General features: G+C 39.7%; 60 protein-coding genes and 1 tRNA gene (1 of these 61 running past the window's edge). 34 read left to right on the forward strand and 27 right to left on the reverse strand.

Annotated features, from left to right (window positions below; translation table 11 throughout):
• From arsB to WC743_RS22830, 7 genes are all read right to left on the reverse strand, one after another.
• The coding region (gene arsB, locus WC743_RS22800) for an ACR3 family arsenite efflux transporter (RefSeq protein WP_373015868.1) at positions 1-752 on the reverse strand (752 nt) is incomplete at its 3' end.
• 33 nt (positions 753-785) lie between these two features.
• The gene (locus WC743_RS22805; protein ID WP_373015869.1) at positions 786-1,421 is read right to left on the reverse strand and encodes a hypothetical protein; all 636 of its coding nucleotides are present in this window, start codon (positions 1,419-1,421) and stop codon (positions 786-788) included.
• A 29-nt stretch (positions 1,422-1,450) separates the two neighbouring features.
• Positions 1,451-1,777, reverse strand: a complete 327-nt coding sequence (locus tag WC743_RS22810; RefSeq protein ID WP_373015870.1) for a hypothetical protein — start codon at positions 1,775-1,777, stop codon at positions 1,451-1,453.
• Positions 1,778-1,864: 87 nt separating this feature from the next.
• Complete coding sequence (locus WC743_RS22815; protein WP_373015871.1) at positions 1,865-2,290, reverse strand: arsenate reductase ArsC; 426 nt, start codon at positions 2,288-2,290, stop codon at positions 1,865-1,867.
• The gene (gene arsN2 / locus WC743_RS22820) at positions 2,287-2,715 is read right to left on the reverse strand and encodes an arsenic resistance N-acetyltransferase ArsN2 (protein ID WP_373015872.1); all 429 of its coding nucleotides are present in this window, start codon (positions 2,713-2,715) and stop codon (positions 2,287-2,289) included. The genes WC743_RS22815 and arsN2 overlap by 4 nt, the downstream gene beginning before the upstream one ends.
• A 10-nt stretch (positions 2,716-2,725) precedes the next feature.
• A complete protein-coding gene (locus tag WC743_RS22825; RefSeq protein ID WP_373015873.1) occupies positions 2,726-3,295 on the reverse strand; it encodes a DUF6428 family protein in 570 nt (189 codons plus the stop codon).
• Between the two features lie 53 nt (positions 3,296-3,348).
• Positions 3,349-3,678, reverse strand: coding sequence for an ArsR/SmtB family transcription factor (locus tag WC743_RS22830; RefSeq protein ID WP_373015874.1), 330 nt, complete (start codon positions 3,676-3,678; stop codon positions 3,349-3,351).
• A gap of 331 nt (positions 3,679-4,009) precedes the next feature.
• Between WC743_RS22830 and WC743_RS22835 the strand changes: the two genes are divergently transcribed.
• From WC743_RS22835 to WC743_RS22860, 6 genes are all read left to right on the forward strand, one after another.
• Complete coding sequence (locus tag WC743_RS22835; protein WP_373015935.1) at positions 4,010-4,201, forward strand: helix-turn-helix domain-containing protein; 192 nt, start codon at positions 4,010-4,012, stop codon at positions 4,199-4,201.
• A complete protein-coding gene (locus tag WC743_RS22840) occupies positions 4,201-4,530 on the forward strand; it encodes a HipA N-terminal domain-containing protein (protein WP_373015875.1) in 330 nt (109 codons plus the stop codon). The genes WC743_RS22835 and WC743_RS22840 overlap by 1 nt, the downstream gene beginning before the upstream one ends.
• Entirely contained in the window at positions 4,527-5,513 is a 987-nt protein-coding gene (locus WC743_RS22845) for a type II toxin-antitoxin system HipA family toxin (RefSeq protein ID WP_373015876.1), read from the forward strand. The genes WC743_RS22840 and WC743_RS22845 overlap by 4 nt, the downstream gene beginning before the upstream one ends.
• Positions 5,514-6,033: 520 nt before the next feature.
• Positions 6,034-7,032, forward strand: coding sequence for an IS110 family transposase (locus tag WC743_RS22850; protein WP_373015877.1), 999 nt, complete (start codon positions 6,034-6,036; stop codon positions 7,030-7,032).
• A gap of 314 nt (positions 7,033-7,346) precedes the next feature.
• Positions 7,347-8,060 carry an SDR family NAD(P)-dependent oxidoreductase gene (locus WC743_RS22855; protein ID WP_373015878.1) on the forward strand — a complete coding sequence of 238 codons (714 nt, stop codon included), beginning with the start codon at positions 7,347-7,349 and terminating at the stop codon, positions 8,058-8,060.
• A gap of 402 nt (positions 8,061-8,462) precedes the next feature.
• Positions 8,463-10,841 carry an ABC transporter permease gene (locus WC743_RS22860; protein ID WP_373015879.1) on the forward strand — a complete coding sequence of 793 codons (2,379 nt, stop codon included), beginning with the start codon at positions 8,463-8,465 and terminating at the stop codon, positions 10,839-10,841.
• Positions 10,842-11,424: 583 nt separating this feature from the next.
• Here WC743_RS22860 and WC743_RS22865 read toward each other — a convergent pair.
• From WC743_RS22865 to WC743_RS22875, 3 genes are read right to left on the reverse strand one after another with little or no spacing between them, the layout of a single operon-like run.
• A complete protein-coding gene (locus tag WC743_RS22865; RefSeq protein ID WP_373015880.1) occupies positions 11,425-12,348 on the reverse strand; it encodes a HipA domain-containing protein in 924 nt (307 codons plus the stop codon).
• A gap of 3 nt (positions 12,349-12,351) precedes the next feature.
• Positions 12,352-12,678 (reverse strand): HipA N-terminal domain-containing protein, encoded by a 327-nt coding sequence (locus tag WC743_RS22870; protein WP_253952241.1) that lies wholly within the window; start codon positions 12,676-12,678, stop codon positions 12,352-12,354.
• Positions 12,668-12,871, reverse strand: a complete 204-nt coding sequence (locus tag WC743_RS22875) for a helix-turn-helix transcriptional regulator (protein WP_090463249.1) — start codon at positions 12,869-12,871, stop codon at positions 12,668-12,670. Before WC743_RS22875 ends, WC743_RS22870 begins: the two co-directional genes overlap by 11 nt.
• Positions 12,872-14,223: 1,352 nt before the next feature.
• Here WC743_RS22875 and WC743_RS22880 point away from each other — a divergent pair.
• From WC743_RS22880 to WC743_RS22890, 3 genes are all read left to right on the forward strand, one after another.
• The gene (locus tag WC743_RS22880) at positions 14,224-15,180 is read left to right on the forward strand and encodes a helix-turn-helix domain-containing protein (protein WP_373015881.1); all 957 of its coding nucleotides are present in this window, start codon (positions 14,224-14,226) and stop codon (positions 15,178-15,180) included.
• A gap of 399 nt (positions 15,181-15,579) precedes the next feature.
• Positions 15,580-15,891 (forward strand): hypothetical protein, encoded by a 312-nt coding sequence (locus WC743_RS22885; RefSeq protein WP_373015882.1) that lies wholly within the window; start codon positions 15,580-15,582, stop codon positions 15,889-15,891.
• A 105-nt stretch (positions 15,892-15,996) separates the two neighbouring features.
• Positions 15,997-16,317, forward strand: coding sequence for a hypothetical protein (locus WC743_RS22890; protein ID WP_373015883.1), 321 nt, complete (start codon positions 15,997-15,999; stop codon positions 16,315-16,317).
• Between the two features lie 38 nt (positions 16,318-16,355).
• Here WC743_RS22890 and WC743_RS22895 read toward each other — a convergent pair whose 3' ends face one another.
• The 3 genes from WC743_RS22895 to WC743_RS22905 are packed head-to-tail and all read right to left on the reverse strand — an operon-like array spanning position 16,356 to position 22,293.
• Positions 16,356-17,738, reverse strand: a complete 1,383-nt coding sequence (locus tag WC743_RS22895) for a RagB/SusD family nutrient uptake outer membrane protein (RefSeq protein WP_373015884.1) — start codon at positions 17,736-17,738, stop codon at positions 16,356-16,358.
• Positions 17,739-17,755: 17 nt separating this feature from the next.
• A complete protein-coding gene (locus WC743_RS22900; protein WP_373015885.1) occupies positions 17,756-20,965 on the reverse strand; it encodes a SusC/RagA family TonB-linked outer membrane protein in 3,210 nt (1,069 codons plus the stop codon).
• 26 nt (positions 20,966-20,991) lie between these two features.
• Positions 20,992-22,293 (reverse strand): TlpA family protein disulfide reductase, encoded by a 1,302-nt coding sequence (locus WC743_RS22905; protein ID WP_373015886.1) that lies wholly within the window; start codon positions 22,291-22,293, stop codon positions 20,992-20,994.
• Between the two features lie 695 nt (positions 22,294-22,988).
• Here WC743_RS22905 and WC743_RS22910 point away from each other — a divergent pair.
• Complete coding sequence (locus WC743_RS22910; RefSeq protein ID WP_373015887.1) at positions 22,989-23,315, forward strand: hypothetical protein; 327 nt, start codon at positions 22,989-22,991, stop codon at positions 23,313-23,315.
• A 41-nt stretch (positions 23,316-23,356) separates the two neighbouring features.
• On the opposite strand, the gene WC743_RS22915 is transcribed toward WC743_RS22910, so the two are convergent.
• The 7 genes from WC743_RS22915 to WC743_RS22945 form a co-directional block, all read right to left on the reverse strand.
• Positions 23,357-24,304, reverse strand: coding sequence for a DUF5712 family protein (locus WC743_RS22915; RefSeq protein WP_373015888.1), 948 nt, complete (start codon positions 24,302-24,304; stop codon positions 23,357-23,359).
• 12 nt (positions 24,305-24,316) lie between these two features.
• Positions 24,317-24,868, reverse strand: coding sequence for a BfmA/BtgA family mobilization protein (locus WC743_RS22920; protein WP_373015889.1), 552 nt, complete (start codon positions 24,866-24,868; stop codon positions 24,317-24,319).
• A 9-nt stretch (positions 24,869-24,877) separates the two neighbouring features.
• Positions 24,878-25,225: a hypothetical protein gene (locus tag WC743_RS22925; protein ID WP_373015890.1), complete on the reverse strand. Its 348-nt coding sequence runs from the start codon at positions 25,223-25,225 to the stop codon at positions 24,878-24,880.
• 122 nt (positions 25,226-25,347) lie between these two features.
• Positions 25,348-26,256 carry an IS3 family transposase gene (locus WC743_RS22930; protein ID WP_373015891.1) on the reverse strand — a complete coding sequence of 303 codons (909 nt, stop codon included), beginning with the start codon at positions 26,254-26,256 and terminating at the stop codon, positions 25,348-25,350.
• Between the two features lie 8 nt (positions 26,257-26,264).
• Entirely contained in the window at positions 26,265-26,672 is a 408-nt protein-coding gene (locus tag WC743_RS22935; RefSeq protein ID WP_373015892.1) for a hypothetical protein, read from the reverse strand.
• Positions 26,673-27,016: 344 nt separating this feature from the next.
• On the reverse strand, positions 27,017-27,355 hold the full coding sequence (locus WC743_RS22940) for a hypothetical protein (RefSeq protein ID WP_373015893.1): 339 nt from the start codon (positions 27,353-27,355) through the stop codon (positions 27,017-27,019).
• Positions 27,352-27,618, reverse strand: coding sequence for a helix-turn-helix domain-containing protein (locus WC743_RS22945; protein ID WP_090640116.1), 267 nt, complete (start codon positions 27,616-27,618; stop codon positions 27,352-27,354). The genes WC743_RS22940 and WC743_RS22945 overlap by 4 nt, the downstream gene beginning before the upstream one ends.
• Before the next feature lie 293 nt (positions 27,619-27,911).
• Between WC743_RS22945 and WC743_RS22950 the strand changes: the two genes are divergently transcribed.
• Positions 27,912-28,619 (forward strand): hypothetical protein, encoded by a 708-nt coding sequence (locus WC743_RS22950; protein ID WP_373015894.1) that lies wholly within the window; start codon positions 27,912-27,914, stop codon positions 28,617-28,619.
• Between the two features lie 370 nt (positions 28,620-28,989).
• Here the strand turns inward: WC743_RS22950 and WC743_RS22955 are convergent, their stop codons facing one another.
• The 4 genes from WC743_RS22955 to WC743_RS22970 form a co-directional block, all read right to left on the reverse strand.
• Positions 28,990-30,018 (reverse strand): serine/threonine-protein kinase, encoded by a 1,029-nt coding sequence (locus WC743_RS22955; protein ID WP_373015895.1) that lies wholly within the window; start codon positions 30,016-30,018, stop codon positions 28,990-28,992.
• A complete protein-coding gene (locus WC743_RS22960; protein WP_373015896.1) occupies positions 30,018-30,473 on the reverse strand; it encodes a hypothetical protein in 456 nt (151 codons plus the stop codon). Before WC743_RS22960 ends, WC743_RS22955 begins: the two co-directional genes overlap by 1 nt.
• A 144-nt stretch (positions 30,474-30,617) precedes the next feature.
• Positions 30,618-31,172, reverse strand: a complete 555-nt coding sequence (locus WC743_RS22965) for an ImmA/IrrE family metallo-endopeptidase (protein WP_373015897.1) — start codon at positions 31,170-31,172, stop codon at positions 30,618-30,620.
• Positions 31,173-31,186: 14 nt separating this feature from the next.
• Positions 31,187-31,549, reverse strand: a complete 363-nt coding sequence (locus WC743_RS22970) for a helix-turn-helix domain-containing protein (protein ID WP_373015898.1) — start codon at positions 31,547-31,549, stop codon at positions 31,187-31,189.
• Between the two features lie 547 nt (positions 31,550-32,096).
• On the opposite strand from WC743_RS22970, the gene WC743_RS22975 reads away from it, so the two are divergent.
• From WC743_RS22975 to WC743_RS23010, 8 genes are all read left to right on the forward strand, one after another.
• The gene (locus tag WC743_RS22975; protein WP_373015899.1) at positions 32,097-32,585 is read left to right on the forward strand and encodes a hypothetical protein; all 489 of its coding nucleotides are present in this window, start codon (positions 32,097-32,099) and stop codon (positions 32,583-32,585) included.
• Positions 32,582-33,043, forward strand: a complete 462-nt coding sequence (locus WC743_RS22980; RefSeq protein ID WP_373015900.1) for a hypothetical protein — start codon at positions 32,582-32,584, stop codon at positions 33,041-33,043. Before WC743_RS22975 ends, WC743_RS22980 begins: the two co-directional genes overlap by 4 nt.
• On the forward strand, positions 33,044-33,577 hold the full coding sequence (locus tag WC743_RS22985; RefSeq protein WP_373015901.1) for a hypothetical protein: 534 nt from the start codon (positions 33,044-33,046) through the stop codon (positions 33,575-33,577).
• Positions 33,519-34,898 (forward strand): hypothetical protein, encoded by a 1,380-nt coding sequence (locus WC743_RS22990; RefSeq protein ID WP_373015902.1) that lies wholly within the window; start codon positions 33,519-33,521, stop codon positions 34,896-34,898. The genes WC743_RS22985 and WC743_RS22990 overlap by 59 nt, the downstream gene beginning before the upstream one ends.
• Positions 34,899-35,088: 190 nt before the next feature.
• Positions 35,089-36,345 (forward strand): SIR2 family protein, encoded by a 1,257-nt coding sequence (locus WC743_RS22995; RefSeq protein WP_373015903.1) that lies wholly within the window; start codon positions 35,089-35,091, stop codon positions 36,343-36,345.
• On the forward strand, positions 36,335-38,215 hold the full coding sequence (locus tag WC743_RS23000) for an ATP-binding protein (protein WP_373015904.1): 1,881 nt from the start codon (positions 36,335-36,337) through the stop codon (positions 38,213-38,215). Before WC743_RS22995 ends, WC743_RS23000 begins: the two co-directional genes overlap by 11 nt.
• Before the next feature lie 15 nt (positions 38,216-38,230).
• Positions 38,231-38,440, forward strand: a complete 210-nt coding sequence (locus WC743_RS23005) for a KTSC domain-containing protein (RefSeq protein WP_373015905.1) — start codon at positions 38,231-38,233, stop codon at positions 38,438-38,440.
• A gap of 5 nt (positions 38,441-38,445) precedes the next feature.
• Complete coding sequence (locus WC743_RS23010) at positions 38,446-39,474, forward strand: hypothetical protein (protein ID WP_373015906.1); 1,029 nt, start codon at positions 38,446-38,448, stop codon at positions 39,472-39,474.
• Positions 39,475-40,114: 640 nt separating this feature from the next.
• Here WC743_RS23010 and WC743_RS23015 read toward each other — a convergent pair.
• From WC743_RS23015 to WC743_RS23025, 3 genes are all read right to left on the reverse strand, one after another.
• Positions 40,115-40,648, reverse strand: a complete 534-nt coding sequence (locus WC743_RS23015) for an ORF6N domain-containing protein (protein ID WP_373015907.1) — start codon at positions 40,646-40,648, stop codon at positions 40,115-40,117.
• Positions 40,649-40,723: 75 nt separating this feature from the next.
• Complete coding sequence (locus WC743_RS23020) at positions 40,724-41,941, reverse strand: site-specific integrase (RefSeq protein ID WP_373015908.1); 1,218 nt, start codon at positions 41,939-41,941, stop codon at positions 40,724-40,726.
• Positions 41,942-42,191: 250 nt separating this feature from the next.
• Positions 42,192-42,263, reverse strand: a tRNA-Glu gene (locus WC743_RS23025).
• Positions 42,264-42,627: 364 nt separating this feature from the next.
• Between WC743_RS23025 and WC743_RS23030 the strand changes: the two genes are divergently transcribed.
• The 15 genes from WC743_RS23030 to WC743_RS23100 form a co-directional block, all read left to right on the forward strand.
• Positions 42,628-44,016, forward strand: a complete 1,389-nt coding sequence (locus tag WC743_RS23030) for a mercuric reductase (RefSeq protein WP_373015909.1) — start codon at positions 42,628-42,630, stop codon at positions 44,014-44,016.
• Positions 44,017-44,024: 8 nt separating this feature from the next.
• Positions 44,025-44,990, forward strand: a complete 966-nt coding sequence (locus tag WC743_RS23035) for an ABC transporter ATP-binding protein (protein ID WP_373015910.1) — start codon at positions 44,025-44,027, stop codon at positions 44,988-44,990.
• On the forward strand, positions 44,983-46,554 hold the full coding sequence (locus WC743_RS23040; protein ID WP_373015911.1) for an ABC transporter permease/substrate-binding protein: 1,572 nt from the start codon (positions 44,983-44,985) through the stop codon (positions 46,552-46,554). Before WC743_RS23035 ends, WC743_RS23040 begins: the two co-directional genes overlap by 8 nt.
• A 5-nt stretch (positions 46,555-46,559) precedes the next feature.
• Positions 46,560-47,714: an ergothioneine biosynthesis protein EgtB gene (gene egtB / locus WC743_RS23045; protein ID WP_373015912.1), complete on the forward strand. Its 1,155-nt coding sequence runs from the start codon at positions 46,560-46,562 to the stop codon at positions 47,712-47,714.
• An 18-nt stretch (positions 47,715-47,732) separates the two neighbouring features.
• Positions 47,733-48,731: an L-histidine N(alpha)-methyltransferase gene (locus WC743_RS23050; protein ID WP_373015913.1), complete on the forward strand. Its 999-nt coding sequence runs from the start codon at positions 47,733-47,735 to the stop codon at positions 48,729-48,731.
• A 560-nt stretch (positions 48,732-49,291) separates the two neighbouring features.
• Entirely contained in the window at positions 49,292-50,233 is a 942-nt protein-coding gene (locus WC743_RS23055) for an SPFH domain-containing protein (RefSeq protein WP_373015914.1), read from the forward strand.
• A 24-nt stretch (positions 50,234-50,257) separates the two neighbouring features.
• The gene (locus WC743_RS23060; RefSeq protein WP_373015915.1) at positions 50,258-50,815 is read left to right on the forward strand and encodes a DUF922 domain-containing protein; all 558 of its coding nucleotides are present in this window, start codon (positions 50,258-50,260) and stop codon (positions 50,813-50,815) included.
• A gap of 77 nt (positions 50,816-50,892) precedes the next feature.
• Complete coding sequence (locus WC743_RS23065) at positions 50,893-51,666, forward strand: UDP-2,3-diacylglucosamine diphosphatase (protein WP_373015916.1); 774 nt, start codon at positions 50,893-50,895, stop codon at positions 51,664-51,666.
• A 200-nt stretch (positions 51,667-51,866) separates the two neighbouring features.
• Positions 51,867-52,940, forward strand: coding sequence for a peptide chain release factor 1 (prfA, locus tag WC743_RS23070; protein WP_373015917.1), 1,074 nt, complete (start codon positions 51,867-51,869; stop codon positions 52,938-52,940).
• 184 nt (positions 52,941-53,124) lie between these two features.
• Positions 53,125-54,036 carry an FAD:protein FMN transferase gene (locus WC743_RS23075; RefSeq protein WP_373015918.1) on the forward strand — a complete coding sequence of 304 codons (912 nt, stop codon included), beginning with the start codon at positions 53,125-53,127 and terminating at the stop codon, positions 54,034-54,036.
• A gap of 147 nt (positions 54,037-54,183) precedes the next feature.
• Complete coding sequence (locus WC743_RS23080) at positions 54,184-54,519, forward strand: hypothetical protein (RefSeq protein ID WP_373015919.1); 336 nt, start codon at positions 54,184-54,186, stop codon at positions 54,517-54,519.
• Positions 54,520-54,645: 126 nt separating this feature from the next.
• On the forward strand, positions 54,646-55,425 hold the full coding sequence (locus WC743_RS23085; protein ID WP_373015920.1) for a hypothetical protein: 780 nt from the start codon (positions 54,646-54,648) through the stop codon (positions 55,423-55,425).
• Between the two features lie 7 nt (positions 55,426-55,432).
• Positions 55,433-56,116: a response regulator transcription factor gene (locus tag WC743_RS23090; RefSeq protein WP_373015921.1), complete on the forward strand. Its 684-nt coding sequence runs from the start codon at positions 55,433-55,435 to the stop codon at positions 56,114-56,116.
• A gap of 4 nt (positions 56,117-56,120) precedes the next feature.
• Entirely contained in the window at positions 56,121-57,461 is a 1,341-nt protein-coding gene (locus WC743_RS23095) for a sensor histidine kinase (protein WP_373015922.1), read from the forward strand.
• Positions 57,462-57,661: 200 nt separating this feature from the next.
• A protein-coding gene (locus tag WC743_RS23100; protein WP_373015923.1) for an OmpA family protein crosses the window boundary here: on the forward strand, positions 57,662-57,671 show its 5' portion. It continues 671 nt past the right edge of the window; only the first 10 of its 681 coding nucleotides appear in the window; it begins with the start codon at positions 57,662-57,664; the stop codon falls past the right edge of the window.

Genomic DNA, 57,671 nt, shown 5'->3' on the forward strand with positions numbered 1-57,671 from the left:
CCTTTTAAGCTGAACATGACCACGATGGTAAATAGCAAAGCTATCAGGGTGATGGGCGATATGAACGGTACATATTTCGTTTGGAACCATTCTTCGCCTTTGAGTTTGATTAAAGTGTAACGGCTGATAACGCCTGCGGCAAAGGGAATACCTAAGTAAATGCCCACGCTCTTGGCTATCTCCCCGATGGTAATATCAACTGCTAAACCTTTCAATCCGAATAATGGAGGTAACACGGTAATAAATACGTAAGCATAAACGCTGTACAATAATACTTGGAAGATACTGTTCAAGGCTATCAGACCTGCTGCATATTCCCGGTTACCTTCAGCCAGTTCGTTCCATACCACTACCATCGCAATACAACGGGCCAGTCCGATGAGAATCAAACCCACCATATAAGCCGGGTGGTCACGCAATAAGGTAATCGCTAACACGAACATCAATATTGGGCCAACTATCCAGTTTAAGATCAGGGACGCGCTTAATACTTTAGTGTCCTTGAATACCTCACCCATATTTTCATATTTCACTTTGGCAAGTGGCGGGTACATCATTAAGATCAGACCGATAGCAAGCGGGATATTCGTTGTTCCGCTGGAAAAAGAGTTGATGAATCCCGATGACGAGGGAATAAAGTAACCGATACCTACTCCTATGGCCATCGCCAGGAAGATCCACAAGGTTAAGTATCTGTCAAGGAAACTTAGTTTTTTTCGTTCGGCCACCGGGGCACAGTTGTTTGCTGACATATTTGAAGTTCGTGTTTTAATGTGAAGTGAATATTAATAGTTCCAGTTATCTTTTATCTTATTAGCCACAAAGATCATTTCGGCAGCGATCAGTTTTTCCTGTTGCTGGATTTGTTCATCTGTTGCTCCTGTAAGACCAGGGTATTTTAATTTAACCGCGAATTTGTCCGGGCTGCTCAGTAAAGACGATGCATCCTCATTCAACAGCACATGCACCGCCTGCGGGTTGGATGCTGAACTTTCAAATGTAACAGAGCCACCCTGGTCATTATATTTGGCGTTAAGACCACCATCCGTACCTACCTTGAAGCCCAGTTTGGTCAAGGCTGGTGCTAATTTTTCCGATGGGGCAGCACCAACGGCAAATACTTTGACATCATTAATGCCATTGTTCGATAAGGCTGCTTTCAAAACGGCTTTCGCAAAGGGAGCGCTAAAACCGTCATTACTGATCAGTTCGATCAAAACCGGCTTCTTTTGACCTTTCGCTACAATGCCCATCTGCTGGATACCGGTCAATACTTCCTGACGTTCATAAGAAACAGGGTTGCTTTTTTTTATTTGTTTAAAAGATTGCACCAGTTCAGGATAAATAGAATCAGCTACGGGGGCGAAAGCGGAGCCTACTACCAGCAGGCCTGCTAAAAATACGTTGAATAAGGGTTTCATAATTTTAGGTTTTATTGGATTATTTGGTTTTATTTATGCGGTTCATGACTGGCTATTTCGCTGACCAGTATTGCCAACTGTGTTGACATCGCTTTAAAAAGCTCGAAGTTGAGTTGGTAAAAGGTAATGCCGTTGCGGGTCATTTTATTGACCAGCTTTACTACTCTCAATGCGTTTAAGTGCTTTTCTGTTACCTCCGGAGCCAATGGCAGTTCTTTAAACGTACTGCTCGTTACCCAATCTTGCTGCTCCATCAATATCCTAACGATCATTACGCGGGCCGGCAAAGCCAGCGCCCTGGAAAAGTTTGCTAATTCGACATCCTGAAGATCAAATTTGGATTGTGTTTGCCCCATAATCTTTTTCTATTACATTGTTTTATTGCTATTTAGCGATTGATCTGATGCTAAAAAAAGCACAGCCATTTCCCCTGTGCATTCTAATCAGTTCTTTACGTGATCCTGAACAAAGTCGGCTGCATAGACCTTGATCAGGTCTCTTACCCGCCTGAACTCATCCATGACTTCATCCGGTGCTCCTGTTGCTTTGGCCGGGTCAGGAAAGTTCTCATGAAAACGCTCCACTTTGCCCGGAAAGAACGGACAGGCTTCGTTTGCGTTGTCGCAGACGGTGATCACCTGGTCAAAGGGGATTCCGATGTATTCATCCACATGGTTAGAGGTATGTTTCGAAATATCAATATGATCTTCGGCCATAACCTGAATGGCTTTGGGATTGACCCCGTGCGTTTCTATCCCGGCGCTGTATATATTAGCTTTTTCGCCTGCAAAATAGCGCAGATAACCTTCAGCCAGCTGGCTGCGGCAACTATTGCCGGTGCATAAAACCAGTATATTCTTCTTACTCATCTTAGTGTTTTTTTCATTACGATGGCTGATACTGGGCAAACGTGACTGAACTCTGATGAAACTCTGACTTCCGTAGGCACATCTTCCCTGGTTATTTTTAAATAGCTTTTACGCTCGAAGTAAGCCGGCGCCGTTTCTGTTAACAGGTATAATTCAATCAAGCCTTTCAACTTACACATCGCGTCCAGCCGGGCCAGCAGTTTACCGGCAATACCTAAACCCCGCTTTTCAGGTTGTACCGCTAAAGACCTGAGTAACCCGTAGTTTCCAAAAACTTCAACGCCTCCAACACCGATTACCGTACCATCTTGTATGGCGACAATAAAATTATCCAGCGTTTCGGGCAGGTCAGCTATGGGCAGCTTTTCAGCGGCCAGCAGTTCGATGATTTTGTCTTTATAAGGTTGGGCCTGGTCTATGATCATGGTTGTTATATTAGCAGCAGCCTCCGCCCGGTGTGCAGCAAGCTTCCGCAGGCGCAGCCAGGTTAACTAATTGTACTTTCGGTTTCTCTGCCGCCGCAGGTGCGCAGCATTCTTCGCCTTTATCGTTTGTACCGCAACTGCCGCCACGGGTTTGTGCTTTGCATTGTACGGCATCAGGGCGCAGGTCAATTGTTAAAGCTTCGCCGTTCACGATCATTTCGTTAGGGAACATCTGCCGGGTATCAAATTCAGAATTACCGAACTCGATCTTTACCGTGCCGTTCGGATTAAGCGGCAGCATTTTCTCTACGATGTTTACTATTGATAAAGCTTTGCCAACTTTCATGGAGCGCTCTTGCTGTTCGCCTTCAGGCACCCAAAGCTGTACGATGATCTCTGTCCAGGCATTCATCACACCGCCGCAGTCCACCGAAGTGATCGGAGCCTGTTTGATCTCTGTAATATGATAAGCGGCATCTACCAGCTTACCTTCTGCATATTGGAATTGCAGGTCAAGGTCGGGATGCAGTAATAGGGTGTCTTTAAAGGTTTTCCAGTTGATCGCTTCTACTTTATTCATGGCTTTCTTCTATTTTATTATTGCAATATTGCGATTAATTAATTCAAATTTTTTTAGCAGCAAGTGGCCTTCAGGTCATAAGCAGCAAAGAAGCCGCTCATTTGCTCTCTTAATTCATTCCATACCGGAGGGTTGATGCAGTAACATACGCTTACACCTTCAATTGTACCCTGTATCAAACCGGCCATTTTCAATTCTCTCAAATGCTGTGAAATCGTCGGTTGTGCCAGCCCCAGTTCATCTACCAGGTCACCGCAGATACAGGTATTGGATTTGATGATATACTGTAAGATAGCTATCCGCGCAGGATGCGCTACTGCTTTCAGCATAACAGCTAACCTGTTCTGCTCTTCCGTAAATATTTCTGTTTTTGTTAATCCCATGATTTTATATTGCAATATTACGATTAATCTATTTAAATGCAAATTTTATTTGCTCATCTTTTATAAAATCACAGATAAACTTACAATTTACATGGCAAAAACTTTCAATTTACATAACTTTAATTGACAATATACATGAAAACAAAAGGCTTCTGTGGATAATCTACGTTATAAAAGAGCAATATACTGCACTTTTTGCTTGGCTTCTTTGCAAAGTCTGAAGCTTACATTAAAAAGTGTAGTTTACTGCACTTTTTAATGTAATTATAACTATAAATAATATATTTGCAATAAATAGAGCAACATAATGCACTTTGAAAAACTTATAAAGATGATAAAGGAGCGGCGGGAGTCACTCCAGGTTACACAAGAAACGCTGGCAGAATTGTCGGGCGTAGGATTGAGAACCGTTAAGCAATTCGAAAGCGGGAAAGGAAATCCAACTATAATAACGTTGCAAAAACTTGGAGATGCATTAGGCCTCGAAATAACCATGAAAATAAAGACGAAATCGAATAATTAATGAGAACGGCACAAGTATTATTTAAAGATGAAGCAGTCGGTACATTAACCCAGCATGACGATGGATCGTTCTCATTTGCGTATGATCCTTCCTGGGTCGACGATCCGGGCAAAGCGGCCATTAGCCTTACTTTGCCAAAGAGACACAAAGCATATCATTCCGAATTTCTTTTCCCCTTTTTTTATAATATGCTGCCGGAAGGCTCCAATAAGCAGGTCGTGTGTAAACTCAACCGCCTGGACCGGGATGATTATTTCGGGTTATTGATCACTATTGCAAAAAACGATACCATCGGCGCGGTAACCATACATAAAATTGAAAACGAATGAGCATACCAGAAATTAAATATTGCCCCGGCACATTAGCACCCGGTTACAATACTTATAGCCGTACTTGTCTTGTCCGTGTTTTCAATGGAAAAAAGGTCAGCCATATTCTGCCTTACGAATCACCCGCTTCTAACCCGGAAACTGATGAATTATTCGAAGAAAACAGGAAACAAATGTCCATCTCGGGCGTACAGGAGAAATTCTCGGTCTTGCTGGAAAAGAACAAACTTAGGCTGATCAGCGAGGGGGAGCGTGGGAAATATATTCTTAAACCGATTCCAAATGCTGGCCGAAAATCGGATCAGATGCCGGCAAATGAGCATGTAACGATGCAAATCGCCCGCCAGGTCTACGGTATTGAAACCGCCGAGAATGCCCTGATTTTTTTTAAAAATGGCGCGCCTGCATATATTACCAAGCGGTTCGACGTTAAGTCGGATGGCAGCAAACTGGCGCAAGATGATTTTGCTTCGCTTGCAGGCAGGACACCTCAAACGCACGGTGAACATTATAAGTACGAAGGAAATTACCTTGAGCTATTCCAACTGATGGAAAAATTCGTGCCGGCATATAAACTCGAAGCGCCAAAGCTACTGAAACTATTAATTTTCAATTATTTATTCTCGAATGGAGATGCTCACTTTAAGAATTTCTCGTTACTGGAAACGCCGCTTGGCGATTACCGCCTCAGCCCTGCTTATGATCTATTGAATAGTCGCGTCCATATAAACGACCGGGACTTCGCATTTGATGACGGTCTATTACCAAAAAACATGGTACAAGGTAAATTAAGGCATCAATTCAGTGTGTTGGCCGCGGAAGCAGGTATCACGGAAAAAGTATTTAATGAAATGATGGAATTAATGGTTTCGCAATCAGACGCTGTTGAGCGGTTCACATTTTCCTCGTTCTTGGACGACACCACAAAACGGTACTACTGGCAATCCTATCAAGGCCGGCTCAAACAATTGCAAAAGAAATAGGAAAGCTTGTGAACAACCGAGCCTTATTCAACGCTTAAGCAACAAAAGCGCTTAGCCGGATCAAATGTCAAGGGCCTTTAGATTAGCAGGGTGAAATCATTAATCAAAAGCTTGTTATTGTTAGGGTGTGGGAATGTGGTAAACTCTAACGAGTTTACCACATTCCCACACCTTTTTCTTTTTGCTTCTTTTTCTTTTTGATCAACAATATTTTGTGGATAAAGTTAACGTGATGACTTAATGGCAAGGAACAGGGTGAACCAAGTCAAGGCCCAGGCTAAAGACCTATGGCCCGTATTAGTCCCTGTTTCAGGCTATTTAGGTCCACTGTGTAAATATTAACGAACAACTAACTTGTTGACAAAGAATGGGGTGAACCAAGTCAAGGCCCAGGTTAACGACCTATGCTTCGTATTAGTCCCTATTCCGAGTCGCAAGTCGATGTCAATGACAAATTAGAATTTTAGACATAAGGTCTTATAAAGGTTTTAGTCTGCGCACATCAATTAATCTATTCAACATGAAATACAACACGTTTATTGGTGTGGATGTATCAAAGCTTACTATTGATGCCCACTTACATTTAATCAATGTCTCCAAAACATTTAGCAACAACGAAAAGGGTTTTGCATCCCTTTTAGCGTGGGTGAAAAAACATGGTAAAGTTTCTGATCTCACAAAGGCAATAATAGCCTTTGAACATACAGGCATGTATTCTATCAAGTTGGCTATGTATCTCAACGAAGTTAATGTCTCTTTTGCTATGCTTCCTGCACTTCAAATCAAGCAATCCATTGGGATCAGGAGAGGTAAAAGTGATCAGGTAGATGCGCAAAGAATTGCGGAATATGCCTGGTTGCACCGGGAAACGTTGCAATCAACTATATTGCCAGCCAAAGGGATTTTGAGACTTCAATCATTGCTTACATTAAGAGATCGCCTGGTACGGGATCGTGGAGGCTTTGAGGCAACATGGAAGGAGCAAAATAAGGCATTGGATGAAAAGGAGTATAAGGGAATGTTTCAAATCTATAAATCCCTCGTTCAGAATTTAACGCTGCAAATTAAAAAGCTTGAAAGTCAGATTAAGGCAGTTATAGAAAGCGATGAAAAAATCAAAGCAAACTACAAATTACTTACCAGCATCAAATGCGTGGGGCCTGTTTTAGCTGCTAATATGATTGCTTGCACCCATAATTTCACCCGGTTTACCAATTGGCGCAAGTTTGCCTGTTATGTAGGAACGGCACCCTTTGAGCACCAATCAGGCACCAGTATAAAAGGTAAAACACGAGTCAGCAGCTTATCGAACCGGCAAATAAAAAAATTGATCCATTTGGTAGCTATATGCGCTTGCGCATATAATCCAGAATTGAAGGTCTATTATAAAAGAAGGGTAAGTGAAGGAAAAAATAAAATGAGCACACTCAATGTTATTCGAAATAAGCTTATTGCCAGAATGTTTGCAGTGGTTAACAGGGGAACCGCTTATGTGGATCTGATGAAACACGCAGCTTAGGGCTTTTCATCTTAACTCGTAAACACCGCTCCTTATTTTGGTCGGGTTCCGTCAAGGGCAGCGAAGCGCAGGCCAGTGGGCAGAGCTGTTTATATTACCCTTTAGGGGTTCCGGCCAAAATAAAACTTTGTGGCGAGAGAAGATGAAATAACTATATAACTTTTAAATATAAAGGATTAACTGACTTAAGGATGTATCACAGTTTAATTAAGCAGCAGATTGTATTGATTTTTAGATTGTATTATTGCAGTATATCTGTAACATAGCTAAAATCATATACTCCAATCGTATAAATCTAATCTAAAATGTCACACATGAACACTACTCCGGCAACAAAAATTATTATTATTGGTGCATCATCTGGCATAGGTAAAGAACTAACATTGCAACTGGTGCGAGGAAATCATGTTGTGGGCATTACTGGCAGAAGAGTGGATTTGTTGGAAGAGCTTAAATGCAAATACCCTGATAAAATATTTTATGCCCAGATGGATAATACTGACCTCGATTCTGTGGATTCTAATCTTGAATATCTTAAGAAGCGACTTGATGGGCTTGATCTTTTGATTTTATGCTCAGGGGTAGGGAATCTTAATGAAACAGTTGATTTTGTTCTTGAACAACAGACTATTGAGTTAAACGTAACAGCTTTTACCAAGATTGCTAACTGGACAGTTAAATGTTTTGAAAAACAATCGTCAGGTCATTTTGTGGCAATAACCTCGTTGGCAGGTATGATAAGCAGCGATGTTGCGCCTGCTTATAATGCAAGTAAAGCCTTTCAAATTAACTATTTAAAAGGTTTGCGAAGCAAGCTGAAAAAGTCAAATTCACCAATAAATATTACAGATGTTAGACCGGGTTTTGTCGATACCGCAATGGCGAAAGGGGAAGGATTGTTTTGGGTTGCGCCTGTTAATAAGGCAGCTTACCAAATTATCGCTGCAATAAATAAAAAGAAGACTTTAGTTTATATCACCAAGAGGTGGGCAATCATTGCCTATATATTTAGGCTTATAAATAAATAGGCACCTATTAACAGGTCAAGCGCCCTAAAACCCCTTAGCGTTCTCACATAATAAAAGTAATAAAGCCGAAATTATTTTTTTAACTTTTCATTAGGTAAAGTCTTAGGCAAGCCACTAAAAAAACAAAACACAACTGCCCGTTCATATGGCCTTTACATTTTATCCCGACGATGGCTATCATTACGAATATGGTGAATATAGAATGCCATATTAAAATAGTTATTGACCGATGACTCGACTTTGAAAAAACTATCTCACACAGTATTGATACCGAACAGGTAGGTGTTCGTTTATGTTACAAAGCCATTATGAAAATTACCATACTGCAGTGAAAATCAATCAATTGATATTTTGGTGTCAAATTTGAGTTTTTAGGATTTATTTACTTATTAACTTCCGAATATGATAAATCATTATCTTAAAGTCGCCTGGCGCAATTTAGTTAGAAACAAAACTTATTCCGTTATCAATATAGCTGGCTTGGCAACAGGTATGATAGTTGCATTGCTTATCGGTCTTTGGATTGGTGATGAAATTTCCTTTGATACCTATCATAAAAACTACAGCAAACTCGCTCGCGCAATAGATAACCAAACTATAAATGGGGTAACTAATACAAGTCAAATGGTCGCCATACCGCTTGAAGCAGAATTTCGCAGTAAATATTCCAGAGATTTTAAGCGGATGGCACTTGTATTCCCAAACTTTGTACATACCCTCAGCCTCGGTGAAAAAAAGATTTCAGCATCGGGGGTATGGACACAACCTGATTTACCTGAAATGCTTACACTTAACATGATTTCAGGGAATCGAAATGCGCTTAATGACCCCTCTTCCGTTTTAATCTCACAATCATTGTCGGTAGCATTATTTGGAAACTTAGATCCAATGAATAAAACGGTGAAACTCGACAATATGACCTCCTTAAAAGTAGGTGGTGTATATGAAGATCTGCCGGAAAACACAACCTATCATGATACAAAACTTTTTTTAGCCTGGGATAAGGCTATATCAACTTTTGGTGGCGGAATTAAAGATGCCCAGACTGATTGGAGTGTTCGAAATTGGAATTTATTGGTCGAGTTGAATGATAACACTGATTTTAATAAAGTAAACGCTAAAATTTTAACTATTGCCGAAGCTCACCTAAAAGGTGGGAAAGAAGCCATTTTATTATATCCAATGAGCAAGTGGCATTTATATAGCGACTTTAAAAATGGCAACCCCGCAGGTGGTCGCATACAGATCATTTGGATGTTCGGAATAATCGGGTCGATCGTATTACTCCTGGCCAGTATAAATTTTATGAACCTGTCTACTGCAAGGAGTGAGAAACGGGCTAAAGAGGTTGGTATACGTAAAGCAATCGGCTCTTTACGGTTCCAGTTAATTATTCAATTTTTTACGGAATCCTTATTGATTGCATTTTTTTCAATGTTTCTGGCAATTGCCGTGGTGTTTATAACACTTCCATTATTTAATCAATTAGCTGAAAAACAGCTTTCTTTTCCCTTTTCTAATCCTTTGTTTTGGCTACTCATTTTAACATTCACAGCATTTACTGGTCTTATTTCGGGTTGTTATCCTGCTTTTTACTTATCTTCTTTTAGCCCCCTGAAAGTATTAAAAGGAGTTTTCCGGGTTGGTAAATTAGCTTCGCTTCCCCGCAGGGTATTGGTGGTTGTGCAATTTACAGCATCAATTACCATAATTATAGGTACAATTATTATTTATAAGCAAATTCAATATGCCAAACAACGCCCCGTTGGTTACACCCGCGAAGGACTAATTATGCTCTCCATGAACACGCCTGAAATTTATGGAGCTTCTTATAATAGCCTAAGAAATGATCTGATGCAGACTGGAGTAGTCGAAAATATGGCAGAATCATCCACTAATTCTACGGAAGGGCCTGTAAAAACGAGGGACTTTACCTGGGAGGGTATGGGTCCTAATGATAAACCTTTAATAGGATTAGTTGGCGTGACACATGATTTTGGTAATACAATCGGTTGGAAATTAGAGAATGGGAGGGATTTTTCTAGAAGTTTTGTGGCAGATACAGGTTCTATCATATTAAATGAAGCAGCGGCAAAATTAACCGGATTTAATAATTCCATTGGGCACACTATTAGATTTTACGGGAAACTTCATGAAATCAAAGGTGTAGTTAACAATATGATTTTGGAATCTCCATACACGTCGGCACAGCCAACTATATTTTATTTAAGTTATGACGCGGCGAATGTGATTACAATACGGATCAAACCCACGTCGGCAATGGGTGATGCTTTAGTTAAAATCCAATCTGTATTTAAAAAATATAATCCCAATGCTCCGTTTGATTACAAGTTTACGGACGAGGAGTATGCAAAGAAATTTTCTGATGAGGAACGCGTAGGTAAAATAGGTGCGTTGTTTGCCGTTCTTTCCACCTTTATTTGTTGTCTGGGACTATTTGGACTGGCTTCCTTTATTGCTGAACAAAGGAAGAAAGAAATTGGTGTTCGCAAAGTGCTAGGGGCTTCTATAACAAACATTTGGAAAATGCTTTCTATAGATTTTGTAACCCTGGTTGTAATTTCCTGTTTTATCGCTATTCCGGTTGCATGGCTATCTTTAAATCAATGGTTGCAACAATTCAATTATCGTACAAGTATCCCATGGTGGATATTTGCTATAGCCGGTCTGGGGGCTGTTTTAATCTCTTTGCTAACAGTAAGCTACCAAACAATTAAAGCAGCTTCCGCAGTACCTTCCAAGAGTTTAAGATCAGAGTAATAAGCGCACCATTTAAAATCGCATTTAACTTACCAACACAATATGCTGAGATTTCATAAATTTAAAAAGTCCTATGGTCATTATCAATCATCCTGATGTAAGGCAGTTTGCAGGTACGTATCATGATCAATGGTTTGGAAATGTAACGAAATAAATCCGTAATGACCGCTTGTGGTTCACAGCCCAGCGGTCACCCCAGCTACGAGGATTTTGTTGCCTTATAAAAACAATACTTTTTTCAACAGATGGCAAAATCCTGAAGTTGACGGCGACAGTTCAGTACTTTTAACAAAGGGAAACCGGGGTCAGGCTGATACTTTACACTACAAAATGCAGCGGCTGGCATGGGTTTTAATTTCGATAACCTGCTATTTCAAAAGACAGATCGTAAGTGATAAATTTAAAAATATAAATTATTTGCTTAAGTCTTAGAATACGGGCCAACCGCTGGAAGCGGGCACAACGGCCCGCTTGTGCACCCTTGACGTTTGATTCCGGCGTGGGCTATCTTCGCGACTGCGGTGAATAAGGATTTTATTTTTTCTCACCAGGAGGAAAATCCACAATGTATAACTGTGGCTTGTCAATTAAACAACCGTTGCTTTTTATTCCAAATTTCCAGGTATAGTGCTTTTTTTTCGGGGCTCAGGAATGATGCTTCAATCATCTTACCAACCTCCTTATTACCGGAGGAAAATTTGTTATAGGTATTCCGAACGGCGGTTTCAGGTATATTCATACTTCTTGCCAACACATCAAAATCAGATAATCCAATTCTTTTCTTTTTGCCGTTTATTGTCAGGGCCAATTCTTCATCGTCCTGTGGATTAACAAGATTTACATTTAAAAGGTCATAGGCAGGGCTTAAGCTTACTCCTTCGTCCCCGTGCAGCACAGAAAAGTTTTTCAGGTGCATATCATTGTTGCCTGTCAAAAAAGAAAATAACACCAGTTCAAAATAAGTCAGCGCATCAAAACCAGTTTGAGTACAGTATTTCAGGATAAGCTTACCGATCTTTTCATAAGATCCCTTGTATTTATTTTCCGTTAAAAATTCAGAAAGCTGGCAGAAATCTTCCATGTGAACCTTATGGCCTTTCACCCGGTCAAATCTACGGGCAAGATAAACCAAACTGCCGTCTGATGCCTCCATTAAAGTATGATCGCAAGTTGGCATTTTAAACAGGCTTGCCAAATGCATAGTCAGATCTTCTGATTGCGGCATTTCTGGAAAACCAGGATGTTGTGGTTTAAGTATGTATTCTCCCCAAAGTCCTACTATAGTCAGACGGTTGTGCTCCTTCGTCTTTTTCAGGGTAACAGAAAGCTTGGGCTGAACTCCGGTCACAGCGATCCTTTCGTTGATGGTCTGTTCGCCCAACGTTTTCAAAAGTTTATTATTCAATTCCAGCTCAGGTACCTTAGCCGTACCAAAAAAACGCTTTGAACATTTTTCATGATAAGACGATGTACCTGCATCCTGATAACAAAACCAACAATTTGCCATAGCTTAATCTATTTCGGGAATAACCGTTACAGCTCCGATTGCATCCCTGCATGTTAATAGTAACAATTCAAACCGGTCATTGCTTTTGACCTTCCAGTGTGTTGTTGCCAAATCCAGCAGCCAACCTTCCGGTATCAAGCCATCGAAAAAAGCAAACAATACTTTACTTTCATATTTCCGGGTTGACAATGGCAGCGTTAAGCTTACCGGCTTTGCGTTCTTATTCTCTAAATAATCAGCCTGGTAAGTAAATTCGTAACCATCATCAGTTTCTGCTAGTACACCAGCAAGCGTGTCCTGAAAATACACCAAACCTTTCCTACTCATCATTTTTTACTTTTAATACCACTCCGAGTTCTGCGCCAAATAACATCAACACCTGATTCACTTTATCCATCCGCAATGTTGGTTTTCCCTGTTCCATCTCACGAACGACCCTAAGTCCGACTCCCGCTTTAGATGCCAGGTCTTCCTGTGTGAGATTTAGTGATTTCCTTTTTTTCTTCAAATACTCTGACAACATATTTATACCCTTTCGGGTACAAATATAAATAAAGTTTATTAACTATACCCTATCGGGATCATATCTTCTATTAATGTCATAATTATACCCTATCGGGACTATATAGTAAAATTGTGTTTGTTTTATACCCTATCGGGATTAGTGGTTAGTTTAAAAAAATCCAATACTGGTTCTCTAAGTACCAGTATTGGACGCTCTTTTACCATTCAGATTTTCAAATAACGGGGCCTGATGAATCAGCATCGCTACACACTTTTCAGTGACAAATCCTATAAGTTAAAGTTTTAAATTATTCGATAAACGTTTAGCATATCCCGAACGGATCGTTGAAATTTATGGTGTAAACGGAAAGTGTTTTTGCATTAATGTGTCCTGAATACTATGGGTATTAGGAGAGCGCCTTTTCTGTAGGGTTTCTGTCAACAAACAATATTCAGATAGCCAATAATGGGATGATAAAAAGTGCAAAAATATTCGGCGAATAAGAAAAGTAATAAGTCAACCCAATTGTTAATTGATCAATTAACAATTGGCAATGTTGATTTTATCATTTGTTAAGTACGTTCTGAACCATTGTTTATTGACAAAAAGACACCCATACTATAACTTTAACCAGATGGGATAAAACTCACGTTTTAGCTAAAAACTGCGAAAAAAGGGTAGGTAAAGCAACTTCATTTGTGATGTATATTAATCCATTTATTAAGGTAGAACGACCTTTTTTGTAATGTAGATCAACTCATTTTGTAATGTAATCGATTGATAAAAGATTTTCAGGAGCATAACTTTAATTTGATAAAATACGGTGTTAACGCTTTAGCTAAAAATTGCAAAGAAAAGGGTAGATAAGATAAGTGCACGATCATCTGAAATAAGGAAACAGATAAATAGGAGAAAATTAAAAGGATACTTCGCCGGAAGATTCTCCCGATACATATCAGAATAAATGGTTCGGTTATGATGAAACTGCTGTCATAGAGAGAAGAATTTTTTTTACAGGGGTAAAGGGTAGTAACTATTTTTTACTTTTTTTCATCGCGAGGAACCCCAAAAGAGCCGATTTATGCAATAATTGTTGGCGTTGAAGTGATAATCAGGCAAATTATTGGGTGTTTGCTCCCTTTTTCGCCCCCAAAAGTCACCACCCTTTTACCACTGTTTTCGCATTAAAAAAATGCATTTATTCAACCCGAAAAAAATATTTACGCATGTCACACTTTTGAATATAAATAACGCCGAGATTAAGCAGCTTAATTAAATAAGCTATTGCAATATTAAAATTATCTATGATTAAACACATCTAAGGCAGACTCCTGATACAGATAGGAGGCAGCCAGATTTTTAGCAAGCCTATGAAAAACCCTATCATCTTATATTTTTCTTCTCCGGTTATTTCCCGGAGCCCCATTCGTCAAAAACCGCCAGGGTACAGTCGTTACCCGGTAAACTATACCGATGCCGAGTTGATCCGACTGGAAGGGGGTACATTACTTCGCCAGTATCATAGCCATTACCTGTTTTATATTGAATTGTATGAATTTAAACTGGACAAAGAGTTGTCTCTGAGTTACCAGGTGGAGGAATCAGCCCTGTTTCTTTTTTTCATGCTGGAGGGGTACATTCGTTTTTCCACTCCCGATGGTACGCTCATTACCGAAGCAGACAAGGGCACATGCTATGCCACATTCAACAAGCCAGGCGAGTATATTGGCCAGCTACAGCCGGGCATTCACCGTATCTTTTACATCGCTCCAAGAATGGAGTGGCTGAAAAAAGATATCGGCCAATATCCCAAACTGAAAGCATTTGTTTTTGACCTCGATAACGGAAGTTCCTTATATGGACATATGCCCCGATGCCCGATAGCAGGACCGATCTACCGGACATTGCTCCAGTTATACGAGCTGAATGATCATAAGGCAGCTGATATTGAAGCAGAGCTGCTCCGGTTCTTCAAACAGTTACTGGCCCAATACGACGAGATGGTTTCGATCAAATTGGAACAACCGGTATACCGCGTTAAAAACTTTCTGGAAAAAAACTATACAGACTCCGAACTCAGCAACCAAACACTGATCCGGACTTTTCATATCACGGAGAAAACACTGATCGAAAACTTTAAAGAAGAATTTGGCACCACACCACATGCATTCCTGATCAATCTGCGTTTACAGAAGGCAAAACAATTGTTTGCAGCGGGCCAGCTATCCACCAATGAAGTATATATGTTAGTGGGATATAAGGATGTGCAAAGTTTTCGCATACAGTTCAAGAAATTTTTCGGATACCCGCCTTCTGATAGTCTTTAGGGCTTATTTTATGCCCATTCTCTCCTTTTTCTCAAAAACAGGCATAAAAAAACTTACCTCCCTTAGTGTTTTTCAATCCTCATTATCTCTATTTTTTTATGCTTTAGGGGAAAACAGATGCCGAGATTTACTAAACGCAACGATCAACACTGTTGCAAAGATATGTGATGGGGGTACCGGGAGCCGAGCCGCCATTTCCTGGCGGTAGAGCATCAGCAACATGATAGCAGCCTCTAAAGTAAACTACTATCAGTGGGATATCCGGCCGGTACTGTTAAGATGGCACCGGATGCTGATGCATGGAACGCGGGTACAGCGATAAAGTGCACAAACCCAGGACAGGTGACGCCAAGGCTGCGCCGCTGGTGTTAAGTTGATTAACAAGAAAAAATGTAGAGGATGAAAACGTTTGATGCAGCAACAATCAGGGACATGGCAGAGGATTATAACTCAAAGGTCATGCTGGCCGCTATGGCAGCGCTTTGCATCCGTTTTATCCGGAGGTACATGGCGGCATGTCTGTGGTTTTACACCATCAACATCCGGCCTCCTTTTAATCATGCTTACGTCCGAAAGAGAGTTACCCACACTAGTACCCACGACCGTAAAGAGGCTGTATTCACGAAAAACCCGAATAGCCGTGCCGGGCTATTCGGGCAAATGGAAACAGCAGCACCATGGGTGCAAAAGTTTCCGGTGAGGCCTGCCTAAAGGCAAAACGTCACATAACTATACGAATATAAAGTTTTTTGAACCCTTTTTGCTATTATGAAAAGTTCAATCATTAAGAACAGTAGACTGTTCAAAAATAAAGTCATGGCTATAGTAGCCATGTTTACAATTGTATTAGGTGTTGGCATCGCTATGGCCAGCACACATAAAACTGTAAGAATCAACAAAGCACATTTTGCAACATCATGGTTTACCTATGATGGATCAGGCAGTATTACTGACCCGCTCAATTATGTTGAAGCAAGCGGCACTCCTGACTGCCCCGGAACGACAAGCGTGTGTTCCATTCAGGCGACAGTTGGCAGTAATTCCAAACCTGTGATCACTCCTGCCTTGCAGACCGAGATCAACAACGCGGTTAATAATCATTCACCGTCTACCAATGTGCTGTTACAGGATCAATAGTTTTAATAAAAAGGAAGAGAGTCGCGCGCTCTTCCTTTTTATCTTGGATTCTGTGGAATTCCACTCGTTGTAATTACTTCTTGTGGAATTAAAAATACGTATCTCAAATCCTGCGGCGGCAATTGATAAAAGTCCGATCCCAAATTTCTCTTTAGTGTAGTTTTTAAATCCGCTTCCTGATTGAGCCGTCTTAAATCCGTCCATCTTAACGTTCTGAATATTAATTCTTTCCTTCTTTCATTTAATATCAAGTCCAACACCGCATTGGCATCCGTTACCTGGAATGGCTGAAATGTTCCGGTTTTCCATCGTGTTTGCAATAAGGTATTTAAATCCGTTAATGCTTTAGCGGTTTGACCTGCTCTTGCATAACATTCCGCCCGGATCAGATAAATTTCATCGGTTGCCAGTCCTGAAAAGATCGTTGCGCTTTGGCTGCCATCGTAATTCCCTTTAAAAGCATACGAACCGTTATCATTATCCTTAAAGTAAATTGTTCTTCTCAGATCATTTGTAGCGTAAGAAGCATACAGCGTAGAATCAATCTTACACCTGGAAGGAACCAATAACGTTGAACCTCCGGACATGGCATAAAATATAGTTTCCCTATTGAACCGGGCAATCGGGTTCGCAGAAGTTGCGCTTAAAGTATTGAAATTTATCAACTGAGGCTGAAGGTTTAGACAGGAATCCGCATAAGTCCCTGCCATATTATATTGTCCCATGGCCAGATAGGTTCTGGCCAATACCGCATAAGCCGCCGACTTCGTTGGCTGCGATGGGTAGCTGCTGCTTTGGGGTAATAGGGTCACAGCTTCTTTAAAGTCTGATAGAATCCGGTCATAGGTTTGCTGATTGGTAGAGCGTACGGAAACCGGGTTAAAGTCAGCGGTCAGCCTGATCGGTATCCCTAAATCGTTACCTGCGGTCTGCTCATTATACGGTTTTGAAAAGGTGCTGGCCAGTTGAAAAAACGCGTAAGCACGGAAGAATAAAGCTGCCCCCCTGATCTGTTGCGATTGAACGGTTGGTGCGGGGGCGATCTGCTCCAGGCTTTCTAAAACCTGATTGGCATAATAAACGACCTGGTACGGTGCCAGCCATTGGCCATTGGGAACCACGCCATCCGGCTGCCAGATGTACAATGACTTGTCCTGGGCTGTAACCAATGCATTGTAGTCTGTAAGTGTGACATAATAATTATCAGAAGCCGCTTCGCCGATGCCGGGAAAAGAACGATTCATCACCAAAACGTTATCCAGCAAGGCTTGCAAGTCCTGTAAATTTGACGGAACAACCTGTTGCTGGTTGGGCTTTGCATCCAGATATTTTTTACACGAAATGATGGAAATACTCACCAATAGTAAAAAATGTAGGATCAGCCTGGAACCTGTATGATTTTTAGATAGTATATTTTTCATATTGATCTGATTAAAGTTTAAAAGTCTGCTTTAAGGCCGAGTGAAACCGTCCGGGGCGCTGGAAAGCCGGAACCATAATCTGGGTCGATATGCCATTTATTGGCGCGCCACAGAATGCCGAGGTTGCTGGCATACACATAGAACTGTAAACTATTAAAAGGTAGCCAGGCTTGCTGGCTCTTTTCCAGTTGGTAGCCAATCCGGATGTCCTGTAAGCGTATGTTATCCGCTTTGGCTACAGTAGCATCGGAATAAGCATAAAATTCGTCCCTGTTCGGGTCATTAGGATAGATTATGGAAGGGACATTGGTCGTTTTTTCATCTCCCAGTTTTTGCCAGCGCAAACTGTAATCACTGTTCCCTACCCAGCCCGAATAAAGGTTATTGTAGTTGATGCTTGTTTTTCTGAAGAAGTAGCCAAGTCGATAGGTAATATTAGCCGATACGGATATACCACGCCAGGTAAAGGTATTTCTGAATCCACCGTAATAAACGGGAATAGCAGAGCCGTTGTAAACCAGGTCACTTAAACTGCCATTGATCATAATCGAATAATCCTTACTTACTAATCCGTTAACGTACCCTTGCGGATCGCCTGTTTTGGGATCAAGGCCAGCCCATTTATAACTGTATAAGGCGTAAACGTCCCTGCCAACTACGGGGTTAAGGGTAAGCCCGGTACTTACATAGGCACTTGCGGTAGATAGATCATTGTAATAAGCGATGATCTGATTACGATTGTAAGAGAATAACAAGGTGGTATTCCAGGCTAAAGCTCCTGTTAGATTTTTTGAATTCAATTGGAGATCGATTCCTTGCCCTTTTGTTTTGGCACTATTGATAAACAGATAACTGAACCCTGTTGTGAAATCAATCTGAGCCGGGCTGATCAGGTCTTTTGATTTTTTAATGTAGTAATCCAGGCTGCCGGTGATCCGTTCATTTACAAAGCCGAAATCAATCCCGATGTTGGTCATGCCAACTCTTTCCCATCTCAGTTCGGGATTGGGCGGGTTGATCACATTCGCATAAGGGATATGTGTATAATTATTAGTAGGTACATAGCCAATAGTGGTATAAGCCGAACGGCTGTTGTCTACATTACCACTATAGCCATAGGTCAGCCTCAGCTTTAAATAAGGAAGAATTGTTAAATGATAGAATTTCTCGTTGGCTATGTTCCAGGCCAGCCCGGCTGACCATAATGGTACGCCTTTCTGATTACTGTTCACCCCGAATAGGTTAGATTCATCTTTACGGGCACTGAGTGAAAGCATATACCTGTTATCATAGCTATAGGAGCCGTTTGCATACAGTGAAACATAACGATTTAAGATATTGCCGAACTGGGCGGGATTAGGAATGGTGCCATCGCTGTTTAATCCCTGGTAGAAGGGAAAAGTAGTTACTTCGTCCACATTGGTATAAGTAAACAGATTAGGGTTATAACCATAAGTTCTGCCTACGTTGTAAGTAGTCGTGTTTTGCCTTACTTCCGCACCCGCGATCGCCGATATTTGATTTTTTGTATTCCATGAATTGTTATAATTAAACTGGGTTCGTACATCATGGGCCTCCAGGTTATTATTGGTCATGTCCAGTATGCCGCCTACCGGCACCGGCCTAATGACACTTGTTCCGTTGATCTGCGTAAAACTGTTGATCAGGTTCCTGGTATAATAGCTATCCGCGCTATAATATTGATTATTGGTGTTTACTGCTTTTTCATACTGGTACTTAGCTTCAGCGTTCAGATGATTACTGAAGTAATATCTAATCCCGAAGTTTAACAGTATGTCCTGTGCCTTGGTATGGTTATCCGCTTGTTGTACTTCCTGTAGCGGCTTATATTGCCAGTTCAGCAGTTTTCCTGCACCCGTTGTATCAACAAAGCCTAAACGGTAATCTTTAGCAATGGGTAAAGAATTACCATTTGCATCTGCCAATTGCGCATAAGGGTAGAGTGCCGATTTACCAGCCGGAACAATTTGCCCGTAACCATAAGGAGACAGCGAGTTTTGATTAGAAGTGTTGCTTGAGGTATATTGTATGCCAGCCTGTATTTCTGTATGCTTAAATGGCTTAAAGGTATTGTTGCTCTTAATGGTCACGCGGTCATAGCCGCTGTTCATCAGGTTATAGAGGTTTTTATCGTATCCTGCTGAAAAGAAATAATTGGCAGACCCGTTACCTCCGGATAGCGAAAGGGCATGTTGCTGGTTAATTCCTGTGCGGTAGATGTATTTGTCAAAATCTTTACGTACATCGTAATTCCTTAAAGCATTGATCTGTGCATCAGCTTCATTGCTACTGATCTGACCATTTCTTTGCTGGTTTAAAAGTTCTACGACAGGCGAAACCGGCGGCCTGGAAAAAGTATTGCTGAGATCATTATCATAAAATCCTTTGGTGAACAGCATTTTCTCCACATCGATAAAATCCGAACTGCTCATTTGCGGCAGGTAATACAGGTCTGGTTTTGCGGTAAAAGTGAGGTTGCTGTTCAGGCTAACCTGTAAAGGCTGGTTAAATGATCCTTTTTTGGTGGAGATCACTATAACACCATTACCTGCCCTTACGCCCCAAATAGAAGCGGCAGCAGCATCTTTCAGTAGGGTAACGCTGGCCACATCATTAGGATTAATGTTATTGATATCGCCGTCATACGGAAAGTTATCGACTATCACCAGAGGTGATGTAGTCGCATACAGGGAACTGATTCCCCTGATCGTTAGTGAGCTCAGAGGATCGGCCCCGGTACGTTTATCGAAGAGCGTAGATGTGGTTATCCCGTCGAGTCTGGTCAGGACATCCGTTCCGGTGGCCCGATTAAATAATTCAGCATTGACCTTTTCAAAGGAGCCTGTTGCTCTCTCCCGTGGCAAGGTCTGGTAACCGGTGGAAACGGTAACCTCTTTCAATTCGGTATGCTCCTGTTGCAGATACACGATGAGCGAACTTTTGAGCGGCAAGCTGACGGATAAAGCTGTTTTCTTATAACCAATAAACGTAATGGTTAAATTACTCCGCTCTTTTAATCCTGGGATAGTAAAAACACCTGAACCATCAGTAGTATAGTTATTCCCTGTTTCTTTAACCAGTATGGTTGCTCCATTAAGCGGAAGGCTGTCTTTTACACTTAGTACTTTACCAATAATTAACGTTCCCTCCTGTGCAAAAACTCTTAATGTGATGAAAATAAAAATAAGTGGTAAATATCTTTTCATTTTGAAATGTGAATTGAGGACAATGATTAATTAGGAAATGATTGGGTAGAGGCTTTTGCATCAGAAAGGACAAAGAACTCCAGCTCCCGCATTTCTTCTTTCAAAATCAATCCATATTTGTAAAGGGCACGGTTGACCTCCGGAATATTGGCGAACGACTGTATTGGCAGGTGCATTTCTACATTTTCCTTGATTCCTGTTTCGTCAGTTGCTGGCATTCCGTTTGGAATTTCATTGAGCTCCCATATGACATTGGAAAGTGATCCGCCGGATAATACTTTGATTGAATCTTTACGATGTAGGGTATTTAAGGGTATGCTATTCGCCGTAGCCAGTAAATGAGTGTCCTTGTTAAAACGTTGTAGTACGAGGCATTTTACTTTTCTCTTTTCCATACGCCCGTTCATGTTGAAGAATCTATTTAGATCTTGCCTGATGATCTCCTTTAGCCGTACCGTTGAGGTACTGGAGGGCTGGACTGTTTCATAGCAAAAGTTATTTTTCTGCTTCCAGGGATTTCTATAGATTCCAGATGGCATTTGCAGTCGGGTTGTGTCCCTGATCTGTATCTGCATAAAAGTTTTAGGGAAGTAAAGCAGGTGATCCAGGGCAAGCATATACATCTGCAGAATAGGAAAATTGATAATATAGAATCGGAGCCTGTTGTTCAACGAATCTGTTACTGCGCCGAATTTCGGTGCGACCCCTTGTTTATAGCTATCTATTGCGCTATAGATTATAGTTTTTGAACTGTTTATCAAAGGCTGTTGGTAGTCATAAGCTATCACATCAGTTTTGACAGGCATATCCACCGTCTGATGATCCAACATGGCCTGCACATTTGCTTCGTTAACGTATTCTGGTTCGGTGATTCCTACAACCGTTCCATTTTCGTTGATCCATACCTCATGGGATAGGATGCGATGGGGAAATAACTTTTTAAGTTGGATGTCGTCTGTTACAATCGGCAATTGCATAGACCTGCCGATAGAGTTACGTTTTAAAAAAGCGGTTACGATATGTTGTTTTTCATAGGATACCGCTATAATCTCCAGTTTCCCATTAAACTTCTTTGCAAGTCTATCCATTTTAGGCATTGCCCTTATGCAGCTTCCGCAGTTAGTTGCCCAGAAGTCGAGTATGAGCAGCTTGCCTTTGAAGTCGGGTATTTTAGCAGTTTTCTTGGGGTAGTTAATGATGTTATTTAGGGTAATATCGGGTACTTGATCTCCTATTTGTAGGGCGGTTAGCGTAGGTTGGTCCTGGGCGTTTGCAGTTAATTTTAGGCAAAGCGTGGCCAGTACTATAAAAAGTATAGTTTTTTTCATGAAATTTTTTAGTTGAGTAGATTAAAGAATTAATCAAGTAAGACTCTGAAAAGGAAAACGGCAACCTGAAATTGACTATTAACTACTAAGCTGATCTTAGATTGCCGTTTGTCCTGATATTTATTCAGGAGCACAAATAATATTTTTCAACAAGCTTTTTAAGGAGAGATAATAATCTAAAAGAAAAATCAGCCTGCCGAACTTTGAGCAAGAAATTTTTAGTTTAAGTAAGAGCTTGTTCGGTGACTTCATCGTTTTGATTTTTATCAAAACCTCAAGCCAAATTGGAGAACTAAACTCCCGAGGGAGCCGGGTCACCATTGGATGTAATCCGCACGAGGGATCGCGTAGGACGATGCTGTTATTTAAACAGCTACTATTCGAAAATAGTACCAGGATACAAATTCCGCAAGTAGACCCGGCGCCCTAAGAATATAGGGTTCCGGGTGCTCACTTCCTCTTGTATCCTTGAATTTCCTACGTTCGTGCGGATTTTGAGGTTCTTGTGAGCACCTCCATTAAATCAATGTCAGTGCCGCAAATTTATAACTTCGTATTTAAATCATTTAATTCATTGACAAGTACATATCAAAAATAAGTTAAAATTTATTAATAACAAATTTTAACTTACGAATAGTTCTTATTTATAGCTATAAAGTTAACATTTACACATATTAGGTAAGTAAATACTTAGTATGGCTAATTGGAATATTTCAAAAGAGGATAATGAAATCCCCATAGATCCTAATTTTGAGGATATACAGACATTATTCTTATCGGGAAAAATAAGCAAGATGTATCAATTGGTAAAACGAAGCCCAACTAAGGTTGCTAAATTATTGGGCATTAATTACGAGGCTTACCATAACAAATTATCTAATCCAGAAAAGTTTACGATATTCCATATTAATATTATGGCTTATGCCTTTCGGATTGATCCTAATATAATACATGATGTTATCCAGATAGAAATACAAGACAAGGTAAAAGCAAAAGTTAAAGATTTTGGAGAGCATAAATAATAAGTCGGGGCTTTGTAACGACAGAAGTATTATCAGATCAATTATCGTGTATTAGTCCTCGCCTGTCTTTTCCTATGGCGATTTCTCCCATGTATAGCCTCATCATCCACATCATCTTTGATGTCGACATGGATAGGGCTGATGAAATCTTCAAAAGACTGGCCTATGGTGGCAGAATATGGATGAATGCCTGGTGCTAAGTCCATATCGGTCTGATCATCGGTAAGGCTTGTATCTAAGTGTGTAGCTTCTTTTTGATTTTGGGTTTCCATCTGCATCCGCTCGGCCAGGCCGCCGTTTTTCTGCGCATTGGCATAGGCCATTGTATCTTTAAGTTGCCTGTCAAACTCAAATAATTCGTCAAACAACGTTTCACCACACTGTTTAAAAGCCACTCGATCAAACTGCCCCATCTTTTTAGAATGATCCTCATTCTTGCCTCTTGATGTATTCATTGGGCTAAGCTTGATTTTGTTGGTTGCGTCTTTCCTGCTTACAATGACTTGTACATGCATCTGCTCGCCCTCCTTGCGATCTCCCCGTTTTTTAATACCCTGCTTGACCTCTGGGTCATTATGGGCGTAGTAACGGTAGTTTTCCAGCTTCCCAAACCATACCAGATCTTCGTGGCTGTTAATACCCTCCCGTTTAAAATTCTGTGCGTAGGCATCCATCACCCTAACTGCAAACCCTTTCATCTGGTCTTTGGCACCATCCTCGCCATATTGCTTCTTTAAAAAAGCAATTTCTTTTTGGCTGGGGCTGATATTAAGCAGGAAGAATTTCGCATCGTCCTTACCCAACTTAGCGATATTGTTATCTATTGTCCGCATAGCCACGTATGGATCTATTCTGACCTGTTGCCCATTGAACCAATACTCGGGTTCATCCTTATTATAAATCCGGTTCTCTTTTTCCAGGTAATGAACCAGTCCGCTGCTGCTGTCTTTGTTAGCCGCTTCTTTACTATCGGTAATATTGATAAACATAAAGCCGATTCGTTATAATAACCTGATCTGCTCTTTCGTGATAGCGATCAGTTCATCTTTTTCCCTGCCCGATGTCATCATACCAAAAGCCTCCCTCGATCTGATATAACCATCCAGAATAAACAGGAACTGTTCTTTCAGGGTTTCCTTACTTTTCATAACCTTCAGGATCGCATCCATTACGCGGGCTACTTCCCCGAACGCTTTGGCATGGCTTTGCAGGTTATTTAACACATCCGCATTATGCATCAATACTTCGGAATTAAAGCGGTCGATGATCTTTCTCTGTGATTGGGAAACCCTATCCATCTCTGTTTTGATAGGAATGAGCAGCATATTTTCCTGTGCCTTAATAAAACCGATGTACTGCTGATGGTTCTTCATCAGCGCATTTTTTAAGAGTTCATCATTCAGGTCTATTGGATCTTTCTTGCTTTTATAAAAATAATCGACCATCTGAATAAAAACCTGGCGCTTTGTCCGCCCCAGTTTAAGGGCGATCTTTTCAAACTTCTGGTCCACCACAATGGGGTATCGTACTGATCTTACATTAATATCTTCCATCACTTCATTTCATTTGTTGGCATAAGGCTGTACAGACCTATATACCTTTATATATCTATACAGGATACTGCCAAGTATCCTGTTTTCTTCTTCTTTGCAGGTAAAAACGCGGTAAAGTATCCCCGGAGGATACGCAAAACCCCATTTGCAGCGCAAATGGCAAGCAAAGTAGGGCTCTGCCCAACTTCCGCTTGCTCCTTTGTGACGTCCTGAAATAAGTTTACACTTTTGAGAGAGATATCCGGTATGATCCTGCAATAGGTTTACAGTAGTGTAGTCATCCTGATATGAGTTTACAATATTACTCTTTTTACCAGTACTACGGTATGATGCTATGGTCGGACATTGGTTTCTCATCTCATTAATAATTAATTGTTGTTTGTTTGTCGTGTTGAAATGTGGGGAACGCGTAGCGTTGTCCACATTTCAATGCGTTTTTCTTTTTTTGCTTCTTTTTTTCTTTTTGCGGAACCTCCTTTTTATGTTGATAACTCCGCCGCCAGATCCGGCCTTCGCGTATAATAGTTCCTCCATAACTGATCGGGTTTCGCTTTCCCGGCATGGATCAGGTTCGGTGTCAGGTTACCCAGGCTCATGTGAGGCCGTTCGTCATTATACAGGTTAATCACAAAGTCAAGTACCTGTTTACCTTGTTCCAGGTCATCAACACTATAACTGCTCAGGTACTCATTCTTAATGATGCCGTTCAGGCGCTCCGCTATGGCATTGTCCCGGGGATCACTGCTCTCGGTCATGCTGATCTTGATCTCATGCTGGTCGAGCAGGATGACGTATTCATTAGAACAGTATTGCAGCCCCCTGTCTGAATGATGACAGAGAAACTCAACGTTGTCTGCGCCAGCCAGGGCCATTTCCAAAGCCTTTACTGTTTCTATAGCCAGCAGGTTATCAGCAAGATTGTACCCCAGTATCTTTTTGGAGTAAGCATCTGTTATAAAACTGATGTAAAGAAATTTATCATTGATCTTCCAATAGGTTATATCACTTACCCATAATCTGTTAGGCGCTGATGGCACAAAGCCTTTGATCAGGTTAGGGAACTTCCGGTACATGTGAAATGAATCAGTTGTTGAAATTCTCCGTTTGTATCTTTTCACCAGCAACCTGTGGGATGCCAAAAGATCGAATAAAGCATCGCGGCCCATTTTTATCTGATGCTCCAACAAGAAAGGCTGCATCATTTCATACAGCTTTCTCGTTCCCATATGGCGGTGATCTGTCCTCATTTGTACCACGTATTTTAATACCAGTTCTTTTTCAATGGTTAGGGTTTCGTTATGCCACCAGTGCTGATAATAAGCTTGCCTGGTTACTCCAAGTACTCGACAGACGCGTGCAAGGCTTGTATTTTTGTTTCTGTCTTTCATTTCATAGATCACTTGGTGTACGACTTTTTTCTGATATTGATCTTTAAGTCCCTTTCTGCGATCTCGATCATCAGCAGATAGGATTGTTCACGTAACTGGCTATCTTTTAGTTGAAGTTTCAATTGCTTTATCTCAGCGCTTTGTGCATCCTTTTCCGGCAGTTCTACCGGTGGGGATGTTTTGGGCTTTTCATCCATATAAAATGATATAGGTTTTTTCTTGACACTGTTCTCAATGTAACCTAATTGCCTCATGAACTTCAATATCTTACCCTTTTCCTTCACCTCCCCGGTGAACTCCTTCCAAACCTGCTGCTTCGGCCTGTTGCCAGCAAGAAAGGCCTGAATGATCGTGTGCTTCTGTTTCGTACTAAAAAATTGACTTGGTTTGCTTTTCGCTCTTGCTTTTTCTTCCATTTGTTTGTCCGTTTTTAGGTGTAAACCTATTTCAGGACAAGACACTTTTCTTCCAAGAAGAAAAGGACGTTTTGACTGTCGCACACTCCAAATCGCTGCTACAGGAAAGTTGATAGAGTTATTGCTGCTAAACTTCAAAAACGGACTTGAACAATTGCTCTGCAAAAAATTATTTGATTTGCGCATACAGGTTATTGCATTAGAGATGTCTTCGTTTTTAAAGTCTCTTGGAAATAGCGTTTCGCTATTGGGGGCGAAGCATTCATTGTGTGGGTTCATTTCGTATCTGGGTATCAACATATCTAACGATCTTTAGATCATGTGATCAACTGATCTTGCTATCCTTAGATCAAGTGATCAGCCGATCTATTATCATGCTTATCCTCTGGCCACTCAACCAGGCTGCCTTTTACCGGGTGATAAGATGGGTAATAACAGATGTACCCAAACGTTTCCAGTTCCTTTATACATTTATGATAGGTAGCGGTGGATGCGATCCGGCTATAGGACATTAGCAACTGTCGGCTAACCGGAAACGGGTTACTATACCCACTCCGTTGCCAGCAGACAAACAAAGCTGCATACATGCTTACGTGGGTAGCGAGCAGATGCGGATTCTTACCCATTTGCCTTACTCGCTCGGCATAGGCAGCCATTTCTTTTGTTTTAACTATTGGTTTCAATGTTTACCCCCTTCCAGTACTTTATGAATATCTTCCAGTTTGTAATACATCATGCCGCCAATCTTGGTATAGCTAAGTGTGCCATTGATACGCAGGTTTTGTAAAGTACCAGGGGAGATGTTCAATAGCTTTCTCACATCTTTGCTTTTTAACCATTGCTTGCTTTGTCCTTTCCCCGGCTGAAGAATAATTTCTATTTTTTCCAGGAGTCTTTTCTCGAATGCTTCCAGATCTTCTTTTGTAACTAATTCATTTGATGTCATTGTATTAAATTAATAGTAATCATGTGTCTCGCCACCCGCTACTTTATGAGAATGGCTTCCCCTAATCCGCAATTGCTTGAATTGCAGCTGCTTCTGCATAAATCAAATATAGAATATTGTTTTGATAAAATAAAATATGTCAAAACAAATGATTAATTTTGACCTGTTCAATCAGAAAGCAACTTCATTTGGTTTGCTTATTTTTGATTAAGCTTGATAAATCATAACCAATTACTTAAAAGCAGGGAACACCAAAAGCAATCAAATAGCATCAAAAAATATTTTTTAAAAAAGTGAATAAAATCAGTTACAAAACCTACCTGAATGACCGTCTGAAGCAGGTTGACTTTCACGGACAGCTTACATATCCTTTATATGTGCAGGTAACTTTTGAGCGGAAGACCATATTTTTTAAAAGTTATTATTTCGAGCTGTTCTCCAAATACAGGTATGGGATGGAGTTACCGGATGGGAGTGTTAAAGGGCCTGATATGGAACAAATCATCGAAAAGGAGAACGAAGTGATCCGTTTTGTCATTGATAAAATGAAGGATGGATTTTCATTGGAGGCCTTTAAAAAAAACTATGCTTTTTTCAGTAAAGATCTTTGTGACGTGACTGAATTCGATTTTGTCACTTTCCTGTACCTATTCTTTGATGATAAAGAAATGCCACACATGGCAGAACTAATAAAATGGGGTACCCTTCAATTGGTAACCTATGATCTGATCATGGATTTTAAAAAAGTACTTAAAATGGCCTTATATAATGAACTTATTGAACGAGCATTTGAAAAGGCACCGCCTTATCTGCAATTATATAGTTTTATGATGCACGCCAAAAAATGGCCGATGCTTTGCCTCACAGCTATGGAATGGGATAATATGGAAACGATTAGGTCTTTTAAGGAATATGTGGAATTACATTATCCAACATTGAAGTCCACAACTTTGATTGGGCAGGTGAATAATTGGCCGAAGTATAGAAGAAAGGTTTATTAAGGTTTTCAATAGAAAAAAACACAATCAAGCAGGTTGAAAGTCTCAGTATTTAAATCATGATAAACTTGGACTTACGAAACTAATTAATGGATAGGAATCTCTTATTGTGAGATTTCAACATTTTATAGATGCAGAGCATACTCTATTAATCAAAAAGAACGGAGAATTATACTTTTGACGAAATGGAGTTTATTCGTAGCTCTTCTACGATATAACCAATACCCCCTCGTGCATCCCTATTTTTTCCAGTTGAATAAATACATAAAACTGTTTTATCAGCATCATAATTCCGAGCTAGCATACTGAACGGCGGCGCATCGGCAATAAAAAACGTTTTCAAATTGATAACTAAATATTCATTTGGATCAACTTAGATATGTAAAGTAGTATAGCTTATTAACTTATAAAATTCACTAACCGCAGTTGCCTCATCGAGAATATTAACGTAGCAATACTCCTGCACCCTTCGTTCGTTACGCTTAAATTCAATAGAATACTTACTCTTTTTAGTTTCAAAAAGCTGTAGAGTATACTTTTGTGAATTATGTATCCCTGTCCAATTTGTTTGATCAATGGGTCGCCAGTCAATTCCAAATTTTATTTTTTGTATTGCTTGACGGAAGGCTAAGCAAGACATAAATCTTTTACTTCTATCCGGTTTCATAGCCTTGTTCACTATTTTTTTTACTGCATCTGGTATATGGTCTGAATACAGACGATCAGGGAATTTCTCTTTATTGATAGCTTTAAGTAATTGTTGTTTGTTTATGTAAGGAATATCCAAACTCACTAGATTATTTATCATTCGATAAAAGGTTATACCTAAAGAATAAATATCACTAAGCTCATCTTGCGCAGTGTTAGCGAGAACTTCTGGGGGCAAATGTGCATTATAACCTGCAAAATTAAATGCTTGGCCTTCCAGGCCAAAAGCTAAACCAAAGTCAGATAATTTGGCGCGCCAGTTGTCATTATATAAAATGTTACCTGGTTTGATATCTCGATGATGTATGTTTTGGCTGTGTGCGTGTTCCAATCCAAATAGTACATCAATGATGGTTTTACAGGTATCTTGTACGGAAACAAATTGTTTTTCCAACAAACCTTGAACACTCCCATTTTTTAAGTATTCAGTTGTGATACAAGGTAGTTTACGACCTTTAAATTCATAGACATCAACTTCTTTAACCTCGACAATGTGTGTGTGGCGACACATTTCAAGTATTTTTGCTTCATTAAAAGACTCAATAAATTCTTCAGCAGTGTACGCTTCTTCTAACATAATCACTTTCACTGCCCGTTCCGCATCGAGTAACGGATCAAGAACATGAAAGACAAAACCGAAATTCCCCTTGCCTAATGGGCCTATAACTGAGAATTTGCCTATCTCCGTTATCACTATTTTAACAGATTTAGAGCCATTAATGCTGTATCTCTCATCTTAGCATCCCAAGGATTTCCTGGAGATTTCAGTAACTGGTCAATATATTTTTGCAGGTCGGTACCTTTCGGTAGATTGAATTTGCTTGTTACAATAGAACTGGGAGACGTATGTTCAATCTTTATATTCGCTTTAGCACAAAGCAAATTTAATATAGCTTGCCCGTAAAAAACTTTGCTGACAAAATTGTGGTTAACGTTACTAATTGTCAGTTTATAAGTAGCAACCGATGGCTTTTCTCGATTAAGGATCAAACTTAATTCTGTCTCAAACCATTCGACTATTTCAGCAGTTGAATAATTTGTAGGAATACTTAATTTATGTTTAGTTTTTAGTGTCGGCTCAAGCTTTGTCCCATATAAAACGCATAAAAAAATTCCAGTAGTAGAAAAGGTAAAGGCTATAACCTCCATAATAGATTGATTGGTTTATAAAACTAATCAAATTTTATTTTACTATTTAGCACATTAACTAGATGATGATAGGTTTTATATCGTTTTATGGCAAACAGTAACTTATAATTAAGGAATTATTACTAGAAGATATGTGAGATTAAATTAAGCGTATGCGAATTTATTAAGATCCGCAAAACGATAAGTCATAGCTTGAATACTCACATTAAATACCTTTGCAAGTTCTTCTATTAGTCTCGTCTCAGTAAGTTCGCTAAATTTCTCTTTCTGCATTTCATTAATTAAAAACTCTTTGGGCATTAGAAGTGCTGCAGCAAAAGCATTGGCTTCTTGCTCATGTTGAAATTCTTTTGGGGAATATATTTTATTATAACGCCATTTTACAATGAAGTCCTTATCGACAAATAATTCCTTTGGCTTGTTTTTGTTAACATGCAAAACAAGATGGCCAAGCTCATGGGCAATAGTGAATCTCTGCCGGTTTTTGGGGTGCGTTGAATTATAGCCGATCGTACCTTTGTGCTCTTCGACGACTAATACGCCAGAAACCTCGTCGCCCAACTCATAAGGCACAACCGCAGCGCCCATGGTTTTGGCTATATGTTCTACTGAAACTGGTGCCTGGGTAATTTTGGCTTCCCGTAAAAGTTCGGAAACCTGTTGTTCTATTTTAATATAAAATGAACTGGTTAATGACATAAGTAATTGGTTCCTTATTTTTTATATTTTGAATATTTTAAAAAACCTTTCAAAATCTCTGCCCCTAAGTCCTTATCGGCTAATTGAGCAACTTCTTTGGTAATAGATTTTTCAGTTTTTAGGGTAATGTTCTTAGTAGTTATAACATATAAAGGAGCTAAAAACTCTCCCACGTTAATATTTAACAAGCCCGACAGTTCAAGCAAAGCATGTAACTGAATCTTTTGGGTTCCCTGTTCAAAATTAACAATAGATATCCTGGTTAAACCAAGATGATCGGCGACATCATCCTGAGTTAGGCCCGATTTTTTCCGAGCCGCACGGATCAGTTCACCAAGCTTCTTGTAAAAAATATCTTGATCTTCTTTATTAAGCACAAGTTAAACTATTTAATGCAAATATACAAATAATTAGTAAATAAAAATTACGTAAGCAGGAGTGACTATTTAGGCATGATAAAATTCTTAAAATGTAAATAATAATTTGGATGGTAACTTTTTTTGATGTATATTTGTATATGTTGTGATTGATATTAATTGAGGAAAAAGTATAGATCATAAAAAGAGCCAGATAGTAGACTACCCAGCTCAGTAATTTTTAGTAAGGTCAGACAGTTTTACATGCTGTCTTCATATTGATTTTAGCGATTCAAATATAAGCACCTGCTCTGAATTAACCAAGCAAAAGAGAAAAAACTCTTGATAGTTTACCTGAGGGTAAGTTTCATTTTTAAATTTTAACGCTGTAGAAAAGTAATTCAATCTTAACCTTTTGCGCAATTACCGCACGCTGTGCCATTAAGGTAATGCAACATCGGGTATTACGGCAATAAGCCAATCGTATCCATGGAATGGCTGCGCGCCATTCAAAACATTGTTAAACTAGCCTAGTGGGCCAAATTCTACACATTAAATTAAAATAAGAATGAAAAAAGTATATCTACACGGTGAAAACAACCGTGATGTTAAGGAGATTGAGGTTGCTGCCAACGCCGACCATAATCTGTTATTAGAATTATTCAAACGCGAGTTTCAAATCGCCGAGCACGTTGATGATTATACTTTGTTCTTTCAGGAGGATGAAATATTTCCTGACGGCACAGAGGTTAAACTGGAAGTGGAAATCATTCACCGAGGCCACTACCATGTACACCGCTGTAAAAAAATCAAAACAGAGGTTACATATAACGGTCAAACCGAAGATTTTGAATTTGTACCCTCTGCAACAGGTAATAAGGTTTTAAAAACCGTTATTTCAAAATTCAAAATTGCTCCGGCAGATGCAACCGATCTCCTTTTAAAGGTCAATGATGAAATAATATTCAAGGCAACGGACCATATCGGTTCATTTGTTGGTCATCACGATTGCAAGTTAAGTTTATTACTGGTTTCTGATAAATTGATCCAGGGATGAAAACGATGGACTTGTTAATGTTTGAAAAGCACATTAGCGAGTTTGAATTTCAACATGGTGTTGAATCAGGTATGTGGGGGCTTCAAACCGAAGCCCCCGCAATAACCTGGCCGTTCGTTACCATTTGGGTTCAAGCTTTAGCTACCTATTATCCTCCAGAAAAGTGCTACCTGAGATTTACATTAAATGATTATCCGCAAAGCGCGCCTACTGCATGCCCATGGGATATAGAAAACGGCACCATATTAACTGCTGGAATCTGGCCAAAAGGTTCGGCAAAATTAAACCCTGTTTTCAATCCAGCCTGGAATAATGCTACTGCACTGTACGCACCGTTTGACCGACTGGCAATACCGGGGCATGATGGGTGGAAAACACAATATCCTGAATACTATTGGCAATCGTCTTTTAAAATCACAGCCTATTTACAATTTATTCACCGTCTTTTAAATACCTAAATGGAGCAACAACAATTGAATATAGATTTTAAGCTTTGGGAAGACCTCATAAAGGAATTGAAATTACGGGGCCGTGGTATGAGAGAAAGTGGAGCATTTCTATTAGGCCCTTTATCAGAAAGAGAAATAACCCGCTACATATGTTACGATGATTTAGACCCGCATGCGCTTGATAGTGGCATTATCGTATTTGACAGTAAAGGGTTTACGCCGCTTTGGAAGTTCTGCAAAGATAACCAACTGAAAGTGTACGCCGATGTTCACACACACCCAGATGGCTGGACAGGGCAAAGTGGCGTCGATAAAGATAACCCTATGATTGTGCAGTCTGGTCATATCGCATTGATTATACCACGTTACTCACAAGTACCATTACAAGGCTTGGAAGGTGTAGGTGCCTACATATATTTAGGTAGTAAGAAATGGAAAACATTCGACGCTGCCGAAAACATTATTAATATTAAAATTGAAAAACATGGAATTATCAGAAAATACCTTCAACAGATTATCAATCGCTTTAATCGAAAAAAATGAATGTGGGCCCGGTGAAGCGCTTGACCAATTAGCAACCTACCAACTCGTCTTAAATTGTGGTGAAAAGATTAGAACCTCGTTACCATTACAAGCCGCATTATTAACGGCAATAAACTCGGCTGGGAGAGCTTTTTTAGGCGGTGTTTATTTAATTATACCGGATCAAGTGGAATGCCTTTTACCGTGGGCTGAAAAGAAAACTCTCAACGCTATAGCAATAGAACTTGGCGTTAAAGCTACAGACCGTCCATTAGATTATTTATTTACGCTGAATTTTGGGTTACCGGGTAATATAGATCAAAATATTATAGAGGTGGTTGCATCAGACTGGCAAGGCGGTGTTTTGGTTGACGGTGAAAATACGGACATATTAAATGAAGGAAAATTGCCCCTTGGCGGTATTTATGCAGGCGGTCTTGCAGTAGGGCTTGCTTTCATGAAAGTTTCAAAAATACACGTTCAAGGGTTAGATCACTCAACCGGGCTTTCTTTATGGCGTCCTGATCTTAATTGGTTGGCGGAGGATGCTGCAGGCCCAGATTCGGTAACAATACCATCAAATATTTGGATATTGGGTTTGGGGCATTTAGGCCAGGCTTACTTATGGGCGTTAGGTTTACTTCCTTATAACGATAGCAAACTCGTTGATATTTACCTCCAGGATTTTGACAAGGTAGTAGCAGCAAATATGAGCGCAGGTTTGCTTTGTGTTATAAGGGATGTTGGACGTTATAAAACCAGGGTTTGTAGTGATTGGCTTGAAGCAAGGAAGATACAGACACACATTGTAGAACGTAAATTTAATAAAAATACAATGCGCGAAGAAGAAGAACCTTATGTCGCTTTATGTGGATTTGACAATGCCTATTCAAGAACCTTACTTGAAAAGGCCGGTTTCGATTTTGTTGTTGAAGCGGCTTTAGGGGATGATGTCAATAATTTTGATAAAATTATGTTACACACTTTTCCAAGTGCCATACATTCTGCCGAAAAAATATGGGACGGCCTACCTTCTAATTTTCTTCCCAAAGAAAAAGTATTAAAAGCGCTGACTACGGATAATGAAAAAGAATGTGGTATTTTAGAATTAACAATTGCCGGTAAGGCGGTATCAGGATCTTTTGTAGGAGCTTGTGCTGGGGCTTTAGTTATTGCAGAACTTATAAAGGCTCGTAACCAAGGTATAAAGACCGATAAAATTGTAAGCCAGTTGCGCTTTACTAAGCACACTCAGACAGTCGGTGATGGTAGTATATATCTAACAGAGTTAGGCAGGAGCCGTAGCCAAAATATCCAACCCGTAACTTTGCAAAATGAGTAAATCAACCAACTATTATTACATAGCTCAAATCACCTCGAAACTTCCCAGATATCAAAGATTAGTTCTGAACTTAACAACAGGATAAATATCAATAAACAAGTTATTAAAACACTTTAGCTTAAGCTTAACAATGTCTTTAGGTGGATATTCCCAAAGATTGATTATGTTTATTAAATAATACCTAAGCAATATGAGCTATCACGATCCTTACAAGCATATTAAATATTTACGTCAATCATTATCGCAAGATAAAAAACCAATGGGGTTTTTTATCTCTGCCGGTTGTCCACTTTCAGTTTCCATGCCCAATGGCCAGTGGCCACTTATTCCAGATGTAGAAAGACTAACTAAACATATTCATTTAGAACTAAAATCAAAAGATGGTGAAGTGAAAAATAAATATGATTTGCTATTAGATGAGTTATCAAAAGCAAAGAAAAACGTCAATAACATTGAAGATATTTTGAGTTTCATAAGAGGTCTTAAAGAAGTTTCATTTGGCAATACGGTTAGAGGATTTAGCGAAGACGATTTAATAGAACTAGAAAAAAATATTTGTGCCAAAATCGTGATTAAAATTGATGTTGCATTACCAGACAATCAATCCCCCTACCATAAAATAGCAACATGGATTAGCTCAATTGACAGAGAAAGGCCTGTCGAAGTATTTACTACAAATTATGATTTACTAATAGAACAGGCATTTGAAGAAATTTCTGTTCCTTATTTTGACGGCTTTGTAGGCTCCAGGCAATCATTTTTTGATCTAAGAGCATTAGAAGATAACTTAATCCCCAAGCACTGGACACGATTATGGAAAATACATGGGTCAATTAATTGGTTTCAAAAGACCAATAGAGAGGTTTTTAGATCAAGTCAGACTAAAGAAGTCGGAGCCTCATATTTAATATACCCATCTCATTTAAAATATGAGCAAAGTAGAAAAATGCCTTATCTGGCATTAATAGACCAACTAAATAGGTTTCTTCGACAAACATCTTCCTTACTAATAATTAGTGGGTATTCATTTAATGACTTTCATTTGAATGATACTGTTCTAAACGCGTTAAAAGGCAATCCAACAACGATGGTGATTGCTTTATTATTCGATACATTTATGGTTAAAAATGAAGAGGGTAATTCAGTCTACAGATACCCGCACGCAGTAAAATTAGCGGCAAAGCGATCAAATCTTGCTCTTTGGTGTTATGATGAGGCCATGATTGGTACTGTTCAAGGTAAGTGGAAAATCATGAAAGATGTTGACGAAGAGGAAAATTTAGGTGGGTGTATCGTAACTTTATCAGAAAAAAAGAAAAATCCAGACGGTAGCGATTCTGATGAAGATATAATAAAACACCAATTACAATTAGGAAACTTTGCAAAACTCGGCGATTTCCTCCAGGCACTTACAGGTTATAATTTGACTGCAGAAGATGAAAGATAAATCTACTTATCTCGGAACGGTACAAGACGTAAGCGGAACTACAGTGCGTATTACTTTAATGAATGAATCACTTTCTGGATTAGCATATGTTAATGGAGAAGGATTTAGAATTGGGCAAATTGGTAGTTTTATTAAAATTCCTATTGGATATATTGATTTATTTGGGATCGTTACCCAAGTGGGTGCAAGTGCAGTACCCGAAAATCAAGTAGCTTCTCAACCATATGGTAATCGTTGGATGACTATTCAGTTAATTGGAGAGGGACAAAGAAATGGTCAATTTCAAAGAGGAATTTCTCAATACCCAACGGTAAGTGATGAAGTACATTTAGTTTCTGAAAAGGATTTACAAAGAATATATGGACAGCCGGACCGACCTTACTTTGTTAAAGTAGGTCACATTGCGGGTGCTGAATCTATTCCTGCCTTAGTAGATATTAATAAATTAATTACCCGGCATTCAGCAATAGTTGGAACAACAGGTTCTGGAAAATCAACCACGGTGTCAAGTCTATTGAATGCCCTATCTGATCCAAAACGATATCCTTCATCCAGGATTATTGTATTCGATATACATGGGGAATACGCCCAAGCATTAAAGGATAGAGCAAATATCTTCAAAGTTAATCCCGATAAGACGGCGGGTAGCTATGAAAAAGAATTATTTATTCCTTTTTGGGCATTGAGTTTTGAAGAGCTCTGCGCTATGACATTCGGTTCATTCAACAATGAAAAGGACGAAAATATAGTTTTAGAAAGAATTTTATTGAAAAAGCTGGAGAGTATCAAAAAGTATGAAAAAAGTGGTATAGACCCGGATTACCTCAATATTGATTCCCCCATTGCGTTTAGCCTCAATCAACTTTGGTCTGAATTGTTTATTGATTGTTTTGCCACTTATTATTCTAAAAATGAGGGCTCTCCTTTAGATAATTTGGCATACGAAAGAGATAGCGATGGAAATGAACTAAAAGGCGATGTAGAAAAAGGTGTTCCCCCGATATTCCGAAAGCCTAAAAATGAAAAAGAGGATAATGAAAAAATCAATTATCTACCAGGATCAAATGCACTTAACATTGGTCAGCAATTATTGTCTTTAGGTGCTAAACTTAGAGTTCCACGATTTAATTTCCTATTTAAGCCTGGTGAATGGACGCCAGAGGCAGATGGTAAAACCGAAAAGGATTTGGATATATTGCTAAAAGAATGGATTGGAAGTAGTAAACCAATAACCATTTTAGATTTATCCGGTGTCCCTATTAGTATATTGAATACTATTATTGGTGTTTTATTGCGAATTTTGTACGAGGGATTATTTTGGGCAAGGAACTTATCGCAAGGAGGCAAACATAGACCACTTTTGTTAGTAATGGAAGAAGCTCATAATTACCTGAATAATGATGGCAGTGCATTACGAATAGTGCAAAAAATAGTAAAAGAAGGCCGTAAATATGGTATTGGAGCAATGATCGTCAGTCAGCGACCTTCAGAAGTAAACTCTACAATTCTTTCACAATGTGGAACATTCTTTGCCATGCGTTTGGCTAATGCTACAGACCGAGGACATATTACAAGTGCTGTTTCTGATAATCTTGAAGGTCTTACTGGTATGCTACCCATATTAAAAACAGGAGAAGCAATTATATTAGGAGAAGCTGTAAAGCTACCGATGCGCACTTTAATCGAAGCTCCTCCAAAAGACAGAAGGCCAGACAGTCAAGATCCTGTTATATACGATGAAGCAGAAATAGATGATTCTATGCAACCTGGTGGTTGGGGAATACCTACCGAAGCTGACCCGAATTATGCGGAGTTTATCGAAACATGGAGGGCGCAGCATCCTACAGTTAAAAGAGTATTTAAGTCATAAATTAGAAATCACATAATGAAAAGAACAAATGTAAGCTCATCAAATATTGCCTCAATCGGGTATGATGAAAGAACTGAAACGCTTGAAGTTGAGTTTTTAAACGGAGGTGTTTACCAATATTTTGATGTGCCTAAACATATTTACAATGAAATGATGGGCGCTTCTTCTCATGGGCAGTACTTAGCACAGAATATTAAAGGTAGATACCGTTATTCAAAAGTTTAATTTTGATGATAAAACTTAACCAACAGCTAAAGAGAGTTGAAATTGATTCATTTGAAATTGAAAACTCGATTGTTTTCAATTATTTTGACAATCTTCCTGCCTCTGAAAGAAACGACAGGTTATTGAGAGCAATTTATATTGGCGTATTAGCCTTAATGGAAGATCGAATTTCTGCTTTTTTGTCAAAAACATCTAATGAATTAGGAACAGAACTAGAAAGTTTAAAGATGATATTCGAGATGAAAAAAGAGCTCTTTTATAAATCTGCAGTGAAGGGCTCTTTGGCTGAGGAAGATATTGCCTATTTTCTCAATAATTACTTTACGGAAAAAAAGCTAAGAGATAAAGCCATCCTTATAGGTAATACTGCCGGTATCCTACCACAAAACAAAACAGGTGATATTATTTGTGAAATAGATGGTTTAAGTGACTTTAAAATTGCGATAGAATGCAAATTTGATAAAAGTATTAAGCTCGGAGATATAGAAAACAAAGAAATTTTTACCAAAAAGACCGATACGGCCTGGAGTCAATTGATAGAAGCCCAAGCTAATAGAGAGGCAAAGGTCAGCATAATTGTATTCGATATTTCCTTGATCGATATTTCCATCATCCGGCAATTTGATAACGTCGGATATATCCCAGGTGTTGGATTAATCGCTATTATTAATTCTCAGGTTGGCGATTATTCAAATCTTGCTATCGCATATATGTTAGCAAGAGATATTGCTGTTAATTCTAAAGTTACTGACCTTGATAAAGACTTGTTAATGGTATTGGTAAATCGGATAATCAAAGACCTCAATGAAATTTTGTCTATTAAAACGCTTGTTGAAAGTAATATTGAAAACAATAAATCTATTCTTAAGCAATTAGAAAAAAATATACTTTTAATGGACTTTAATAGGCAATATTTAAAGAAGTTCTTACAAGATGGCACATTAACCAAAAGTGACCTTTTGAGATACTATCAGGGGGATGATATAAAAGATAAATTTAGAATTATAGAAAAAGATATCGAGGAAAATTATTAAATCATAATGCTTTTTTTAGTTTACTTTGAAAATATTAATTACTTTAAATTTTTACTTTAAAAAAAGTTTAGACGCAATTTATTTTTATCATGTTTTATAAATTCTTACCTTTAACTAAGATTTGCATCAAAAATAAAGATGGTGAGCTAGCGGTGAGCCGAGATAGCGGAACATTGTAAGATATTGAATATAAGATCGATAGGAAGGCAATTATATTCTCCTACGCTAGCTACTTCTGGCCCTCCGCTTTAGATCAACAGGATCTCATTTTTCGTCAATTTGAATATTTTTTTTGAACATATTGGGACCCAAAGGTTGTCCGAGCCATCTTGCTATTCCATTATGGAAGAGCAAACATTAACCTTTTGGTTAATAATTGACGGTTATAAAGTCAAAGATTCAAACGCATAATTGTTCAGTAAAGCACTGCAATCACTTAAGGAGGTTATCACAATTTGTGATAACCTCAAAACAACGTAATCACTTTAATTAAGTAAAGTGCTTTGATGTCGCAAATTGCGACATCAAGGATTCAAATTCTGTTTCATCGGTTTAGCCGCGTTAATTCATTCAAGTTTGGAGTTGTCTAATTATTCCGTCGACGCTAATGGATTGCGCCACCTATATCTAATGATTTTGTCTATAAGTTATCCGGTTTATAGCCGATTCGTTTTCGTTCTTGCGGTTCTACCTTTTTGTCAATCAATTCATCTAGGTATCGAAATACTATTTCCATATTTTTATCCTGACTGTTGATCTTGGATTTAATTTTTTCGATTTCGAGTCTCAATTCCGTATTGTCGAAAAGCATTTGGCGAATCTTCGTAAAGATCCTCATTACTTGAATATTTACTTCTATCGCCCTGTCGCTGTTAAGAACACTCGAAAGCATAAGAACACCATGCTCAGTAAAGACAAACGGCAATACCCTTCGCCCTCCGCGCCCTTTCTTTGACATCACAAATTGTGATGTCAAAGATGAATATTCATTTTCCGAAAGCTGAAACATGAAGTCAGGCGGGAATCGTTTTAGATTTCTATTTACTGATTGATTTAAAACACGTGTTTCAATATTGTATAATTCCGCCAAATCACTTGCCAGCATTGTTTTATGCCCACGGATATAATAGATTTTATTCATGATGATTTCATCAGGTATCAATTGGTTTTCCATTTTTTTAGATTGAAAGGATAAGATGGGAATAAACTCTATAAGGTGCCATTTTGCCACCTTATAGAGCTGTAATTATTAAACGGTTAGATATTTCTGTTTAAGAGATGCCATATCCTGGCTTACTTTTAAGTCCAGGATTTTAGCATAGTGCTGGGTGGTTTTGATATTGGTATGCCCTAACATTTTGCTGACCGTTTCTATCGGTACACTATTGGATAGGGTAACAGTTGTGGCAAACGTGTGCCTCGCCAGGTGAAACGTCAAGTGTTTAACGACATCCGATAGGTCAGCTATTTCTTTAAGGTAAGCATTCATTTTTTGATTACTCAACACAGGTAATAGCAACCCTTTATTTTCACATTGGGGATGATCCTGATAGCGGTTTAATATTGTTAAAGCTACAGGGAGCAGCGGTCGGGAAGATGTATCGGTTTTTTGACGACTGGTAAATATCCACTGTTCGCCATCCATGCCAATGCCGATCTCATTTCGTTTCAGCTTCTTTACATCGGCGTAGGACAAACCTGTGTAACAGCAAAAAACAAAAATATCTCTTACTTGCTTCAAGCGTTCAATCGTAATCTTTGGGGATGTCGTAATATTATCAAGTTCCTGCTGCGTAAGGAAAGTGCGCTCCTTTGCCTTAGCAGTAGATTTAAAATTGATGAATGGATTTTGCTTTAGCCAGCCATTAGCAATACAGTGATTAGCTATTTTTTTAAGATGTTTAATGTACTTGGCAGCAGATACACCGGTAATTTTACAATCTGCTTTCAGGTAAAACTCAAATCCAGTAATAAAGGCATAGTTTAATTGACTAATCTCTATATCTGTTTTGCCATATTTCTTTTGCAGGAAGCCGGTAAGGTGTTTTTCAGACGTATTGTATCCTTTTAATGTATTCGCTTCAAACCCATTACCAATCAATGCCTTTACTTTGGCATTATGTTCAGCAAACAGTTGCATCAGATAGCGGCTCTTTTCTGTTTTTCCTGTGAATTGGTTTTGTAGGCTTTCAGTGGTGATACGCTGGTTTGCATCAATCAGCACCTGGTGCGCATTTCTAACTTTGGTTAGCAGGCTGTCCAGATAATTGTTAAGCGATTTGATCTCTTCTTTTGCGCCGATGGCTCGACCCGCATGGCTGTTCCATTTGGCCGGATCACATTCACGTCCGGCAGACATTTCTACGCGTTTACCATCTACGGTAATGCGCATGTAGACGGCCATAGGGCCTCCTTTGTAGTTTTTTTGCTTTCTCAGGTAAAAAAGCAGGTGGAAATTACTTTTCATAATTACAAGCTTAAAAGTGAAACAAAAGTAAGTTTGTAGCCTGCTATTATCAAGATGTTTAACGATTGAACATCTTGATAATCAATTAATTATAAGTAATTCGGTGCGTAGCATTTTTTCATTTAGGTACGCACCGAATTTGCGTCTTTTTTGTTGCAATTTGGTGCATAAAATGGTGTTTTGATAGAAACAAAAAAACCTGCAATCATTTGATTTGCAGGTTTTTAGCATCTTTCGATATTGTTTTAAGTAGCCCGTAGGGGAATCGAACCCCTGTTTCTAGAATGAAAATCTAACGTCCTAACCCCTAGACGAACGGGCCATTTTACGAGGTTTAAAATTAAGATATTATCCTTTTTTTAAACTACGTTCCCTTATTTTGGGATTGCAAAGATAAACGTTTCATTAGAATATTAAAATATTCTTTTAAAAAAATTTATTGTGCCTTTTTTTACTCCCTGTTGCACAATATAGGCACACATAAATCATTTTATTTACAAGCAAACAAAAAATTAATTTTCCTATTATAATTCCGGAATTGATACGATATCTTTATACAATATAATCATCCTCTTACCTATGAAAGCAATTTGGAACAACCAGGTTATTGCCGAAAGTGATGATACCATTGTTGTTGAAAATAACCACTACTGCCCAATGGAAGGGAGTAAAAGTAACCCAACAATATGAAGCAATACGATGCGATAATAATTGGTTCGGGGCAGGCGGGCGTACCACTGTCAAAAAAATTAGCCAATGCAGGCAAAAAAACTTTACTTATAGAGAAAAGTGTTGTAGGTGGTACCTGCATAAACGATGGCTGCACACCCACCAAAACCATGATAGCAAGCGCACGAATAGCTTATTTAGCAGGGCTTTGTAATGACATGGGTATTACCATAAAAGGCTATAAGGTTGATTTGGCCCAAGTTAAAAAGCGAAAGGATGGGATTGTTAAGCAATTTCGGGAGGGTGCTCAAAGTTCAATTGAGAAAACCCCAAACCTCGACCTTGTTTTTGGCGAAGCTGCATTTGAAAGTGCCAAAATCATTACCGTTAAATTAAAAAATGGCAAAACCAGCCAGGTCACTGCCGATCAAATTTTTATAAATACGGGCGCCAAAACCATCATCCCAAATGATATTGAAGGTATTAATGAGATAGACTATCTGACATCTCATTCTATTTTAGAACTGGATAAGGTTCCTGAACACTTGCTTATTATTGGTGGTAATTACATCGGACTGGAATTTGGCCAGATGTTCCACAGATTTGGCAGCAAGGTAACCGTACTGGAAAAATCACAGCAATTGTTATTTCGTGAGGATGAAGATATCTCGGCAGAGATTACCCGCGTATTAAAAGACGAGGGCATGAAAATTTATACCAATGCCAAAACCACCAAATTTAAACAGAAAGAAAAAGGCAAAATAACCGCTACTGTACAAGTAGCCGGCGAAGAGATAAAGATCAAATGTACGCACGTACTGATAGCCATTGGCCGTGCACCACAAACAGCTACACTTGGCTTAGAAAAGGCTGGCATTAAAACAGGCAAAAAGGGAGAGATATTGGTTAACACAAAGCTGCAAACCAATGTAAAAGGCATTTATGCTTTGGGCGATGTAAATGGCGGCCCTGCTTTTACACACATTTCTTATAACGATTACATCATTGTTTACCGCAACCTGATAGAAAAACAAAACCTGAGCACCAGGAACAGGCCTATACCTTACTGCATGTTTACAGACCCTGAACTGGGCCGCGTAGGTATTACCGAAAAAGAAGCAAGAGAAAAGGGACTGAATATAAAAGTGGCTAAGCTGCCAATGTCGCGCGTGGCAAGGGCTCTTGAAACCGGCGATACACGTGGCTTAATGAAAGCCGTTGTTGATGCGGATACCAAAAAGATCTTAGGCGTTGCCGTTGTTGGCGTTGAGGGCGGCGAGATCATGACGGTACTGCAGATGGCCATGATGGGCGGGATTACTTATGATAAGATCCGCTATTGTGTGTTTGCCCACCCCACCTACTCCGAATCATTAAATAACCTTTTTATGACTTTGGAGGACTAATTACCGGCATGATAAAAGTTGAGCACCTGGTTAAAACATACGGCAACATAAAGGCGGTTAATGATATCTCCTTTGAGGTGGAGAAGGGCGAAACCATGGTGCTGCTTGGTACCAGCGGCTGCGGTAAAACTACTACCCTTAAAATGCTTAACAGGTTGATAGAACCCGACAGCGGAAGCATCTCTATCGACGGAAAAAATATATTAGAGCAACCGTCCGAGCTTTTGAGACGGGGGATTGGTTATGTTTTACAAAACAACGGCTTGTTCCCCCATTATACCGTTGCCGAAAACATTGGAGTTGTCCCTAACCTTCTAAAATGGGACAAGGCCAAAACTCAAAAAAGGGTTGACGAGTTATTGGAAAAACTCCATCTGACCAAAGACTATCTAAATGCCTACCCAACCGAGCTAAGCGGCGGCCAGCAACAAAGGATTGGTTTGGCAAGGGCATTAGTGGCCAACCCACCTGTATTGCTCATGGATGAACCTTTTGGAGCACTGGATAATGTTACCCGCTCCAAAATACATGGTGAATTTAAAGCACTTGATGAGCTAAAACGCAAAACCATTATCATGGTAACGCACGATGTACAGGAAGCCTTTGAACTGGCAGATAGGATCGCTTTAATGGATAAGGGGAAAATTGTGCAGATAGGCACACCTGCCGAACTGCTGTTTAATCCTGTAAATGATTTTGTAAGCGGGTTTCTTAAAGACCAGCGACTGCAACTGGAATTTAAGTCGATAAAGCTAACCGACATATGGGAGCACTTACCGGAAGCCGGCAAAAAAACAAATACATCCTCTCTATCTGCCGAAACCGGGGTTTGGGATGTGCTGGAAAGCTTTAAGTTCTATCCAAAAGAAACGGTTAACATCCATAATCAGCAAAATAAAGAGTTTAAGAGCATTACGTTTGAACAACTGATGCTGGCATTTTCAAAATACAAAAACCTGCAGCCGCATGAATGAGCAACAGCAAACCTTGTTTCAGTTCATGAGCCAGCAGGCAGATAAGCTGGGCATGCAAACGCTGCAGCACATAGGCCTTACATTTATATCGTTGTTTATTGCTGTACTAATTGGCCTGCCCATCGGTATTTATATCACCCGTAAAAAGAGTTTATCGGGCCTTGTTTTAGGTATAGCAGGTGTGTTGCAAACTATCCCAAGCATAGCATTGCTTGGCTTCATGATCCCTCTTTTAGGCATAGGCGCAAAACCGGCTATAGTGGCGCTGCTGCTTTATGCTTTACTCCCAATTATTCGCAATACCTACACAGGTATAACCGGGGTTGATGCCGCTGTTAAAGAAGCCGCGGTTGCTATGGGGATGAACAAGTGGCAGGTATTGTTTAAAGTAGAGCTGCCTTTGGCTATGCCGGTAATATTGGCAGGTATCCGCACGGCTACTGTTATTAACGTAGGTGTGGCTACCCTTGCATCATACATTGCCGCGGGTGGTTTGGGTGAATTTATTTTCGGCGGCATCTCCCTCAATAACACTAACATGATACTGGCGGGGGCAATACCGGCAGCGCTGCTGGCCATTATATTTGATTTCCTGTTGTCTCTGGTTCAAAAACTGAATTTTAAAAAAATAAAAGGCGCGGTTAAAGTGGCGCCCATCCTGCTAGTATTACTATCCTGCTTATACTTTATCCCGTCAGCCTATGGCGGCAAACTAACCGCTGGTTTTACACCCGAATTTATGGGCAGGCAGGATGGCAACCTGGGCCTGCAAAGCAAATACGGATTAAAGATCCATACCATAGTGATAAGCGATGCGGTAATGTACAAGGCAGCACAGGAAAAGGAATTGGATGTAATAAGTGGCTACTCTACCGATGGGCGACTGAAAGCCTACAATCTTGTAGTATTAGATGATGACAAAAAGATCTTCCCTCCTTATTACGCGGCACCAATAGTCCGTGTGGATGCTTTGGAAAAATTCCCCGACCTGGAAAAAACGCTTAACCTGTTATCGGGCACTATTACAGATTCTGTCATGACGGAGTTAAACTATAAAACCGATTATCTGCACCAAACACCCGAGCGGGTAGCTAAAGATTTTCTGGTGGCAAAAAAACTTTGGAAACCAGAGCGCGGCGGAAATGACGGGATTGTGCGCATAGGCTCAAAAATATTTGGTGAGCAATACATTTTGGCAAGCATGTATACCATGCTTATTAAAGGATACACCAATTATGATGTAAGCACCAAAACAGGCTTAGGTGGCACCAAAATTGTGTTTGATGCTATGACAAATGATCAGATTGATGTTTATCCGGAATACACCGGCACAGGCTTACTGGCCATATTGCAGGCACCGGCCAAAACGGTTAATACATTACAGGTGAGTAAAGATAGTACCTACAACTATGTGCAAAAAGAATTTTTAAAACGTTATAATATCAAATGGTTAAAACCAATAGGGTTTAATAATGCGTATGCACTAATGATGCGCGAAAAACAGGCAAAAGAGTTAAACATAAAAACAATTTCAAATCTTAAACGATATTTGGAAAGCAAGTAATACCAATGGATATAGCTGATTGTTATAAAAAAGTACGCCGCCGTACCGAAGAGATCTGCAGCCATCTGCAAACAGAAGATTATGTTGTGCAGCCTGTGGTTGATGTTAGTCCGCCTAAATGGCATATTGGGCACGTTACCTGGTTTTTTGAAACCTTTATTCTTAAACCCTACTTCATGGGCTATCAGGAATACAACCCCGATTACAATTACGTATTTAACAGTTACTATGAAACGGTAGGTAACCGCGTTATCCGTACGGATAGGGGCAATTTAAGCAGGCCAACGGTTATTGAAATATACTCGTACCGTAAGTATGTTGATGACGCGATGGAAAATTTTCTGTCATGCAACGAATTGAGCGACGAGGTAAAAGAACTGATGATATTAGGCTTTAACCACGAGGAGCAGCACCAGGAGCTTTTACTAACCGATATCAAATACATATTAGGTAACAACCCGCTCTTCCCCGCCTATTCACATGATTATGTTTCGCCAAAGGCGGATGTGTTGGAAGATGCCGCGTTCATCAAAATAAATGAGGGTGTTTATGAAGTTGGCTTCGCCGGAGAAGGTTTTTGCTTTGACAATGAACTAAACCGCCACAAAGTTTATCTTAACGCTTTTGAGATAAGCCCTAATCTGGTAACCAATGCCGAATATCTGGAGTTTATTAATGATGGCGGCTATCACAATTTTCGCCACTGGCATGCTGCCGGCTGGGATTGGGTAAACACTAATAAAGTGGAAGCCCCTATGTACTGGCATAATATTGATGACGAGTGGTTCAATTACACTTATCACGGTTTACAGCCCATAACCATGCATGACCCGGCAACGCACATTAGCTATTATGAAGCTTATGCTTATGCCTCATGGAAAGGTATGCGCCTGCCCACCGAGTTTGAATGGGAAACCGCTGCAACCCAATTTCAATGGGGGCAACGCTGGGAGTGGACAGAAAGCGCTTACCTGCCCTATCCGGGTTTTGCAAAGGCACCCGGTGCAATTGGTGAGTATAACGGCAAATTTATGGTTGGCCAAAAGGTGCTCCGCGGGGCATCAGAAGTAACGTCGCCAAATCATAGCCGTGTCACTTATCGCAACTTTTTTCAGCCCGAGTTACGCTGGCAATTTACTGGCATACGTCTTGCTAAGTAATATCACAATATAATACCTATGGAGCCCACCACCACAGCAACACAACAAGGATCTTCGGCTAAGTCACAGGTCCTTACCGACAACCAATTTTACACCGACGTTATAGCCGGATTAACCTCCAGCCCCAAGCGTTTAAATTCAAAATATTTTTATGATGCCGTTGGCGATAAGCTCTTTCAGGACCTGATGAACTGCCCTGAATATTATCCCACCGACTGTGAGATGGAAATATTCACCAGTCGCACCGCTGAACTGGGCAAAGCTATAACAGCCGATGGTGACACTTTTGACCTGATAGAATTAGGTGCAGGCGATGCATCCAAATCATCGCACCTGCTAAGTTATTTAATAGATAAAAAAGCCGATTTTACATACCTTCCTATAGATATTTCAGGCAATGTAATATCCTATCTGAACATTACACTCCCGGTTACTTTGCCCGGCATAAAGATCACCGGCCTGCAGGGCGAATATTTTGATATGCTTAAAAAGGCAGCATCTATCTCCAATAACCGCAAAGTTGTCATGTTTCTGGGCTCTAATATTGGCAATATGCCGGTTGCCGAAGCCGAAGTATTTTGCAGGGAGCTCCGTAATAATCTTTCGCCCGGCGATATGGTACTGGTGGGTGTCGATTTGAAAAAGAATCCTAAAACCATACTGGCCGCGTATAATGACCAGGGCGGAATCACCAAAAAATTTAACCTGAATTTATTAGAACGCATTAACCGCGAGCTGCAAGGCAATTTCAATATCGGCCAGTTTGATCATTATGCTACATATGATCCGGAAAGCGGTGCCTGTAAGAGTTATCTGATAAGCCTCGTTGATCAGCAGGTGAAAATTGGGGAGGAAATAATCTCTTTTAAGAAAGATGAATATATCTACATGGAGATCTCTCAAAAGTATACTGTTGAACAAACCAGCAACATAGCCATAGCCGCTGGTTTTAAACCATTGAACCAGGTGTTTGATAGCAAGAACTGGTTTGTTGATGTTATTTGGATGGCGGATTGATCTGGATATTGGGTAGCTCCTACGGAGCAAAATAATTTATTCTTTTTGCTACAAAGCGGTAGCCCCGATGGGGCATTATAAAGCCAATGTCGTATTTATACAAGCTACACCATAGTTGCTACAAAGCGATAACCCCGATGGGGCCATCAATTTCAGGCTATTTAAATTGTATTCGTGTTTTGCTTTATTGGGTAGCTCCTATGGAGCAAAATAATTTATTCCTTGTTTTCTACAAAACAGTAGCCCAGATGGGGCATTATAAAGCCAATGTCGTATTGCTCCAAGTTGTACCGTAGGTACTAACGCTTTGTAGCAAATAGTTAATTCCTCTGCGTGCCGTAGGTACGCCCCCCCTTTGGAGTCTTTATTCCCTTTTACAAGCAACACTCTCATGGGTTATAACACCAACCAATTTGTGTGTGCTGTAGGCACAACAGCTTTGTAGAAATCAATTTTATATTTCCGCGTGCCGTAGGTACGCTTCCCCTCGTTTAGTTTATTAAAATCCTTTGTTGCACCTATTGTAATTAAGCCTATATTTATTCAAAAATACAAGCCTAATGACAGCCTCATCTTTACTCCTTTTCGTATTAGGATTTTTTGCCCTGATCGTTATATTTTCCTCATTTGTAACGGTTAAGCAAGGTACAATTGCCGTAATTACCATATTTGGTAAATACCAACGCATTCTTACACCGGGCCTAAACTTCAAAATTCCGTTAATTGAAAACATCTACTCTAAGATCTCCATCCAAAACCGGTCTGTCGAGCTGGAGTTTCAGGCGGTAACGTTTGACCAGGCCAATGTTTACTTTAAGGCCATGCTGCTATACTCTGTATTAGATCAGTCGGAAGAAGCTATTAAAAATGTGGCCTTTAAGTTTGTTGATGAACGTAACCTGATGCAGGCTTTGATCCGTACGGTTGAAGGTTCTATCCGCGCATTTGTAGCTACCAAACGCCAAAGCGAAGTGCTGATATTACGCCGTGATATTGTGGAACATGTAAAAGAACAGTTAGATACCATATTAGAAGGCTGGGGTTATCACCTGCAGGATCTGCAACTGAACGACATTACTTTCGATGATGTGATCATGAAATCAATGAGCCAGGTGGTGGCATCAAATAACCTTAAAGCCGCTGCCGAAAACGAAGGCCAGGCATTATTGATCACCAAAACAAAAGCTGCCGAAGCTGATGGTAACGCTATAAAAATATCTGCCGAAGCCGAGCGCCAGGCGGCACAGTTACGCGGGCAGGGTATCGCATTGTTCCGCGAGGAAGTGGCCAAGGGTATGACAATGGCTGCAAAAGAAATGCAGGGAGCTAAAATGGATACCTCTGTTATACTATTCACCATGTGGACAGAGTCTATCAAACACTTTGCAGAAAACTCAAAAGGCAACGTAATTTTCCTGGATGGCTCAACCGAGGGTATGCAGCGTACCATGAAAGAAATGATGAGCTTAAACCTTTTACATGTAGACCAAGTCAAAAAGTAAAATATTTACTTTACACCTGGTTTCATGATGTTAAAATTTTTAAGGGCCGCATGTGCGTGCACTTTGCTGCTTATTGCCGCATGTACCGTATCTGCGCAACCATTCAGGCGGTTAACTGTTGATGATTTCAGGAGCGCGCCTTTGGCAAACAGCCGTGGTGTGGTAGCCTATACCAATTGCAGCATCAACTTTAGCTACCAGGTATCGGTAAGCAATAATGTTTACCGCTTAAATTTTAATGTAAACCTTACCATTAACCATGACCGTTCATGGATTGACCGCTCACGGATTACATCAAGAGAATTATTGGCAGAAATATTAAAGCACGAGCAAGGCCATTATAACATTGCCTATCTGGAACAGCAGGAAGTAATAAGGACCGCCACCCGCACCCGTTTTACATCAAACTATAGGCAAGAGGCAATGAATATTTTTAACCGTATCGATGCCAAATACAAGCAATTGAACATTGATTATGATGAGGATACCCAGCATATGCAAAACCGCCAGCAGCAGCACAGCTGGGATGTTTATTTTAATAAAAGATTAGAATTTATGCCGCCAGAAAACGCAAATTTGTAGTTACATTTATCTTCAACACCTGCCAGTTAAAATCATACTTGCACATCTAAACATTATTACTGTAATTTTGAGCCATTATGCCCGCTCGTAATAAACTTTACTTTGCCTCAGATTTTCATTTGGGCGCCATAAGCTATGCTTCCTCGCGTGAGCGCGAAGACCGTATTGTACGTTGGCTGGACCTGATAAAGGATGATGCGGCCGAACTTTTTCTGATGGGCGATGTTTTTGATTTTTGGTTTGAATATTATACCGTTGTCCCCAAAGGTTATATCCGTTTTTTAGGCAAACTGGCACAACTGGCAGATGCCGGCACAAAGCTTTACTTTTTTAAAGGCAACCATGATATGTGGATGTTTGATTATTTTAAGAACGAGCTTAATGCCACTATTATAACCAATGAACTGGAAATTGAGCGCAGCGGCAAAAAGTTTTATCTGCACCACGGCGACGGACTGGGGCCTGGTGACACGGCTTATAAACTACTAAAAAAAATATTCCGCAGTTCAATATGCCAATGGCTTTTTGCCCGGATCCATCCTAATTTAGGTATAGGTATAGCCAATTACTGGTCAAGGCAAAGCCGTCTTGAAGGCGGCCGCACAGAACATTTAAGGGCCCATCAGCACGAGTGGCTGGTTAAATATTCAAACGAATTATTAAAAACCAGACATTACGATTACCTGATATTTGGGCACAGGCATTTGCCGCTTGATATTAAACTATCAGGCAATAGCCGCTATATAAATTTGGGCGAATGGGTAAACTATAACACCTACGCTGTTTTTGATGGCCAAAACCTGGATCTTAAGTACTTTGAAAAGGTACAGGAACCTGTTGCCGCCCTATAAATCTCTTTACAATTCGCTGTATTATTATATCCCTTAAATTGCGTATTTTTGCATGTTTTTATAAGTTCTTAAGTTCCGCGAAAACTAAACCTAATTGAATGAAAAACTTCTGTTTAGGTTGCAAACGGCACAAAGCTTGTAATACAAAGCGGAGATATAGTAACCTATTGAACCACTGTTATTGATTTTCAAAAAAGAAGATGTTAGAAAAATTAGAATTAATATTTCAACGCTGGAAAACCGTAGAAGGCGAACTAAGCAGCCCTGATGCCATGGCTGATATGAAGCGTTTTGCCCAGCTAAATAAAGAATATAAAGACCTTGCCAAAATTGTTGACCAGTATAATGTATACCGCAACATAATGAGCAATATTGATACCAATAAGGAAATTTTAGCCACCGAAAAAGATGATGAGTTTCGCGAGATGGCAAAAATGGAACTTGACGAACTGCTTGTAAAACAAGATGAAATAGAAGAGGTTATCCGCCTGATGCTTATACCAAAAGATCCGGAAGATTCTAAAAACGCCATTATTGAAATACGCGGCGGTACCGGCGGAGACGAAGCGGCATTATTTGCAGGCGATATGTACCGCATGTACATGCGCTATTGCGAAAAACGCGGTTGGAAAACTGAATTGGTAGACTATACCGAAGGTACATCCGGTGGTTATAAAGAAATTGTTTTTAACGTAATGGCCGAAGATGCTTATGGCAACTTCAAATATGAATCTGGCGTACACCGGGTACAGCGCGTACCTGATACCGAGACACAGGGCCGTGTGCATACATCAGCTGCATCGGTAGTAGTGTTGCCGGAGGTTGATGAGTTTGATATTGATCTGCAGGTAAGTGATATCCGTAAGGATCTGTTCTGTGCATCAGGTCCGGGCGGTCAGTCGGTAAATACAACCTATTCTGCCGTGCGTTTAACACACATCCCTACCGGTATTGTGGCACAATGCCAGGATCAAAAATCACAGCTAAAGAACTATGATAAGGCTTTAGGTGTATTACGTTCACGTGTTTACGAAATGGAGCTGCAAAAGCACCTGGAAGAAACATCTAAAAAACGTAAAACCATGGTTGCTACCGGCGATAGATCAGCCAAAGTGCGTACCTATAACTATCCGCAGGGGCGCTTAACCGAGCACCGCATTGGCTTAACCATTTATAATTTAACCGGTGTTATGAACGGCGATCTTCAGGAAATTATGGAAGCCCTGCAATTTGCAGAAAATGCCGAAAGATTAAAAGAAGGCACCGCGGCTTAATATTTAAATATATTATATAATTAATGCAAAAGGCACCCATTGGGTGCCTTTTGCATTAATAGAAATTGCCTTTTCATGTTAATTTCATATTACCCGGCTATTTTTGGTTTTGTATAGTTACACTCTCATACTATTATGCGTATAGTGTGTACTATTTATTTTTAACTGTATAAATTCTACATCTATGCTGGCAGTAAAGAAGTTAACAGGGAGCCCAACCATATTAGGGCGCGAAATACGTTTAATGGGAAACAGGTTCGAGATCAGCTTGGTTGCAAATGATCTTGCATGGGCAGATGAGCGCATTGACAGCGCCATTAATGAAATTAACCGGGTTGAAAAACTACTAAGCACCCTTACCGAAGACAGCAAGATCAACGAGATTAACCGCAATGCTGGTATTAAACCGGTTTATGTTGATGCCGAAATTTACCGTCTGATAGACCGGTCTATTCAAATATCTGAGCTTACTCACGGCACATTTGACATTAGCTATTGCGCTGCGCCTGTACAGGGTAAAACATCAAAAAATAAAGCAAATTTTACTGATTATAAAAACATTGTATTAGATGCAGCGGCACAAACCGTGTTTCTAAAAAGTAAAGACATGCGCATAGGTTTTAGCGCTATAAGCCGTGGTTACGCAGCAGACAGGGCTAAATATATTTTACAAATGCAGGATGTTAGCAGCGGCGTTATCAATGCCGGCGGCGACTTGCTAAGCTGGGGCCTGCAACCCGATAACACCCCCTGGACCATCGCGACAGCAGACCCACAGCAGGCCGGGCAGCCATATGCCAACATGAATATTAGCAACATGGCAGTAGCCACTTCTGTAAATGCCGGGCATATAGCTATAGATAGTAAAAACACACGTAATATTGATCCTGCAAGCGGTTTCCATGTTAGCGAAATAAAGAGTGTAAGTATTATTACACCCGGTGCAGAACTGGCTGATGCTATGGCAACCCCTATTATTGAAATGGGTATAAATGCCGGTTTATATTTAATAAATAAGTTAAACCAAATGGCATGCATCATCATTGATGATCATTCGCGCGTATACACATCAAAAGATATTAATCTCGTAGCCTAAGGCTTATAACTTATTGTATTTTTTTTTATTTTAACTTAGTTTCACTAAAATTTGGTGCACATTTACTTTGTATTAATTATTGATAATATAGCCTGCAAGTTGCCTGATATTTGCATAAATAATTAAGCATATTCTTTTCTCCTCTCAATGATAAAGTGGTTTTTGTATATTGTACTCTTAATGATATCCGTACCACGCTTGTCATTCGCTAACAATACTGTTCTTCGCAATCTTTTTAGTGATAGTAATATATCTCTGAATGCCAATTATGCGTTACAACGTGATACCGCTGTAACAAAAAACGCCAAACAGCGCCAGACCGAAGAAGACAAAAAGAAAATTAAGGAGATAGCCAAGGCTAAAAAATTGCCAAAGCCTGAAAAAGTTGAGGACGGGGGACCTAAAAAAATTAAACCTAAAAGGCAGCGCCGCCCTGATGGTTTAGAAAGGCCGCCGGAAATACCAAGAAGAAACAACAATTAAAATGATTAAAAAAGATATTAGTTATCAATGAGATACTTTGGTGTACTGCTTTTTATAATACTTTGCAACGTACTCAACGCGGCCCCGTTTAAACCTGGATCAATTGCGTACAGAAATAGTTATGCAGTGGCGGACACAGATACTATTGTCAAAAAAAATTCGGCATCGGCAGGTATAAGCTATGGCAGCGATGCGCTCTTCTTTGGCCGCACCGGCCCTATTAAGTATCCTTTTATGGCTGCCGATATGATCTTGAATTATAAATCGGGCTTTTTTGTATATGGCTCCGCTTTAAAGGTTTTAGGTTACAAGCCGGTGGTTGATGAGGTTGATGTTGGCGGTGGTTATTTTTACCGCTTATCTAAAAAATTCACAGGTACTATCAGCTATACCAGGTTCATTTTCAACAAGGAATCAGAGATCATCAAATCGGCATCATCAAACGATATTAACTTTAAAAACTCTTATGATTGGAAGTATCTTAAAACAAGTGTAATAGCCGATTACCTGTTTGGTAAATCATATGACTTTTTTACAACCATAAGCAATTCAAAATACTTTGAGAGTAATTTTAGCGTTTTTGATGACCAGGACTTTCTATCTATCAACCCAACATTTAATATAATACTTGGCACACAAAATTTTGTTCAACGATATTCAATAGATCATCAATACCAACTGGAAGCCGATAATATTTACATCCGCAATGAAAATGGGAAGCGTGCCCGTGCAAATGCCAGGTTTAATGTACTCAACTATAGCTTTAAATTACCATTAGCCTATAACCGGCCGCATTATACGTTAGAGGCATCGTGGAGATATTCCATGCCGGTAAATGTGGAGGGGACTTTAAAAAATCACCGGGAATCTTTCTTTAATTTTACCTTTTATTACGTTTTTTATTAACGCCTGAATGAATGTTTTAATTATAGAGGACGAAAAAGCCCTTGCTTATGAGATAGAGTTGTTTTTATCGAAAAATAATTTCATTTGCGAGGTGTGCTTTAATGGCAAATCAGCATCAGAAAAAATAGCCGTAAATCTTTATGATTTTATCCTGCTTGATCTTGGCTTGCCGGATTATGAAGGCCTTGATTTGCTGAAAGAGGCAAAAAAGAGTAACCCCGAAGCCGCATGCATTATTCTTACTGCCCGTGCAGAAGTTAACGACCGTGTTAAGGGATTAGACCTGGGCGCTGATGATTACCTGCCAAAGCCATTTTCTCTTTTGGAGCTGCAAAGTCGTATGCAGGCCATTACACGCAGAAAGTTTGGCATTGTTAATCATATTATTGAACTGGATGATTTTTTGGTAAACCTTACAGACCGCAACATAGTATACCAGGATACACCTGTTAACACTATCACTAAAAAGGAATTCGACCTGATAGCTTATTTGCTTTTAAATAAGAACCGTACCCTTACCCGCGGGCAATTGAGCGAACACATTTGGGGCAGTATTATTAATGATGATTATGACTCGAACTTTATTGATGCGCATATCAAGAACATTCGCAAAAAATTAAGTGTATTTGCCCCGGCAGACTGGCTGGAAACGGTACGCGGGCTAGGCTACCGGATAAAAACAAACGTTTAAGTATTTGAAACTTAAAACCAAACTTACGCTGTTTAATGCCATATCAAAATTGGTTATTGTAACCCTTTTTGTGTTGCTGCTGCCGTCTATAATTGAAAACATTAATAAAAACTATACCGATGGCCGCTTACTAAAGCAAAAGAACAAGCTTTTACAAATTGTTAAAGAACGCGGCATTAAAACTTATATCGAGGGAGGAGAAAGCTACGGTAGTTACCTTCCCCTTAAAGAAGAGTATATAAGCCTGGACACGGTTGAGGACGGCTACTTTTTAGATACTATACAAGATGAACAGCGCGCGGTTGAACGCGACACAATAGATTACCGTATTTTGAGCCATACTTTTGAGGTAGGCGGCAAAACATATTTATTGGAGATAGGTAAAAGTGTTGAAACTATAGGCGAAACCAGCGGGCCGCTACAAAACATAGCCCTTGAAATATTGCTGGGCATGGTGCTGCTCACCATTTTGGCCGATGTGCTATATGCCAATTACATTTTAAAACCGCTTAGCCTTATTATTAAAACCAAATTAATAGGCAATAAGTTCCCCAGCTTTACATTGTATAAGGAGGTTAAAACCAGCACTTCCGATTTTCAGCACCTGGATATTAGTATCCACCAAATGATAGAAGCTATTGAACAGGCTTTTCAAAAAGAGCGGGAGTTTATATCAAACGCGTCTCATGAGTTAATGACCCCTATATCTATCCTGCAATCAAAAATTGAGAACATGTTTGAGCAGGAAGATATTGCCGATGAATTAAAAGTGCGCATGCTGGAAATGCAAAAGATCCTGAACCGCTTAAAAAGCATCACTAAAACCTTGCTGCTGATATCACAGATAGAAAACGATCAATTTTTAAAAGAAGACAAAATATCTGTTAATACCCTATTGCAGGATGTATATGAGGAGATCTCCATCCGCCTGCAGGAGCGTAACATCAGCCTCGAAATATTAATAGCGGATGATGTAGAATTAATTAATGTAAATAAGTTTCTGCTTTTTAACCTGCTGTTTAACCTGGTAAATAATGCCATAAAATACAACCGCCAAAACGGTACAATAACAGTAACCGGCAAGTTAGAGAAGTATGGCTATAGCATTAATATAGCCGATACCGGCATTGGCATTGATGCCGAACAACTTCCTTATATCTTCGATAGGTTTAAAAAGATCCGTCAATCATTATTGCAGGATAGCTTTGGGCTCGGCCTGCCAATAGTAAAGTCTATAGCTGCATTTCATGATATTACCGTAACAGTAATTTCAGAAAAAGGCACAGGCAGTACCTTTACTTTACACATACCACACAAGCTAATTCAACCTGCCCGCCCTGTTTAATTGTACTAAATAGCAGGCAATCACAAAATACATGAAATTTATACGCATATTTTTAATGCGTTCATTTTCCTAAACATTAAAAAAATGTTGTTACAGTAGTATTATTTTTGCCAAATATCATTTATATATTAATAATATCTAATATTGAGTTTTGGCATTTACTTTGCAAATACATTATTATATACACACTATTTAAAAACATGAAAACTT

The organism is Mucilaginibacter sp., assembly GCF_041660805.1.
Classification (GTDB): Bacteria; Bacteroidota; Bacteroidia; order Sphingobacteriales; family Sphingobacteriaceae; genus Mucilaginibacter.

What these genes read in the sequence shown, in the direction of transcription:
- WC743_RS22945 (WP_090640116.1), bottom strand. Translation starts at nt 27,618, where the DNA reads ATGACATCAAATGAATTAGTTACAAAAGAAGATCTGGAAGCATTCGAG.
- WC743_RS23030 (WP_373015909.1), top strand. Translation starts at nt 42,628, where the DNA reads ATGAAGCAATACGATGCGATAATAATTGGTTCGGGGCAGGCGGGCGTA.
- WC743_RS23005 (WP_373015905.1), top strand. Translation starts at nt 38,231, where the DNA reads ATGAAAAGAACAAATGTAAGCTCATCAAATATTGCCTCAATCGGGTAT.
- WC743_RS22905 (WP_373015886.1), bottom strand. Translation starts at nt 22,293, where the DNA reads ATGAAAAAAACTATACTTTTTATAGTACTGGCCACGCTTTGCCTAAAA.
- WC743_RS22900 (WP_373015885.1), bottom strand. Translation starts at nt 20,965, where the DNA reads ATGAAAAGATATTTACCACTTATTTTTATTTTCATCACATTAAGAGTT.
- WC743_RS22880 (WP_373015881.1), top strand. Translation starts at nt 14,224, where the DNA reads ATGAAAAACCCTATCATCTTATATTTTTCTTCTCCGGTTATTTCCCGG.
- WC743_RS22985 (WP_373015901.1), top strand. Translation starts at nt 33,044, where the DNA reads ATGGAGCAACAACAATTGAATATAGATTTTAAGCTTTGGGAAGACCTC.
- WC743_RS22870 (WP_253952241.1), bottom strand. Translation starts at nt 12,678, where the DNA reads ATGATGAGTAGGAAAGGTTTGGTGTATTTTCAGGACACGCTTGCTGGT.
- WC743_RS22865 (WP_373015880.1), bottom strand. Translation starts at nt 12,348, where the DNA reads ATGGCAAATTGTTGGTTTTGTTATCAGGATGCAGGTACATCGTCTTAT.
- WC743_RS22810 (WP_373015870.1), bottom strand. Translation starts at nt 1,777, where the DNA reads ATGGGGCAAACACAATCCAAATTTGATCTTCAGGATGTCGAATTAGCA.
- WC743_RS22975 (WP_373015899.1), top strand. Translation starts at nt 32,097, where the DNA reads ATGAAAAAAGTATATCTACACGGTGAAAACAACCGTGATGTTAAGGAG.
- WC743_RS23090 (WP_373015921.1), top strand. Translation starts at nt 55,433, where the DNA reads ATGAATGTTTTAATTATAGAGGACGAAAAAGCCCTTGCTTATGAGATA.
- WC743_RS22965 (WP_373015897.1), bottom strand. Translation starts at nt 31,172, where the DNA reads ATGTCATTAACCAGTTCATTTTATATTAAAATAGAACAACAGGTTTCC.
- WC743_RS22850 (WP_373015877.1), top strand. Translation starts at nt 6,034, where the DNA reads ATGAAATACAACACGTTTATTGGTGTGGATGTATCAAAGCTTACTATT.
- WC743_RS22845 (WP_373015876.1), top strand. Translation starts at nt 4,527, where the DNA reads ATGAGCATACCAGAAATTAAATATTGCCCCGGCACATTAGCACCCGGT.
- WC743_RS22920 (WP_373015889.1), bottom strand. Translation starts at nt 24,868, where the DNA reads ATGGAAGATATTAATGTAAGATCAGTACGATACCCCATTGTGGTGGAC.
- WC743_RS22875 (WP_090463249.1), bottom strand. Translation starts at nt 12,871, where the DNA reads ATGTTGTCAGAGTATTTGAAGAAAAAAAGGAAATCACTAAATCTCACA.
- WC743_RS22855 (WP_373015878.1), top strand. Translation starts at nt 7,347, where the DNA reads ATGAACACTACTCCGGCAACAAAAATTATTATTATTGGTGCATCATCT.
- WC743_RS22890 (WP_373015883.1), top strand. Translation starts at nt 15,997, where the DNA reads ATGGCTATAGTAGCCATGTTTACAATTGTATTAGGTGTTGGCATCGCT.
- egtB (WP_373015912.1), top strand. Translation starts at nt 46,560, where the DNA reads ATGGATATAGCTGATTGTTATAAAAAAGTACGCCGCCGTACCGAAGAG.
- WC743_RS22915 (WP_373015888.1), bottom strand. Translation starts at nt 24,304, where the DNA reads ATGTTTATCAATATTACCGATAGTAAAGAAGCGGCTAACAAAGACAGC.
- WC743_RS22825 (WP_373015873.1), bottom strand. Translation starts at nt 3,295, where the DNA reads ATGAATAAAGTAGAAGCGATCAACTGGAAAACCTTTAAAGACACCCTA.
- WC743_RS23055 (WP_373015914.1), top strand. Translation starts at nt 49,292, where the DNA reads ATGACAGCCTCATCTTTACTCCTTTTCGTATTAGGATTTTTTGCCCTG.
- WC743_RS22830 (WP_373015874.1), bottom strand. Translation starts at nt 3,678, where the DNA reads ATGGGATTAACAAAAACAGAAATATTTACGGAAGAGCAGAACAGGTTA.
- WC743_RS23015 (WP_373015907.1), bottom strand. Translation starts at nt 40,648, where the DNA reads ATGGAAAACCAATTGATACCTGATGAAATCATCATGAATAAAATCTAT.
- arsN2 (WP_373015872.1), bottom strand. Translation starts at nt 2,715, where the DNA reads ATGATCATAGACCAGGCCCAACCTTATAAAGACAAAATCATCGAACTG.
- WC743_RS22885 (WP_373015882.1), top strand. Translation starts at nt 15,580, where the DNA reads ATGAAAACGTTTGATGCAGCAACAATCAGGGACATGGCAGAGGATTAT.
- WC743_RS22930 (WP_373015891.1), bottom strand. Translation starts at nt 26,256, where the DNA reads ATGAAAGACAGAAACAAAAATACAAGCCTTGCACGCGTCTGTCGAGTA.
- WC743_RS23075 (WP_373015918.1), top strand. Translation starts at nt 53,125, where the DNA reads ATGCTGGCAGTAAAGAAGTTAACAGGGAGCCCAACCATATTAGGGCGC.
- WC743_RS22960 (WP_373015896.1), bottom strand. Translation starts at nt 30,473, where the DNA reads ATGGAGGTTATAGCCTTTACCTTTTCTACTACTGGAATTTTTTTATGC.
- WC743_RS22935 (WP_373015892.1), bottom strand. Translation starts at nt 26,672, where the DNA reads ATGGAAGAAAAAGCAAGAGCGAAAAGCAAACCAAGTCAATTTTTTAGT.
- WC743_RS23050 (WP_373015913.1), top strand. Translation starts at nt 47,733, where the DNA reads ATGGAGCCCACCACCACAGCAACACAACAAGGATCTTCGGCTAAGTCA.
- WC743_RS23010 (WP_373015906.1), top strand. Translation starts at nt 38,446, where the DNA reads ATGATAAAACTTAACCAACAGCTAAAGAGAGTTGAAATTGATTCATTT.
- WC743_RS22895 (WP_373015884.1), bottom strand. Translation starts at nt 17,738, where the DNA reads ATGAAAAATATACTATCTAAAAATCATACAGGTTCCAGGCTGATCCTA.
- WC743_RS22860 (WP_373015879.1), top strand. Translation starts at nt 8,463, where the DNA reads ATGATAAATCATTATCTTAAAGTCGCCTGGCGCAATTTAGTTAGAAAC.
- WC743_RS23065 (WP_373015916.1), top strand. Translation starts at nt 50,893, where the DNA reads ATGCCCGCTCGTAATAAACTTTACTTTGCCTCAGATTTTCATTTGGGC.
- WC743_RS23035 (WP_373015910.1), top strand. Translation starts at nt 44,025, where the DNA reads ATGATAAAAGTTGAGCACCTGGTTAAAACATACGGCAACATAAAGGCG.
- WC743_RS22995 (WP_373015903.1), top strand. Translation starts at nt 35,089, where the DNA reads ATGAGCTATCACGATCCTTACAAGCATATTAAATATTTACGTCAATCA.
- WC743_RS23060 (WP_373015915.1), top strand. Translation starts at nt 50,258, where the DNA reads ATGATGTTAAAATTTTTAAGGGCCGCATGTGCGTGCACTTTGCTGCTT.
- WC743_RS23040 (WP_373015911.1), top strand. Translation starts at nt 44,983, where the DNA reads ATGAATGAGCAACAGCAAACCTTGTTTCAGTTCATGAGCCAGCAGGCA.
- WC743_RS22925 (WP_373015890.1), bottom strand. Translation starts at nt 25,225, where the DNA reads ATGAGAAACCAATGTCCGACCATAGCATCATACCGTAGTACTGGTAAA.
- WC743_RS23020 (WP_373015908.1), bottom strand. Translation starts at nt 41,941, where the DNA reads ATGAAAAGTAATTTCCACCTGCTTTTTTACCTGAGAAAGCAAAAAAAC.
- WC743_RS23080 (WP_373015919.1), top strand. Translation starts at nt 54,184, where the DNA reads ATGATAAAGTGGTTTTTGTATATTGTACTCTTAATGATATCCGTACCA.
- WC743_RS22840 (WP_373015875.1), top strand. Translation starts at nt 4,201, where the DNA reads ATGAGAACGGCACAAGTATTATTTAAAGATGAAGCAGTCGGTACATTA.
- WC743_RS23000 (WP_373015904.1), top strand. Translation starts at nt 36,335, where the DNA reads ATGAAAGATAAATCTACTTATCTCGGAACGGTACAAGACGTAAGCGGA.
- WC743_RS22805 (WP_373015869.1), bottom strand. Translation starts at nt 1,421, where the DNA reads ATGAAACCCTTATTCAACGTATTTTTAGCAGGCCTGCTGGTAGTAGGC.
- WC743_RS22910 (WP_373015887.1), top strand. Translation starts at nt 22,989, where the DNA reads ATGGCTAATTGGAATATTTCAAAAGAGGATAATGAAATCCCCATAGAT.
- prfA (WP_373015917.1), top strand. Translation starts at nt 51,867, where the DNA reads ATGTTAGAAAAATTAGAATTAATATTTCAACGCTGGAAAACCGTAGAA.
- WC743_RS22990 (WP_373015902.1), top strand. Translation starts at nt 33,519, where the DNA reads ATGGAATTATCAGAAAATACCTTCAACAGATTATCAATCGCTTTAATC.
- WC743_RS22835 (WP_373015935.1), top strand. Translation starts at nt 4,010, where the DNA reads ATGATAAAGGAGCGGCGGGAGTCACTCCAGGTTACACAAGAAACGCTG.
- WC743_RS22980 (WP_373015900.1), top strand. Translation starts at nt 32,582, where the DNA reads ATGAAAACGATGGACTTGTTAATGTTTGAAAAGCACATTAGCGAGTTT.
- WC743_RS22815 (WP_373015871.1), bottom strand. Translation starts at nt 2,290, where the DNA reads ATGAGTAAGAAGAATATACTGGTTTTATGCACCGGCAATAGTTGCCGC.